A 47991-nucleotide genomic window follows, 5' to 3' on the forward strand; every position below is an offset into this window, starting at 1 on the left:
CATCCTGCACATGCGCCACCGCCTGCGCCACCGCAGGGTGCGCGGAGAGATGCGTCTCGATGTCACCCAGCTCGATCCGGAAACCACGCACCTTCACCTGGTGATCCATGCGCCCCAGGCACTCGATGCTGCCATCCGGCAACCAGCGCGCCAGATCGCCCGTACGATAGAGCTTCCCGCCTTGCAGCGCGGTGCTCACGAAGCGGTCCGCCGTCAGATCAGGCCGCTCATGGTAACCCTGCGCCAGACCATCACCGCCGATCAAAAGCTCCCCGGCGATTCCCACCGGCTGCGGCTGCATCGCCGCATTCACGATATACACCTGCGTGTTATCGATCGGGCTGCCGATCAGCACCGGACCCTCACCGGCGAAGACCTGCGCGGTCGTCGACCAGATCGTCGTCTCCGTCGGGCCATAGACATTCCAAACCTCGCCACAGATCGGCGCCAGGCGATCCACCAGATCCCGCGGCACGGCTTCACCGCCGACCAAGGCCTTGAAGCCCTCCTTGCCCGTCCAGCCTGCTTCTAACAGCAGCCTCCAGGTCGAGGGCGTCGCCTGCAGCACCTTGATCCCGTGGCGGTTGATCTCATCCGCCAGGCGGTTGCCGTCGATCACCGTGTCGCGCGTGGCGATCACCGTCTCCGCACCCGTGCTCAGCGGCAGGAAGATCTCCAGCCCCGCGATGTCGAAGGACAGCGTCGTCACCGCCAGCAGCACATCGTCCGGCGCGAGACCAGGCTCGCGGCGCATCGAGTTCAGGAAGTTCACTACCGCACGGTGCGGCACGCGCACCCCCTTCGGCCGGCCGGTCGAGCCGGAAGTGAAGATCACATAGGCCGTATCTTCCGCGGATTTTTCCACCGCCACGAAGCCCGTCGCGGAGCCCGGGATCTCATCGCTCAGCAGCACCACCGCCTGCGAGGAAGGCAGCTCGCGGTGCAGCGAGGTCTGCGAGAGGATCACCGGCATGTGCGCATCCTCCACCATGAAGGCCAGCCGCTCCGCCGGGAAGCTCGGGTCCATGGGCACATAGGCCGCACCGCACTTCAAGATCGCCAGCAAGCCCGCGACCATGTCGGTCGAGCGCTCCAGATGGATGCCCACCAGATCGCCGCGCTTCACTCCCGCGTTCTGCAGGCGTGCCGCGATCGCCGTCGCGCGCAGTTCCAGTTGCGAGTAGTTCAGCGCCTGCCCGCCGCAGCGCAGCGCCGTCTTCTCCGGCACCCGGCCCGCGATCGATGACACCAGGCAATCCAGCGTCGCCTCGCGCGGATACTCGCGTTCGGTCGCATTCCATTCGCCCAGCACCCGCGCGCCTTCCTCCGGAGTCAGGATCGGCAGGGCTTGCAGCGCCGCATCGCCATTCGCGATCGCGCTCTCGATCAGTTGCTCGAAGCAGCCGAGCCAGCGCCGGATCGTCGCTGCATCGTGCAGATCGGTGTTATACTCGCACTCCACGATCATCCGCTCGTCCGTCTGCACGAGGTTGAAGAAGAGATCGAAGTTTACGTGGCGCTTCGGGTTCGTCTCCACGTCGAAGCTCAGCCCGTCGAAGGCGATGCGATCCGCACCGGACTTGTCGATGTTGAACATCACCGTCACCAGCGGCAACCGGCTCGTGTCTCGCGGCAGGGTCAGCTTCTTCAGCAGGCTGCCGAAGGTGTAGTCCTGGTAATCGTAGGCCTCCAGCACCTGCTCCTTCACCTCGGCGGCGAAGGCGCGGAAGGGTCGCTCCGCTGCGGCGTTCAGGCGCAGCGGCAGGAAGTTCAGGCAATGGCCCACCAGCTCATCGCGGCCCACCCGAGTCTGTCCCGCGGCAGGCACGCCGATCACCAGATCCTCTTGGCCTGTCAGGCGATGCAGCAGGGTCGCAAAGGTTCCGAGCAAGGTTGCAAACAAGGTGCCGCCTAGTTTCGGCGAGGCCTTCTTCAGTCGTGAATAGCGGTCCGCATCCAGCGTGATCGCCTCCATCGCGCCGGCATAGGTCTTCAGCTGCGGGCGCGGGCGATCCGTCGGCAGCTCCAGCACCGGCGCTCCGCTTTCAAATTTCGCCACCCAGAAGCTCTCCGCCGCCACACGCTCCGCGGAGTCCTTGTTAGAGACCTCCAGTCGCGCGTAGTCGGCGAAGGACATCGCTGGCGGCAGCATCGGCAGCCGCTCGGCCTTGCGGGCGTTGTAGGCCTCCGCCAGCTCCATCAGGATCATGCCGAAGGACCAGCCGTCGCACACCAGGTGATGTGCGGTGAAAAGTAGCTCGTGCGTGTCTGCGGACAGTCGCGCCAGTTGTAGGCGCAGCAGCGGACCTTCCGTCAGTTTGAAGGGCGAGCGCGCCTCCTCTTCGCGCGCTTGCGACCAGTGCATGCCGCGCACATCCGGCGTCAGCGCGGAGAAGTCGTGCTCCGCGATTTCCAGTTCGCGTGGGGCGGCGTGGAAGATCTGCTGCTGGCCATCTTCGCTGAAGGTGCTGCGCAGTGCCGGGTGGCGCACCACCAGATCGAGCAGCGCCGCACGCAGCGCCGCGGTATCCAGCCCGCCCTCGAAGCGGATCACGTTTGATTCGTTGTAGGAGCAGTTCGCTTCGTCGCCCATCATCAGCGAGTGGAAGATCTCGCGCTGCGCCTCCGTCGTCGGAGAGACATCGCGGCGCGGGAAGACGCTCGGCGCATCGCAGACCACCGTCGATGCCGGCAGGAATCCAGCCGCCTGCATGTCCGCCACCGCTTCCGTGAAGCCGCGGATGATCCGGTCGAAGTCCTCGTCGCCATGGGCCGTCGTGAAGTAGAGCGGACGTCCCTCCCACACGTGCACCCCGCGCTCGCGCAGGAAGTACCACAGCAGGCTCGCATGTTTCAGGTCCGCCGCATGTTCGATCACCGCGTAGGCGCTGAAGTGCGGCAAGCGGATCGGCACGCCGATCGTCGCGAAATACTCGTTCAGGGTCCGGCACAGGCGCTCCACCCGCTCCGTCACCTCGATCTGCAGGCGTGGGCCTTCGCCCTTCAGGTGCTCCACCACGCGCCATGCCGCGGCCAGCGCCAGCGGATGCCGCACGAAGGTGCCTGCGAAGAAGGTCACCCCCACCTCCGGGAAGCTATCGTCGCCGTAGTTCCAGGCACCGCCGTCCAGCGCGTCCATGTATTCACGCTTTCCGGCCAGCACGCCGATCGGCATGCCTCCGCCGATCACCTTGCCGTAGGTCGCCATGTCCGCCTCGATCCCGAAGTAGGCCTGCGCCCCGCCGGGATGGCAGCGGAAGCCTGTCACTACTTCATCGAAGATCAGCGCCGTGCCGGATGCCTTCGTGATCGCCCGCACCTCGTGCATGAACTCGCGCGGCTGCAGTCCCGGGGCCCGGCTCTGCACCGGCTCCACCATCACCGCTGCCAGTTCATGCGCATGCGCCCGCAGGATCTCCAGCGAGGCCGGGTCCGCGTAGTCCAGCACCAGCATGTTCTCCACCAGCGATTGCGGGATGCCCGGCGCGATCGGCTGCGCCTTGTAGACACCGTCCACCCACGCGCCGCGCACCAGCACTTCCTCGAACATGCCGTGGTAGTCGCCCGTGAAGTAAGCGATCCGTGTCCGGCCCGTGATCGTCCGCGAGAGGCGCATCGCGGCCATCACCGCTTCGGAGCCGGTGTTGCAGAAGGTCGCGCGATCCATCCGGGTCAGCTCGCAGATCGCTTTCGCCAGCTTGCCCGCGATCGGCGATTGCGGCCCGATCTCGATGCCCGTCTTGAGCTGCTTCTCCACCGCCTCGATCAGCCAGTCCGGAGAGTGGCCGAAGAAGTAGGTCCCGAATCCCATCGTGATATCGACATACTCGTTCCCGTCCAGGTCCCAGATCTTCGCGCCTTTGGAGCGGGCGGACACGATCGGATAGACCATCTCCTTCCACAGCGACTTGAAGCCGGAGACCGCACGCGGGTCCGCGTAGTGATCACGGTGTTCCGCCGTGTAGGCCTTCGAGGAGGCCGTCTTGCGCACATAGCGCGCGATCAGTTCGTCCAGCGCCTTCTGCTGCGTCGCGGTCAGTCCGCCGTTCTCACCCTTGTCGATCGGCTTGTAGGGGCCGAATCGCGTATTGGCGGAGACATTGCGGCTATGGCCCTCGGGCCATTTCACCGCGGGCAGTTGGCTCGTCGCCGCTTCGCTCCGCGCCGGGGCCACCGCCCCGTTTGCCGCGCGCTGGTTCTCCAGCAGCGCCTGCATCAGGTGGATCTGATTCGCCATCAGTTGCTCGATGGTCGAGCTGCCGTTGACCGGCGCGCTCATGCCCGGCAGAACGGCCACCGGTGCTGCCGCTACTACGGGAGTCGTAGTCAAAGGCGCGGCATCGGCGGGCATTTCGGCAGCCAGATGCTTGGCCAGTGCCACCACGGAGGACAGCTCGCCCAGCATCTGGCGGAAGGTCACCTTCACCCCGAAGCGCGATTGGACCGCTTGGCTCGCTTGGGTGAGGAACAGCGAATCGAAGCCGAGTTCCGTGAAGGTGGCGGCATCATCCTCCACCGCCACCCCGGACAGATCCAGGACGATGGCGCGGAGTTTCGTGGCGAGATCGGGAGTGCGGTCGGCGGGGGCAGACATGGCAGGGGGAGGAGTGGAGAGGGGGAGAACAGGAGCGGCAGCCGCGGGCACGGCAGCCGGAGCAGCAGCGGCATCGGGCTCGCCGGACTTGTCGATCCAGTAGCTCTGTCGCTCGAAGGGGTAGGTCGGGAGATGCAGGCGGGCACGCTCTTGCCTGGCAAAGAAAGTGTTCCAGTCCGGAGCACATCCGGTCTTCCACAGCTCGCCCGCGGCGTTCAGCAGGTCGGCCAGATCCGCGGAGGCTGAGGGCAGCGTGGAGATTACCGTGCTCGCCTTCTTGTCCGGATGCTGGCGCGCGAAGGGCGCAAGTGCTTGTCCGGGACCAACCTCTAACAAGATCAGTCCCTCTTCCGCGAAGGCCGTTGCCAGTGCATCGGTAAAGCGCACCTCGTGGCGCAGTTGCCGTGCCCAGTAGCCCGGGTCGGCCAGCGTTGCCGCGTCCATCGCCTTGCCCGTGCAGGTGGAGATCCACGGGATTGCCGGGGCATTCGCGCGCACCTTCGCCGCCTCCGCGGTGAATGGCTCCACGATTGGCTCCATCATCGCGGAGTGGAAGGCGTGCGAGGTCTTCAACGCCCGGCAGGCGATCTTCTTGTCCTCTAGCTCGCTTTGGAAGGCCGCCACCGCTTCATGCGAGCCGGATACCGTGCAGAGCTTCGGGCTGTTGATCGCCGCCAGATGGATTCCCTCGGGCAGCACCAACTCGTCCGCGCCTTGGCGCACCGCCAGCATCGCCCCGGAGGGTAGATCCTGCATGAAGCGCGCCCGCGTTGCCAGCAGGGCCAGCGCATCCGGCAGGGTGAATGTTCCGGCCAGCACCGCGGCGACGTACTCGCCGATGCTGTGACCGATCAACAGCGAGGGCGTGATGCCCCAGGAGATCCACAGCCTCGCCAGCGCATACTCCGTTACGAAGATGCAGGGCTGTGTCAGCCAGGTTTGGTGAATGCGTTCTTCCGCGGCAGCTTGCTCCTCCTCGCCGGGATAAAGTGTCTCGCGGATATCCAGATCCAGATGTCGCTGCAGGATCGCCGCGCACTCGTCCACTGCATCGCGGAAGGCGGCTTCCCCCAGCAACTCGCGGCCCATGTTGAGATACTGCGAGCCTTGGCCGGGGAAGAGGAATGCCACCTTTGCCGGCTTCGCGGCTGCGGCGGACTTCACCGGTTCGCGCAGCTTCGCGATCGCTTCCTCCACGCTCGCTGCCACCAGCTGCCTGCGGAAGGGGAATGCCTTGCGACCCGTCGCCAGCGTGTAGGCCACGTCGGACAATGAGATCTCCGGATTCAGGTGTCCCGCCAGATTCGCGGACATCGCCTCCAGCGCCGTCGCCGTCTTCGCCGAGAGCACCAGCAACTGCTGCTTCCTTCCCTCACTCGTCGGAGCGATCTCCGGAGCCTCTTCCATCACCACGTGCGCATTGGTGCCGCCCACGCCGAAGGCGCTCACACCCGCGATTCGCGGTGTGCCATTGCGTTCCCATGCCTTCTCTTCCGCCACCGGGGCGAGGGGGCTGTTAGAAAAATCGATCCGCGGATTCGGCGCGCTGAAGTGTAGCAGCGCCGGGATCTTCCCGTGGCGGAATTGCTGGATCGTCTTGATCAGCCCCGTCACGCCCGCCGCCACGTCCAGATGGCCGATGTGCGTCTTGCCGGTGCCGATCGCGCAGTAGCCGTTGCCGACCGCACCGCCATCACGGAATGCCTTCGTTAGCGCTGCGATTTCGATCGGATCACCCAGCGGGGTGCCGGTGCCGTGCGCCTCGATGTAGGAAACCTCCTGCGGGCTCACGCCGGCCGAAGCTTGCGCCAGCGCGATCACCTCGGCCTGTGCGTTCAGGCCGGGTGCGGCGAAGCCGATCTTGTCGGAGCCGTCGTTGTTCACTGCCCAGCCCTTGATCACGGCCAGGATCGGATCGCGATCCGCCACCGCTTCGCTCAGGCGCTTGAGCAGCACCACGCCGCAGCCATGGCCGAAGACCGTGCCGTTCGCCTTCTCGTCGAAGGCGCGCACCTTGCCATCGCCGGAGACCATGCCTTCCTCGGTGTAGAGGTAGTCGCGCTGCTGCGGGAAGCTGATCGATACACCGCCCGCCAGCGCCATGTCGCACTGGTAGGTCAGCAGCGAGGTGGCCGCCTGGCAGATCGCCACCAGCGAGGTGGAGCAGGCGGTCTGCACCGTCATGCTCGGCCCGCGGAGGTTCAGCTTGTAGCTCACCCGCACCGGCATGAAGTCCTTGTCGTTGCCGAGCATCGTCTGGTACTCGGCTACCTGATAGTTCTTCGCCAGTTCCTTGGCCTTGCCCAGGTTGTGCAGCAGATAGGTATTCAGGCTCAGCCCGGCATACACGCCGATCATGCCCGGGTAGGCATGCGGATCGTAGCCGCCGTGCTCGATCGCTTCCCATGCACACTCGAGGAAGATCCGGTGCTGCGGGTCCATCAGCTCCGCTTCCTTCGGATAAATCCCGAAGAAACCTGCATCGAACAGGTCCGGCTTTTCCAGCGTGCTACGGGCCCCGACGTATTTCGCCCCGTCCTGATCCGTGCGGCTGTCGAAGCGCGTGATGCAGTCCTTGCCTGCGATCAGGTTCTGCCAGAACTCATCGGGGTTGGCAGCGCCGGGAAAACGTCCGGACATGCCGATCACGGCGATCGCTTCGGGCGGGGGGAGTTCGTCGTTCATCGTTAGCGGGGGGAAGGGCGGCGGAAGCGGGCGAGTCCGGCTTGTTGCAGCCTCGCCCGGTCTTGGGCGGCGGAGCTGCTGGCAGCGGCTTGGGGGGAAAGGAATTCGGCCAGGGACTTCGCGCTCGGGCGGGCGAAGAGATCGGTGATCGCCAGATCCTTGCCGCTCATCTCGCGCAGGCGCACATGCACCACCGCCAAGTGGATCGAGGTGCCGCCCAGATCGAAGAAGTTCGCCTCGGGATCGGAAACCGCTTGGCCCAGGATCTCGCTCCAGAGCTGGAGAACGCGGCCTTCCCACGTGTCGGTGGAGATCGCCGTTTCTGGAGTGGATCGCTCCTCTGCGGCCAAGGCCAGCCGGTCGATCTTGCCGTTCGGGGTGAGGGGAAAGCTTTCGCGCTGAATGAATTCGCCGGGGATCATGTAGGCCGGCAGCGTGGTGGCTAGATGCGCTTTCAGGTCCGCGGGCGCACCTTGGACGTGTGCCGTCAGCCGTCCGTCCTTCGCGATCACCACCGCCTCCACCACGGACTCGTGACTGGCCAGTGCCAGTTCGATTTCCCCGAGTTCGATCCGGAAGCCGTTCACCTTCACCTGATGATCGGCGCGGCCTCGGAATTCCAAAGTTCCGCAGGGCAGGCGGCGGGCCAGATCGCCGCTGCGATAGATTCCGCCTGCCAGCGCGAAGGCCTTCGCTGTCCTCTCCGGGTCATTCAGATAGCCGCCGCCGAGGCCGGCTCCGCCGATGCAGAGCTCACCCAGTTCGCCATCCGGCACGATCGCCAGATCTTCGTCGCGGATGGTCACCGTCACGTTCGGGATCTCATGACCCAGCGGCACGAAACCGAAGGCATCGAGGTTCCGGCCGTGCAGGCGGTAGAAGGCGCAGATGTCCGTGCACTCGGTCGGACCGTAGGTGTTCACCACCTCCGCCGCGCCGGATTCAAGCCACGAGCGCAGGCGCGGGATCGAGATCGGTTCACCGCCCAGCACCGCGAATCGCAGCGAGATCAGCGCGGTCGCGTCCGTTTCAACCAGTGGATAGAAGGCGCTCGGCGTGCAGTTGATCAGGGTGATGCCGTGTTGCCGGATCAGCCCGTTGATACGGGAGATGTCGTAGGTTCCGTAGTCATCCAACACCAGCACGCCACCGCTCAGCAGCGGGGCGAAGAAGTTCTTCTGCGTCAGGTCGAAGCTCGGCGAGCTGATCACCAGCGTCCGGTCGCTCGCGCCGAGGTTCAACTCATGGGCATACCATTCGAGCAGGTTGGCGAAGCCGCGGCGGAAGACGGCGGCTGCCTTCGGTTTTCCGGTCGAGCCGGAGGTGAAGATGGCGTAGAGCGGATCGTCAGGCGTCGCGTAGCTGCGCACCGGGGCTGCATCACCCTTCGCCTCCTCGGAGATCGCGAGCACCTGCGGGGCAGGGAAGCGTGCTCCGAGATCCTCGCGGCTGATCACGATCTCCAGCCCGGCGGAGGCGATCATGTGCTCCAGTCTTTCGGCGGGGTAGGCGGGATCGAGCGGCACGTACGCGGCCCCGGACTTCACCACGGCCAGCAGCGCCACGATCAGTTCGATCGAGCGGTCCAAGCCGATCCCGATGTAGCGGCCGGGCCCGGCCCCGAGTTCTTGGAGCTTCTTCGCGAGCGCGTTGGCACGGGCTTCAAGCTCGCCCGCGCTGATCGAGCGGGTGCCGGCGATAACTGCGGTCTCGTCGGGATTACGCACGGCGCGCGCCTCGAAGGCGGCGAGTAGACGGTCGGGCAGGAGAGCTTCCAGCTGCTGGGGGGCGGCGGTCATGCTGTGGGGGCGACGGGGAGATGAGGGGGAAATTAGAAAAAATTCGGGGGCGCTAACAAGGGCGGGGCGGGGCTTGTCGGCCGATCGGTCATTTCGTTTTCGGAATGCGGCAGCGGCTACGCAAACAGATAAGTGATTCGTTCCTTGTTCTATCATGAACCGCAAAATCGGGCATTACGCGATTTCGTAGCGGCGCAGATTCTAAAAATTCCTTGTTGGATGCCACCTAAAATTTTAACATCGCCGTGCTGTTTACGGAATGATCCCCAGAGTCCCACGTACCCCCCGGGTGGTACCATGGATGCTTGCCGCGTTGTCGGCAGCCCCCTTGGTTCCCGCGTCGGGAGAGGAAGTGCTGCCCGCGATACCCGGCCGTTTGGACGGGGAGCTGGACAGCCGCATCGTGCCTCGGACCGGCTCTCCTTTTGATCCTCAAGCCGGGGAGACGCGTCAGCAGGAGCTGGAGATGGGCGTCAACATTTCCGCCGTCTACGACGATAATATCTATCTCAGCGCCTCCCGCAAGGAGGCCGATCTGGTGATGCGGGTGGCCCCCGCGATTCACTACCGCCGCGGCGATAAAGTGAGCGGCGAGGGCGGCTACCTGAGCGTGGCCTATCGCCCGACCGCCGTGGTTTATGCCGACAACAGCGACAACAGCCGCTTCGACCAGGTGGCCGAGTGGGACATCGGCTGGCGTGGCAAGAAGACCGCGATTTTTTGGAAAGGCGCCGCGCGTCAGTTGGGCGATGCCACCGCCGATACCGGCGCCCTCACCGATCGCACGGAGTTCTCGAACGAGGTCCGTTTGGCTTGGTCGATCCGCGAGAAGCTCAGCGTCGAGCTGGCAGGCGGCCGCGAATCCGTCTCCTACGATTCTTCGTCCTACGCCGACTCCGCTCTCAACTACGGGGAGCTGGCTCTCCGCTACACCCACTCGCCCAAGACCCGCCTTGGCATGATCTACAAGGCCGGGCGCTTCGAGGTGGATGGGGCAGGGGAGCAGACCGTCCAGCGCCTCACCGGCAGGATCGAGTGGACTCCACGCGAGAAGATCGCCGTGGACCTTGAACTGGGTGGTGAGCATCGCAGCTTCGACCGCGGGTCAGAGACTTCGCCGGTCGTCGAGGGCCGGATCGGCTGGAAACCGAAGGAGGGCACGGAAGTTTATCTCGCCGGCTACCGCCGCGAGCAGGCATCCGCCTATCTCCCCGGCCAGAACTACACCCAGACTGGTGCCGCGCTCGGCATCTCGCAGCGCCTTGGCAGCGACTGGACCGCTCGGGTTGAGGGCGGCGTGGAACGTGCTAAATACTCGGTCGTCTCCGGAAACAGCACCGGGGGCCGTGTCGACCGCATCCATTTCATCCGCCCCGCCCTCGAATACCGCGTGACCGACGATTTCAGCATGGGGCTCTTCTATCGCTACTCGGAGAACGACTCGAACCGGACCGGCCTCGGCCATGAAAACCACTCCGCCGGGGTGGAAATGGGCTACCGCTTCTGATACGACCCCTGTCCCCCGCCATGAACATCAAGCTTTTCCTCATCATCGCCGCCATGATCGGTGCTTTCGCCGCCCTGACCGGCGGGGCCTCGGGCCAAGCTCCCGCAGGCGGCCGCGCGTCGGGCACGATCGGCAGCATGGATACCGTGGAGATCCGGGTTTTCCGGGAGGAAGAGCTTACCACGATGGGCCAGCTTTCGCCGAACGGCACCATCACCATGCCCCTGATCGGCGCGGTGAAGATGGCCGGCCTCACGACCGATCAGGCCGCCGCCGCGATCACCGCAAAGCTGAAGGACGGCTTCCTCGTGAATCCCCAGGTCAGTGTCAGCATCGAGGCCCGCGTCCGCCGCAGCATCACCGTGCTCGGTCAGGTCCAGAACTCCGGCGTCTTTGAACTCCCGGCGAATCGCAAGCTGACCGTGGTGGAGGCCATCGGCATGGCGGGCGGCGCGACCCGCATCGCAAATACGAAGAAAATCACGTTAAAGCGTAATACCGGAGGCAAGCCTCAGGTGAGCATTCTCAACCTGAAAGACATCACTTCCGGCAAGACCGCGGACATCCCGCTGCGGGACGGCGACGTGCTAACCGTTCCCGAAAGCCTGTTCTGATCCTTTCTCCGACCATATCCCCCCATGGCTGCCCCCCGCAAACCGGAACATCTTCTGACGAATTCGCCGCCTCACGCGGAGCTGGCGACCGTTCAGCCCACTCTCTACCTCTCCAAGGTGGAGCCGGGTCGGTTGCTTGGCGTGATCATACGCCGAGGCTGGCTCGTGATCCTCGGCATGCTGCTCGCCGTCGGGGCCATGTGGCTCTACGTGAAGAGCGCGCCCAAGATCTATGTCTCCACCGGCTCGGTGGAAGTGAGCAGTCACGCGCCGGATCCGCTTCGCATCGAAGGACTTACTCAGCAGGACACCAAGGACCTCGAACAGCTCCGCACCATCGAGGGCAACATGGTTTCCACCGCCGTGCTGCTGCGCGTGGCGAAGGAAAACGGCCTGCTCACCGCCACCGACTTTGCCCCGCCGGGAACCACCGAGCAGGGTGTCATCGGCATGCTCTCGAAGCGCGTCCGGGTCGAGCTCAAGCGCGGCACCCGCGTGGTGGCGATCAGCGTGGAGGATACCGATCCCGCCCGCGCCAAGCGCTTGGTGGAATCCTTGGTCACTGAGTATCAAGCGTGGATCCGCGAGCGCCGCGAGACTGTTACCAAGGAGATGGGCGAGGGGCTCGCGAAGGAGGAGCAGAAGCTCCGCGAGCAGATGGGCGTCGCAGAAGTCCGTCTCCAGGCTTTCCGCGAGCAGCACCCCGTCCCCGGCCTCGACGAGCGCGAAGGTGCGGGCCCGGTTTCCGGCCAGCTCGGCAACCTCAACACCCAGCTCTCCCAAGCCAAGTCCGAGCGCCTCCGCCTCGAAGCCGAATACGAGGCCTTCAAGAAATTCGACCCCGAGGATCCCGACGCACTAGCCGGAATCGGACGTAGCACCTACGCCGATGAAGTGCTCGCCCAAGCCCGGGCATTGCAGGCCAAGGAGTTGGAATTCTCCCGCGTCAAAGAGCGCTACCTCCACAAGCACCCGGGTTACAAGGAAGTCGCGCAAGAAGTCGAAACTCTCAAAGCCGATCTCGCCGAAGCCTCCCGCTCCGCCGGTGAAGCCCTCGAGAAAAGCTACCACGTGGCCATGGAGAACGAGGCCAAGCTCCAGGGCGAAGTTGACCAAGCCCGCACGGTCGCCGTCGGCGTCGAAGGCGTCCGCGCCAAGTTCGACAGCCTCAAGCGCGAAGCCGAGGCTGCCCGCGAACTTCATGCTTCTGTGGACAAGCGTCTCCGCGAATCGAATCTCGCCGGCGCCCTCGCCGCGTCCGCCATCACTTGGGCCGAGCCGCCGCTTGTTCCGGAGAAAGCCTCCAAGCCGGTGAAGATGGTCCTCTTCCCCGTAGCCGCCTTCGCCGGCATGCTCGGCGGGCTGGTCCTGATGGTCGGCTTGGAAGTCGGCGATGGCCGCGTGCGGGATTCCGCCGATGCCGCCCGCGCCACCGGCACGCCACTGCTCACCAGCCTCCCGGTCATGCAACCGGGCAGGGAAGGGGACATGGTCCTCCTTTCCGATCCCGCCTCCTCCGAGGCGGAGGCTTTCCGCCGCCTGCGCGCCGTCCTCCTTCCCGCGCCGGGCAAGCCGGGCGCCCGCACCGTGCTCTTCACCAGCGCCGTGCCCGGCGAGGGCCGCTCGCTCTGCGCCATGAACTATGCCGCGTCGCTGGCCATGCAAGGGCAGCGCACGCTCCTGCTCGATGCCGACATGCGGCGCCCGGGCTTGAGCCGCCAGCACGTGAACGGCGAAGGCCGCGGGCTGGGGGCCTATCTCGCCGGCGATTGCGATCCCGCCAGCGCCTGCTTCCCCACGGCCCTGCCGAATCTCTACCTCCTGTCATCCGGCCCCATCCGCGGCGATGCCGCTGAACTTCTTTCCGGCACCCGCTTTGCGGCCTTGCTGGAGGATGCCTACCGCTGGTTCGACGCCGTCGTGATCGACAGTCCTCCGGTGTTGGCTGTCAGCGATGCACTCGCGGTTTCCCGCTACGCGGATCGCGTCTGTCTGATCGTCCGGCAGGACGCCAGCGATCGCAGGAATCTCAAGAAGACCTCGGAACTTCTTCGCTCGTCGGGCGGAAATTTGATCGGATTTGTCTGGAATGAGCACTCATTCCGAGGCAAAGGAAACTCCGCACCCGAGCCTGTCATCCCCGTCAGCCATCCGGCGCTTTCAAGCTCCGGTGTGGCGGTGGCGGATGGGCCCGCGGTGAAGGGTGAGGAGGCTGCCCCTACCTCCCCGATCGCGTAATGGATTCCCCGGCCCATTTTCTGCTAGTTTTCAAACCAATGACGGCTCCCCCGGTCGTCATCGGATCCCCCGGTCCACATCCCCCTATCCCCCCGAACCATGAACTGTGCTCCCCCCGCACCGTCCGAGGAGGCGTCCCCCGTGTCGTCGTCCCCGGAAACCCAGGATGATCTCATCCCGCGCTCTTACGAGCTCCGCCACCGCCACCGCCCTTGGGTAGCTCACCAGAAGCTGGTCGCTGTCAGCTTCCTGGGTGATGCCGCCGTGGTGTTCGTGGCGATGATGCTCGCGTACCTCATTCGCTTCGAGAGCAATCTCCAGCACATCGGGGTGGATGATCCGGCGGTAAGCCTCCGTGGCTATGTCGGTCACGTGATTTTCGGCGGGCTGCTCATGCTCGTGATGCTCGCGAACTTCCGCGTGCACGATCCGCGCAACTATCTCGCCATCCGCCGCACCTTCACGGTGATCGTGAAGACCTGTGCGCTGTGGCTTGTCGGGTTCCTCGGGCTCACCCTGATTCTCAAGATCGATCCGGCCATCAGCCGCGCCTATTGCGTGATCGGTGCCGTGATCGCGATGGCGTTGCTCTGCGGTTGGCGCTGGTTCCTTTACTGCGTGCTGCGCCGCGAGTCCTTCGCCGTCGCGCTGCGTCAGAAGGCGGTTTTTGTTGGCTGGAACGAGGAGTGCAGCCGTGCGATCGAGCGCTTCAGCGAAGGCCGTGCGCACCAGATCAAGGTGCACGGCGTGATCCTGCCCCCGGGCCGCAAGCTTGATGCCGAACTTCCGGATGATGTGCCGGTCTTGGGCGGGTATGATTCCTTCCGTGAGATTGTCCGCAGCTCCGGTGCCGACCTGATCATGGCGGTGGACGGCTGCATGGACCGCCACCAGATGCTCTTGCTCGCGGAGACCTGCGGCAAGGAGTTCGTGGACTTCAAGCTGGTTCCGAGCTGCTTCCAGATCCTGGTCTCCGGCCTGCAGATCGAGAACTTCCACGGCATGCCGGTGCTCGGTATCGGCAAGCTGCCGCTGCACCACGCCTTCAACAACGCGATGAAGCGTGCCATCGACATTGTCGGCGCGATTGCGGGACTTATCCTGTTCGCCCCGGTGATCACGGCGTTCTGCCTGATGGTCTGGCTCGAGTCCAAGGGGCCGGTGTTCTACAAGCAGCGCCGCATCGGTCTGAACGGCCGCCCCTTCCAGATCCTGAAGATCCGCTCGATGAAGCTGGATGCGGAAGCCTCCGGCTCCCCCGGCTGGACTGTGAAGGACGATCCGCGCCGCCTCAAGGTCGGCAGCTTCATGCGCGAATGGAACATCGATGAACTGCCCCAGTTCCTCAATGTGCTCCGCGGCGAGATGAGCCTCGTCGGCCCGCGTCCCGAGCGCCCCGAGCTGATCGAAGGCTTCAAGGAAGAGATCCCGCACTACAACGTGCGCCACAACATCAAGCCCGGCGTGACCGGTTGGGCCCAAGTGAACGGCCTGCGCGGCGACACCTGTTTGCGCGAGCGGGTGAAGTTCGATCTCGATTATATCGAGAACTGGAACTTCTTCCTCGATCTCCAGATCATGGTGATGACCTTCTTCAACCGCAAGGGAGCCTGTTAGCGAACCGCCGAACCTTGAGCGTGGAGACTACAACGGGAATGGCGGAGGAAGCGAAGGCCGGTCACTCGGCGCGGCGGGATCGTTCGATCAAGCTGGCGGTGGCCACCTCCTTCCTCTCGAAGGCCGGCACGGCCTTGTTCCAGTTGCTTTCGATTCCCGTGGCGGTGCGCGTGCTCAGCCGCGAGGAATTCGGTCTCTACACCACGGTGAACATGACCTTGGCGATGGTGGCCCTGCTCCAGATCGGAGTCGGGCCCTCCCTCGCCCACGGGCTGTCTCGCGCGAAGGCGAAGGATGACAGTTCCGGAGCCCGCGATCTGGCCTCCACCGCCTTCTTCGTGATGATGGGGATGGCCCTGCTGGCGGGGCTGATCCTTGCATCGGTGCTTCTCATCGTGCCGCTTCCCGAGCTTTTTGGCAGCGGTTTCGTTGGCAAGGAAAGCGCGCTTCGCCCCGCTTTGTGGACCGGTCTCGCCCTCTTCTTGCTCCTCTTCGTGCTCAATCTCACCGAGCGGGTGAGGGAAGGCCTCTTGGAAAGCGCCACGAATAATGTTTGGGGTGCGGTCGGTAACGTGCTGGCCGCGATTGCCGTCGGGGTCGGCATCTTCTTCGTGCCCGAAGTTTGGTATCTTGTCCTCGCCGTGCATGGCTCGGTGGTGATCGCCAAGCTCTGCAATACCATCACCCTGTGGAAGAAGCACCCGGATACCCGTCCGGAATGGACCCGCTTCCGCATGCCGGTGGCGAAGCATCTCTTTACCGACGGGCTCGCTTTCTCCGCCTGCACGCTGGTGACCGGCTATGTGGAATACAGCTTCTGCGGGTGGCTGGTAGGGCGTGAAGCCGGGCCCGCGGCGACAGCTCTCTACGGGATCTTCGTTTCCATGACGATCATGCAACTCGGCTTCGTGATGATGCTGAGCACGCCTACTTGGCCCGCCGTTGCCGAGGCCTTGGCACGTGGCGATACGGATTGGGCCAAGCGAGCCGGCAAGCGTCTCTATCTTTACGGCAGCGGCTTCGCGCTTTGCTCCTTCGGCGGGTTGATCCTGCTGGGCCCCTTGGTATTCTCGATCTGGCTCGGGAAGGATTTCGCGGATACCCCACGCACGCTTTTCGCCTGCTATGCCACCTACTTCGTGGCCCATGTCTGGCGCCATCTGAACCACGCCATGATGATCGGCAGCGGCCAAGTGGGACGGCTCGCGCGGATTCAATTCGTGGAGAGCGCGTTGGTGACACTCGCGGCGATCATCGGCCTCCACTACGGTGGAATGGGCGCGATGTTGCTCTCGATGGGGACCGTCATTTTTGCGGTGACCGGTTGCATTCTCCCGCGTCTGGTCGGTCACGGGCTGCGCATGTCCGCTCGCGAGCACGAACCGGCGCTTGGCGTGGTTGCCCGCAGCTGAAAGACTTTGCGGCGCTTTCCGTAAGTAGCCTGTCGGACACCTTACGGATTCCGATAAGAGTCTTTTGTAGAGTGAATTACCGACGCAGGATTGCCGTCGGTTCCGACGGCTGATTCAGCCTTCGACCCTTTGTCCGCACCGGGTTTTCCAGCGAGGGTCGGGTATGCGTTTGGAAACCCAGTTCCCGACTATCGGTCGTCGCCGGGCCTTTGCCTTGGCTCTCGTTTCGGCTCTCGTCCTGCCTGCCGCGGTTCATGCCGCCGGCGAGCCTGCTCCCACGGTGGCGCTCTCTTGGAATGCGAATCCCGAGCCGGATGTCGCCGGTTACAAGGTTCACTTCGGCACCGAGAGTGGAGTCTATTCCAATGTGATCGACGTGCGTGGTACGACGTCGGCTTCCTTACCCCAGTTGTTGATGGGCGGCACCTACTACATGGCGGTGAGCGCTTACAACAGCGCAGGGCTGGAAGGTCCGCGCTCGGCTGAATTCAGCGTCACCGCGGCGGTGCCTTCGTCGCAGGCTCTTAACACAAGCTTTGCGTTCAGCGGAGCGACCCAAGGTCAAGGCCAGCTGCAGTGGAAGTATCCGAAGTCCGCGGCTGCCAGCGCCTCCGGCTTTAAGGTCTATGCGAGCGAAGACCTGAAGACTTGGACGGAGACGAGCCAGGTCGATCCGACCAAGCCTGCGAGGTCGGATTCCGAGTGGCTCTACTTCAACTATCCCTACCAAGCCACCAAGGCGCGGATGTTTTTCAGGGTTGCTGCAAGCAACGCCTTCGGCACAGCGGAGTAAGTCCATGGTAAGCCCGGGCTGCGGCACATCTGCCGTGGCCCGGGCTTTTTCGTGCCCTGATCCAAGCCTCCGTGGCCGCTCGTAAAACACCGGAGATGATTCTAAAAAGTTTACCAAAGCGGTTAAGCTAGATGCCGGATTCGGTCAAAAAGGCGGGAAACTATTGCGCGGATCGTCCGCAGGGATTGCACCGCAACGGTTTTGCCTTATTGCAGGGCGCGTCGCCCCGGAGATCCCCTTCAGGGCAAGTCTCACGCCCATGTCCGCTCATACCGATTTCCGCAGCCGCCACCTGGGAGCCATCGGCTCCGACCGCGAGGAGATGCTCCGCGCCACGGGCTATGATTCGCTCGATGCGCTGATCGCCGGGACCGTGCCAGAGGGCATCCGCTCCCATGCCGAGCTCGATCTGCCGGTTGCGAAATCCGAGCCTGAAGCTCTCGCCTGGCTGAACGAGATCATGGGCAAGAACAAGGTGCTGAAGTCCTTCATCGGGCAAGGCTACTACGGCACCCATGTCCCCGGTGTGATTCTGCGGAATATCCTGGAGAATCCCGGTTGGTATACCGCCTACACACCTTATCAGGCGGAGATCGCCCAAGGTCGTCTGGAGGCGCTGCTGAATTTCCAGACCATGATCACCGAGCTGAGCGGGCTCGACGTGGCGAATGCCTCGCTGCTGGATGAAGGCACTGCCGCCGCCGAGGCCATGAGCCTCGCGCTCGCCGGTGCCCCGAAGGGGAAGGTCATCTTCGTTTCCGATGCCTGCCATCCGCAGACGATCGATGTGGTGGTGACCCGTGCGGAGCCGCTCGGGATCGAGGTGAAGGTGGGCGACTGGCGCACCTTCGACCCGGCTGGCTGTGAAGGTCTCTTCGCGGTGATCGTGCAGTATCCGGATACCTACGGCACGGTGGCCGACTACGCCGCTTTCTTCGAGAAGGCGCATGCCGCTAAGGCGGTGACCATCGCGGCGGCGGATCTGCTGGCGCTGACTCTTCTCAAGGCTCCGGGCGAATTCGGCGCGGACATCTGTGTGGGTTCAAGCCAGCGCTTCGGGGTTCCCTTTGGATTCGGTGGTCCGCATGCGGGCTTCATGTCCTGCAAGGACGCGCTCAAGCGCAAGATGCCGGGTCGCCTGATCGGCGTGTCCGTGGATTCGCGTGGCAAGCCGGGCTTCCGTCTCTCCCTTCAGACCCGCGAGCAACACATCCGCCGCGACAAGGCGACCTCCAACATCTGCACCGCTCAAGTGCTGCTGGCGGTGATGGCCTCGATGTATGCCGTGTATCACGGTCCCGAAGGCCTGAAGCACATCGCCCGCAGCGTGAACGCGAAGGTGGCGACTCTCGCCGCCTCGCTCAGTGCCTCCGGTGTGAACGTGGTGAACGAAAGCTTCTTCGATACGCTGACCGTGTCCGTTCCGGATGCTGCCGCCGTGGTGGCTGCCGCGGTGGAGCAGGGGATCAACCTGCGCCGCATCGATGACAAGCGCGTCGGTATCTCCTTCGACGAAACCACGACCGATGCGGATGTCGCCACTGTCGCCGCGATCTTCGGGGCGAAGTCACTATCCACGGACAAGACCACCGCGTGGCACTCCGATCTTTCCCGCAAGTCCGACTTCCTCACGCAGAAGGTCTTCAACTCCTATCACTCCGAAACGGAGATGCTGCGCTACCTGAAGCGCTTGGAGTCGAAGGATCTCGCGCTGAACGAATCGATGATCGCGCTCGGCTCTTGCACGATGAAGCTGAATGCGACCTCCGAGATGATCCCTCTTAGCTGGCCGGAAGTCGCCTCGATCCATCCCTTCGTCCCCGCCGACCAGAGCCAAGGCTACCGCGAGATGCTCGGCCTGCTCGAAGGTTGGCTAGCGAATGTCACCGGCTTCGCCGCCGTGTCGCTCCAGCCGAATGCCGGCTCGCAGGGTGAGTACGCCGGTCTGCTGGCAATCCGCCGCTATCATCTCTCCCGCGGTGATACCCATCGCGATGTCTGCCTGATTCCCGTCTCCGCACACGGCACTAACCCGGCCTCCGCCGTGATGGTCGGTATGAAGGTCGTCGGCGTGAAGTGTGACGATCAGGGGAACATCGATGTCAGCGATCTGGAAGCCCGCATCGCCGAGCATCGCGAGAACCTCGCGGCGCTGATGGTGACCTATCCCTCCACCCACGGTGTCTTCGAGGAGACGATCGTCGATATCTGCAATGCGATTCACGAAGCCGGTGGCCAAGTCTACATGGACGGCGCGAACATGAACGCGCAGGTCGGTCTCACCAGCCCGGGCCGGATCGGCGCGGATGTCTGCCATCTCAATCTTCACAAGACTTTCTGTATCCCGCACGGTGGTGGCGGTCCCGGTGTCGGCCCGATCGGTGTGGCGGAGCAACTCGTGCCTTTCCTGCCCGGCCATCGCGAACTGGACTCGGCCGAAGCCCCGGTCTGCTCCGCGCCTTGGGGCAGTGCTTCGATCAATACGATCTCTTGGATGTATATCGCGATGATGGGGCCGGACGGTCTCAAGGAGGCGACCGAGACCGCGATCCTGAATGCGAACTACGTGGCCAAGCGTCTCGCGCCCTTCTTCCCGATTCTCTACACCGGCAAGAACGGTCTGGTAGCCCACGAATGCATCATCGACGTGCGTCCGCTTTCCGAGAAGAGCGGTATCACCGTGGAAGATGTGGCGAAGCGCCTGATGGACTATGGCTTCCACGCCCCGACCATGAGCTGGCCGGTGGCCGGCACGCTGATGATTGAGCCGACCGAATCCGAGGCGAAAGTGGAGCTCGACCGCTTCTGCGATGCGATGATCTCGATCCACGGCGAGATCCTGGCCGTGGCGAACGGCGAGGCGGATGCCAACGACAACCCGCTGAAGAACGCCCCGCACACCGCGGACAGCGTCTGCGCGGACGAGTGGACCCACGCCTATGGTCGCGAGCAAGCGGCCTACCCCTTGCCCTATCTCCGCAATCACAAGTTCTGGCCCTCCGTCGGACGGGTGGACAATGTCCACGGCGATCGCAACCTGGTCTGCACCTGCGACAGCGTGGAAGCCTACGCCGCAGCGGGGAAATGACAGAGCGGGTAGCGGGTCGCAGGTAGCCGGGGTTTTGTCCCTTGCTACCGCTACCGGCTACTTGCTACCTCCCCATGCATGACTCCACCCTCACCGATCGATTGGGCTAGCTGGCGGGCGGAGATTCACGCCACGCTGTTGTTCATCGTCCGGGACGGCGAGATCCTCCTGATCGAGAAGAAGCGCGGGCTGGGTGCCGGCAAGATCAACGGTCCCGGCGGCAAGATCGATCCCGGCGAGACCCCGCTGGAGTGTGTCGTGCGGGAGACCCGGGAAGAGCTGGGGATCACCGCCAAGCGCCCGCGCAAGCTGGGCGAGCTCCACTTCGCCATGTCGGATGTGCCGGACATCCTTTGCCATGTCTTCCTGGCACGGGATTTCAGCGGCCAGCCGGTCGAGACGGAGGAAGCCAAGCCGCTTTGGTACAAGCTCGGGGATATCCCTTACGAGCGGATGTGGAAGGATGATATCCATTGGCTGCCGGTGCTGCTCGACGAGCGGAGCTTCCACGGTCGCTTTGTCTTCGAGGGGGAAGAGGTGGTCTGGCAAGACATGCAACTCGACACCTACTGGGATCCAGAAGGCCCCCGCCATTGAAAGGGATGTTAGGAGCAACTCTTTCCAAATGAAAAAGCCCGTTTCCCTGAAGGGAAACGGGCGGATTTTGAGAATTGCTGAAGCGGCTTAGAGGGCTGACTTGAGAGAGTTGAATTGGGCCTTGAGCTTGCTCAGTTCCTTCTCCGCCTTGGCGATCTGATCGTGCAGCGCTTGGAGTTTGGAGAGCTTCTTACCGATCGGGCCGGCCACCGCCGCACCGCCGGAACTAATAACCCCGGTGCCCGGACCCGTGCGGATCCAGCTCGAGATGGTAAGGGGGGAAATCTTATACTTCTTCGAGGCGGCACTCTGGCCGCCGCGCCCCTTATCGGCATTCACTTTGTCCACGAAGGCGATGATCTCCGCCTTCTCCTTCGCGGTATATCGGCGGCCTTTCGCCGCATTGACGTTGGAGTTGCTCATGACTCCGGAGCTTTAAGGCGGGAGTCGTTGAGTCGCAAGCGCAAACTTGTAACTACACTCAGTTTTTTTATATATGCGTAGTTCTACGTTGATCTATAGATGATGGGTCGATAAAACTAATTAGTGACATTCTCAAAATCGGACTCTCTGAAAATTGTGCAGACATTTCGGAGGGATTTGGCATGAAATCAAGGACTTGCGAGTCAAGCCATGACTGGAGCATCCGTTAGGCTGCGCTTGGGGCTGACGGGTGTTCCCGATTCGGGTCGAATGAGAATAGTCCAAGCCAGCTTGGGAAGTGGCGGGGGTAGTAGCGGGTTAGCCTCCGCGGAAAGTCATTCTGTTAGGCCAAGTTTAGGTCGATAATTGATTCGTAAATCGCTCTCAATTAGCGATTTAAGGATTCAAATAATTGGCTGTTAGTTGCCGGGATAAGTGTTCCCGTTGTGATTGGTCTCGGATATTGAGACCGGTTATCAACTGGAGGGGGCTGCCGTCCTGAGGAAGCCTCGCTCTCTAGTCGGGAAGGACAACATTCGCAATTTCGGACAGGCGGGTGATCCATGCGTCCGCGCCTTTCTCGACGGCCGGGCGGGATACCACGCCACCGAAGCCGATGAAGAGGTCGACTTCGTTCTTCGCTTCGAGATCGGATATGCCATCTCCCATCATGATGACGGCTTCGGGAAGCATGGCCTGCTTCCATTCCCGGATGATTTCCGGCTTTCCTCCGTTCCGCGTGGTAGGATAGTCCGCGCCATATCCGGCATAGTCTCCGCCGGGACTGAAGTGGAGAGGTACCGCCTCAACATGGTCCACGCCAAGGACCCGCGCGAGCGGGCGGATCAAGGGCTCGAAGCCGCCGGAAAGGATCACCGGGGTCCAGCCCTCCGCCTTGAGCCGGGCTATCATCTCCGCGGCTCCGGGCACGATGGTATCCACATAGAGGCGGGCGACCGCATCGGCGGTGGCTTGATCCGGGCGGATGATCTCCATACGGCGGCCGAAGACCTCGCCGATGGGCACCTCGCCGTTCATGGCCTGGTGGGTGAGATGCTCGACCAACTTGAAGACCTCCGGGCCGCGCGCACGTCCCAGTTCGTCGATGCCCTCGATGGTGGAGAGAGTGGAGTCGCAATCGAAGAAGGCGAGCTTGCCACGCTTACGAAGCGGAGGAAGCACCTCCACGATCATGCCGGGCTCGACCATGTCGAAGAGTTCGATGACATCGGCATTTGAAAGCCGGATGCAGCCGCAACTTGCCGGGCTGCCGAGCTTTGCTTCCTGATTGGTCCCGTGGATGTAGATGAAACGGTCGAAAGAGTTCGCGTTCTCCGGTTCCAAACCGCTGAGGCGGAGGATGCGGGTTAGCACCAGATCCTTTTCCGGGGACTCCCCGGGCTGCCAGGTGCCCACGGGTTCCCGCGAGACGAAGACAGTACCGCTCGCGGCGGTCTCACCGATTTTTTGTGCGATGACGAAGCGACCGGTCGGCGTGCGATAGCTGCCGGGCGTGAAGCCGACGCCCTTCGCCGCGGTGGATACCGTGAAGATCTTCACGAGTTCATGACCCCGGAAGACGGTCAGAGTTTGATCATCGATGGAGACTTCGAGGCGCAGATCGTTCATGGCGGTGCTTGCAGGGCGATGAGGGAATTCTTTCCGCCCAAGGCGGAGGCGAGCTTGAAGGCGGTATGGCGGGAAGGAAGCCTGCCCGGCGTCATGGACAGACCCGCAGGCGAGGTCAATCCGGGGGGCGGTTGCGGTGTCTCCCACGAACGTGTGAGGGCGGCGAGAATCACGGTCTCTAACAGGCCGCCGCCGCCGATGCCATGGCCGGTCCATGGCTTGAGCGGGCAGATGGGGACATCTCCGCCCAGTGCGGCACGGATGGCTGCCGGCTCCAGCGCGGCATGGGAGGCGGTGCCGCTTGCATGCGGCACGATCAGGGCCGGGGTACCGAACATGGTCTGTGCTTTCCGCAGCAGGTCGACCAAGCCGGGTGCCCCGGGCGGCATGCCGATGGGGTCGGCGGCATCCGAATTGGCGAGATAGCCTGCAAGCTTCACGCTCTTGTCCGGACCCCGGGTTTCCAATGTCATGGCTGCGGCTGCTTCCGCCGGAAGGATGCCCGTGCTGGCCGGAGAGTAAGGATCATTCAGGCCGTTCTTCGAGAGAATGCCGGTCGAGGCATAACTATCGAGCAGGCTGGGGGAGAGGGGTAGGTCGACGGCCAAGACGAGAGCCCGCTCCGCCAGTCCCGCACGTAGCCATAGCGAGGCCATGCCCAAGGCATCAAGTCCTGCAGCGCACCCGCTGGCCTGAACTTGCCACGGCCCCCGGATCCCCAGCTCGATGCTGACCGCTGCGGCGGGTTCGCTGTGCAAGGAGTTGCTCGCCGCCATCAAGGAAAACGCGCGGCGCTGCGGCCAAGGATCGATCCAACCCGCGGCGGTGCCACGGCTGGTGCCAAGAAAGAGCACGGCATCCGCAAGTTGATCGGCAGTCCACGCTGCTTCCGCGATCGCTTCGCGGGCCACGTGAAGTGCGGCCATGCTCGCCGGCGACCATTTGCGATGGGTAAGTAGCGAGCGTCGCTCGATCCATGAGGCTGGTAAATCGCGGTGCGGGCTGTCGCTTCCCAGCAAGGCCGCGAGGGGCTGGAAGTTCGTTCTCCCGGCACGGATGGCCGCGAGCTGGGCGGATACGGACTCCCCCAGACCGGAGATCGCTCCGAGACCGGTGATGGAAAGCAACGTTTCGATGCGCGCCGGACTAGACGGCCCGCTCCCGGATGCCAAAGCGGAAATTCATCCGGCCTCAGATACTTGGCTGCTTCTGCGGGGCCTCGACCGGAGGAAGGAGCTTTTGGAGCTCCGCCGGAAGACGCTGGATCACTTCCTTCGGCACCGGGGGTGAGTGGGGGATAAGCTTGCCGTCATGAATACTGGGGCCGCTTTTCGTGCCGTTGTCCTCACGGAAATTGTAGTCGAGCCGGTCCTTTCCATTGCTGAACCAGTAACGGCCGGGATCTTCCAGATAGACGAACCAAGACGAACCCTCCGGCACTTGCATTCCACCTCCGCCGCTGCCTCCCGTGCTGCCGCCGTGGGGGAGGGGTTCATGGCGGGAGATCATCCACGAAAGCGCGGTTCCTGCCATGGCGAGCTCCAGGTCGTGGGTCGCAACTTTATCTTCGTAGTGATAGGTGCCGGGCGTGGTGATGAGATCCCCGGGGCTCATCGTGTTCGGCAGCTTGGGCGGTGCGTGAACCGTGGTAGTGACTCGGTTGCAGCCGGCGAGTAAACCGATGGCGAGGAGGATTCCGAGGGGGCGCATCCCTGCATCGTCCCCTAAAGCCCTTTTGAGGAAAAGCTGAAAGGCTGCCTTCGATCCCGGCTCGAGAGCGCCGGGAAAAGATGATCCTACAGCATTTCTTCGACGAACTTCTGCTTATTGAACAAGGCGAACTGTTCCGGCTCTTCCCCGGTGCCGAGGTAGCGGGTGGGGATGCCGAGCTGATCGTAGATCGAGACCGCCACGCCGCCTTTGCCGGAGCCGTCCATCTTGGTGACGATCAGTCCGTCGAGCGGGCAGGCCTTGTGGAATTCCTTCGCCTGCTGGAGGGCGTTGGCACCGGTGGTGGCGTCTACCACGAGCAGAGTCAGGTGGGGAGCCGTCTCGTCGTTCTTGGCGAGGGTCCGTTTGATCTTCGACAGCTCCTCCATCAGGTTGTGGCGGGTGTGAAGTCGGCCGGCGGTGTCGCAGATGAGATACTTGGAGCCGTCCGCGATGGCCTTTTGATGAGCATTGAAGCACACCGAGGAGGGGTCGGCATTCGGTTGGCCCTTCACCACGGGAATGTTGAGGCGCTGGCCCCAGCGTTCGAGTTGCTCCACCGCGGCGGCGCGGAAGGTGTCGGCGGCGGCCAGCACGGTCGGCTGTCCGCGGCGTTGCAGCCAGTGGGCCAGCTTCGCGCAGGAAGTGGTCTTGCCGACCCCGTTGATGCCGACGACCAGGAAGACGAAGGGCTTGCCGTCCATCCGCGGTAGCAGGGGCGGCGAGTCTGCGGGAAGCCGCTGGGAGACATGGCGGCGAGCCGCTTCCACGACGTCCTCCGCGGAGACTTGGCGGCCCAGCTCCCGCAATTCGTCCACAATCTGCATTGCCAGCTTCGGCCCGAGATCGGCTGTGACCAGATCGGCTTCCAGCTCGTCCCAGTCGATCTCCGCTTTGTTTGCGATCTTGTTGTAGAGGGATTTGAAGAAGCCAGCCATGGGAAAGAGGCGGCCTTCTAGCGGGCGGGAGGGGGGGCGGCAAGCGCGGTGCGGGACTGATCTGGAAAGCGGCGTGTTTTTGCAGTTGAATGTGGGAGCCGCTTGAGGATCAATCCTCGTGCCCCGCCGGTTGGCGCGGGCCTTTTAATTGCATGAGCCAAGGATATAGAGGACGGGGAGGTGGTGGTGGTCGCAGGTCTCGCGGCGGTCCGCGCGCGCGCAAGCTCGGCCCGGACGGCGAAGAGAAGTCCGTGGAGGTCGAAGGAACGATCTCCTCGGTTCTCGCCGGCACCCAGTTCCGCGTGCAACTGCAGAGCGGTCACGAGGTTCTCGCCCACATTTCGGGCAAGATGCGCAAGCGTTTCATCCGCCTCGTGGTGGGTGACAAGGTCAAGATGGAGATGTCGCCCTACGATGTTTCCAAGGCGCGGATCACCTACCGCCTCGGTTGATCCCGACAGATCTTTTGCGATGGAAGCCCGGCTCTTACGCCGGGCTTTCTTCTTCTAGCTCCTCCTCATCACCCTCCGGGGTGTGGGGGGCGGTGTGGAGTCGGCGCTCGATCTCGATCTCGCCGAGCAAGTAGGCCTGCCGCAGCACGAACTGGTTCATCTTCATCAGTTCCAGTACGGCCAGGAAGGTGACGATGACCTCGGCCTTGGTGGTGGCGGTCTCGAAGAGCGAGTCGAAACGAGCCGATTGTCCGGGCACGAAGCGGTAGAGCAGCATCTCGATCTTGTCCGCCACGGTGTAGCGGTCGTCCACGATATCGCCCAGATCGTGGGATTCCTCAAAGCGCTTGAGGACGTTCTGGAAGGCGCGGATCAGATCGAAGATGGAAACCTCCGCCAAGGAGACCGGCTCTTCCGGCAGCTCGGGCATCTCCGGCTGAAAAGCGAAGGAGCCTTCCTGCTCCACCTCTTTCAGGCTGAGGAAGCCGGCGGCATCCTTGAACTTCTTGTACTCGATCAGCTGGCGGATCAGTTCCCAGCGCGGGTCGTCTTCCTCGGCATCTTCCTCCGGCGGTTGATCCTGGCGGGGTAGCAGGGTCCGGCTTTTGAGATACATCAGATTTGCCGCCATGAGCACGAACTCGGCGGCGAGGTCGATGTTCAGCATCCGGAAGGTGTCGATGTACTCCAGATACTGCGCGGTGATGCGGGTGATGGAGATATTGTGGATGTCCACCTCGTCCTTCTTGATGAGATAGAGGAGCAGGTCGAGAGGGCCCTCGAAGATGTCCAGCCTGACCTTGTAATCCGATGCGTCCACGGGCGGACAGGTAGGGGAACGACCGGCGGGGAGCGAGGGCAAATTTGCTCTCGCTTCGAAGCGCTCCCTGCGATTGTAATTCCGCGCCCCCGAGGGCCCCCTTTGAACCATGGAGGTCGAGCAGACACAGTCCTTCAACCAGAAGCTGAGCCAGTGGATCGCGAGCCAGGGATTCTGGTTCCAACTCCGGCACTCCATGTCCGGCGGCGGAGGTTGGGCGATGACCATGAGCCATTTGGTCCGCCTCGGCTTCAAGATCCTGATCGCCTTGGTCGTGGCCAGCGGGGGATTCGGGATCTATCTGGTAAAACGGATTGGCTCGGAGCCTTTCATCAATTCGCTGAATGTGGGCTTGGAAGACGGACTCAAGGCCTCGGAGGCGAAGATTCTCGATTTCTCCCGCGTGCAAGGGGACGCCCAGATCCGCCGGATCGGGGCGGAAGGCGGGAAGGAGAGCTTTTTCCACAGCTTGGATGCCGGGAACGTGCGTTTCCGGATGGGTCTGCTTTCGGGTATGGCCGGGAGTTGGGACGCCGGGGCCCTGGTCGCCAAGTCGATGGATATCAACGTTAAGGCGGGTGCGGAGACTCCTGCCGAGGCGAAAGCGGCAGGTGCAGCCTTTTTCCAAGATTGGGCGGGTTTTCGTTTCTCCTCGGTCCATGTGGACGAGGCGACCGTGCGCTGGGGCTACTCCGCGCGCACTTGGGGGAAGATCGAGAAGAGCCAGATGACCGCCACGCGGTCGGGTGACGGCTGGCATCTGCTATTCTCCGGTGGAACCTTCTCGCAGAACTGGCTGAAGGGCCTCGAGATCGTCGAACTCAAGATGGAGTGCACACCGGGATCGGTGAGGGTTACGAAAGGCGAGTTCAAGGCGGGCAACGGCACGGTCGTGCTCAAAGATGTGCAGGTGAAGGGCGGAGACCGGCCCGCACTGAGCGGCACCGTGGAAGCCACCAAGGTGGCGCTTACTCATTTTATCCCGGAATCGGCGCAGGCCTTCGTGGAAGGCGTGGTATCGGGCGAGTTCCAGATCTCCGGCTCCACGAACTCGACCGACGGGGTCCAATTCGAAGGCGATGTCGCCTTGGACAATGCGAACATCATCAGCCTGCGCGAGCGCTTCCACTTGCTGAAGGCGCTCTCCGTGGTCGATCTCTACAACAGCTACCGGAAGGTGGATCTCAATCGCGGCGGCTTTCACCTCAAGACCGGCGGCGGGAAGATGGAACTCTCCCGCGTGGATGTGCGCTCGGAAGATCTCATGACCCTGCAGGGGCGCCTAAAGGCGACTGTCCCGGAAGAAGACACCCAGCCGCAGCCGCTGGGCAGCGGAGTCTTCTCCCAAATCCCGAACTCCGTGCAGAATGCGGAGGAGGACGGGAAGAAAGATTCCCTGACCTTGGAGAAGGCCGGCGCCGCCGCTGCGGAGAAGGATACCGAAGAGGCCATCTTCAAGCGCTTCGCCGATAGCGCCCGGAAGCGCGACAGTCTCCATCAGGTATCCGGACGGAGTGCCCAGACGATCCGCTATGACGGAGGCTTCCGGATCTCCATCCCGGGTGATGCCTTCGATTCGACCGAAGTGCTGCGCCAAACCTATCCGGTGGATCCGGGGAACGGCCGTATCGCTTTCGATGTGCCGGTGCAGGGCACGATCTATGAAGTGACCGGCCGTCAGGCGGATGAACTTCTCAATCTCGGGTCGAAGCGTTAGACGGCGCCCTTACTTCGCGCTCGCGAGACCGAGGCTTGAGTAGATCTCGCGCGTGGCCTTGCTCTTGTTGAGCGTGTAGAAGTGGATTCCGTCCACGCCTTGGTCCAGAAGTTCCGCGCATTGCTGGGCGGCATAGTGGATGCCTACTTTTTCGACCGCGGCAGGGTCGCCCTTGGCGCGATCCAGTGCCCGCAAGAGCTTCGCGGGGAAGCGCGCGCCGGCGGCGAGTTCCGCCATGCGGCCCATGCTCGAAAGCGAGGTCACCGGCATGATGCCCGCGATGATCGGTACCTCGATCCCGCGCAGGCGGCAGCGGTCGCGGTAGTCGAAGAAATCGTGATTGTCGAAGAAGAGCTGCGTGCAGATGTAATCCGCACCGGCATCGATCTTCGCCTTCATGTGATCCAGTTCTAACAGGCGGTTCGGAGTCGCCGGATGGCCCTCGGGGAAGCCGGCCACGCCGATGCCGAAGCCGCGCAAATCAGGATGGGCTCCCGACTCGTTGAACTTGCGGATGAACGCCACCAGATCCGCAGCGTGACGGAAGTCGCAGTCCGACCAATCGTAGTCCGGCCAGTCGCGGGGCGGATCGCCGCGCAGGGCGAGGATGTTGCAGACTCCTGCATCCGCGTAGCGTCGCAGGATCTCCGTGATCTCCTCCTCCTTGTGGCCCACGCAGGTCAAATGGGGAATGGGCGGGATCGAGGTGGACTCCTTGATGCGTACCACCAGGTCGTGGGTCATCTCCCGGGTGCTACCACCCGCACCGTAGGTCACGGAGACGAAAGAGGGATCGAAGGGTTCCAGATCCACGATCGTCCGGTACAGATCCTCCGCGCCCGCGGAGGTCTTCGGCGGGAAGAACTCGAAGGAGAAGGACGGGCGGCGATGGTTCAGGATATCGCGGATATGCATGCGCTTCGGATCGCGGGCAGCATGGCGCGGGGTACGCGCAAGTGGGGAGCAAAAAACCCGGCGGTGTCGCAACTTCCGCAGTTGCGGGGCGTTTCTCTCTCGCGGACCGCAGGGTTCCCGCTAATCTCCTCACCCGTTCCATGAAAGCTGCCCGATACTCCTGGATACTCCTCCTCGCCTTGGCCTCCGCCCGGGCGGAAGGGACGCCCCGCCCGGACGGGACGCCGGAGTCGGGAAAGAACAAACCCGCAGAGAAACAGGACGGCAAGTCGAAGGGCCCGCGTGGCGAGGGGAGGGAGGGGATGCGCCGGATGATGGAAATCTGGAAGAAGGCGGATACCGATGGGGATGGCTTCATCTCGCTCGCGGAATTTTCCGCGATGGAGCGCCCCAGCCGTCTGCCCGAGGAAAAGCGGGCGGAGATTTTCAAGCGGATCGACAAGAATTCCGACGGTCGGATCAGCATGGAGGAGATCCCGAAGAACGGTCCTCGCGGCATGCCTCATCTAGATCTCGAAAAGGCGGATGCCAACAAGGACAAGAAGATCGACTTCGAGGAGTTCAAGACCCTCGGCTTCGTCTCCCGGATGCCGGAGGACAAGCAGAAGACGATGTTCCAGCGGATGGATACCAACAACGACGGCTTCCTGACTCCCGAAGACCGGCCCAAGCGCGATGCCAGGGACGGACGCGAGGGGCGCGGCGGGCGTCGTCCAAACCTGCTGGACCTGGTGAAGGACCATGACAAGGACGGCAACGGCTCGCTCAGCTTCGAGGAGTTCCGCCAGATCCCTTGGATCTCGAAATCGGGTGAAGATGAGCAGGAAGACCGCTTTGAAGCCTTCGACAAGAACAAGGATCTCAAGATTGACGCAGCCGACGAGCCGCCGCCCGGGGAGAAACCCGGGAAAGGTGACAAGCCGGAGAAGCAGAAGCAGGGCAAGGAGAAGCCCGAAGCCTGAGGCGAAAGCCTTAGAAGTTCACTTCAAACCAGATGCCGGCGAAGAGCCGGTCGGTCTGCGGGCTGCTCTCCATCGGGATGGAAGTGCCTGCGAAGGGGGTCACCGCCACGCTGTCGTTGAAGGCGTAGGTGTAGCTCAGGCGGGCGTAGAGATCGTTCCAGCCATCGCTGCCGTAGTAATCGCTGGTGAAGCTGGTGCCCGCTTTCACAGCCACGAACGATGACTTGTTGATCGGCTTGGACCAGGAAGCTTCGAGGTTCCCATACCAACCACCATCGCCAGTGTCATAGGCGATGCCGGTGCCCAGATCCCAATCCTCGGTGAGGTGCCAGGTGAAGCTAGGATTCAGGTCGAAGCCGTCCTTGAAGAAAGAGTCCTGATAGTCGCGCCAAGTGGCGGCCAAGCCTGCGGTCCATTGCTTGGTATCGTAGCGAAGGTCGAGGAAGGCGGCGGCTTCCGAGAAATCCTCGTCGCCGGTGGCGGTGCCGTAGTTGCCGCCGAGGTTCAGCACCCATTCGTTGGAAAGGGCGATCTCCGCCTCGACCTGAACGTCGATCAGGTCGTCCGCCAGCTTGAAGCCGCGGTGGATGTATTCCGAGCGGTAGCCCGTAACGACCTCGATGCCGATCGGGGTCGTTTCCGATGGCGGATCCGCAAGGCAAGGGGTTGCGGCGAGGGCGAGAGCAGGGATGAGGCGGTTCACGGCGGCAAGCATGAGCCTGCCGCCGTGCGCCTGCAAGATCAGGGCGAAGTCTGGATGTCGGATTCGGCGAGGGTGGTGCGGAGCACTTCCTTGCGGAGGCTGCCACCCTTGCGCTCGCTCCACCAGAGCACCACCGGAGAGGCGATGAAGATAGAGGAGTAGGTGCCGATCACGAGACCGATCAGGATCATCACCGCGAAGTCCTTCAGGGCCGCGCCACCGAAGACCGCGATGATCGCCACGGTCACGATGGTCGTGAGCGAGGTCAGGATCGTGCGGGAGAGCGTGGCGTTGATAGCCTCGTTCATGAGCTCGCGGACTTCGCCTTCGCCGGTCTTCAGCGATTCACGGATACGGTCGAAGATAACGATGGTGTCGTTCACCGAGTAACCCGCGATCGTGAGAAGGGCACCGACGTGGATCAGCGAGAGCTCGCTGCCGAGCAGCACCACGATACCTGCGGAAAGCACCACGTCGTGAAGGAGGGCGACGAAGCCACCGAGGGCGAAGGAGAACTCGAAGCGGATGGTGATGTAAACCAAGATGCCGAATAGACCGAGCACGAGGGCGATCAGGGATTGCTTCAGGAAGTCTCCCCCGAGCGAGGCGGAGACACCTTGGACACTTTCGGTCACGGCCCACACTTCCTTGCCTTCCACGGTCTTCTTCTCGGCCAACACCGGGAAGGCACCGCGAAGGTGGCTGGAGATCTTTTCGGCATCACCTTCACCGCAGCGGATGGTGAGGAGCTCGCCCGTGATGGACTTCTCGAGCTGCACGGTCGGCAGCTTCGAGGTCTGCACCTGAGCGATGGACTTCTCGACGTCGTGCGGATCGAGGTGCTTGTCGTCAAGCTGATAGCGGAGCAAGGTGCCGCCGACGAAGTCGACGCCCAAGCTGCGCTCGCCACGGACAGCAACCGCTCCAATGCTGGCGGCGATCAGGATACCCGAGATGATGTAGGAGAGCTTCGTCTTCGAGAGGAAGTCCCAGCGGGTCTCCTTGATCAGGTCGAGGAAGGAAAGCTTCTTGAGGAGCTTCAGGTCGTTCGCCCAGCGGAACAGCACGCGGGTCACGAGGATCGCCGAGAACATCGAGGCGATCAGACCGATGGTGAGCGTGACCGCGAAGCCCTTGATGCTGCCGCTACCCATCCAGAAAAGGATCACGGCGGTGACGAGCGAGGTGATGTTCGAGTCGAAGATCGCGCTGAAGGCCTTTTCGTAGGCGGTGTTGATCGCCACCTTCAGGCTCTTGCCCGCGGCCATTTCCTCACGCAGGCGCTCGTAGATCAGCACGTTCGCATCCACCGCCATACCGATGGTGAGGATCATGCCCGCGATACCCGGTAGCGAGAAGGTGAAGCCGAACATCGCCATGCCGCCGAAGACCATCAGGCCGTTCACAGCCAGACCGAAGAGCGCGACCAGACCGGCGGTGCGGTAGTAGATGAGAACGAAGAGTGCCGTGATGCTGAGGCCCACGATACCGGACCACATGCCCTGCTTCACGACCGTGGCACCCAGGGTGGGGGAGATTTCGCTGTTCTCGATGATCCGGAGCGGGTTCTCCAGCGGGTTCTTCAGCGCGTTTGCGAGGCTGCGTGCCTCCTCCACGTTCTGCTGGCCGGTGATTTCGAACTGCTTGCCAAGCGGGACCGATTGAACGGTCGGGGAGGTGAGCACCTCACCGTCCAGCACCACGGCGATGCGGTCGCGGCCGGGCTGCATGTCCTTGGTCAGGTTGATCATCTTGTCCTCACCGGCGGATGTCAGGGTGATCGAGACGTTGATCTTGCCGGCCATCTGGTTCGGCCATGCTTCCTGCACGTCCTTGCCGGTCAGGGCGGAGCGGTTGCTGAGCAAGACATAGGAGGTGCGCTCCACTCCGTCTTCGCCCTTGTTGATTTCCTTGAAGGCGGTGTAGCCCGGGACGCGGGAAGCCTGCTGCTCCGGCGTGCCCAGGTTCATCTGGCGGTTGTAGATGCGCTCGGCGAGGGTGAGGCCCTCGGGTCCACCCGGTTGGCCGCCATCCAAGTTGACGCGCTTGAGTTCCAGCTTGGCCACCTTCTCAAGCGTGTCTCTCACGCCTTCGGCGTCTTCCGCGGCCACGCCGGGGATCTGGATCAAAATCTGGTCAGTGCCCTGCGTGACGATCTGGATTTCCGCGGTGCCGAGCGCATTGAGGCGCTTCTCGACGATGGCCTTGGCCTGTTCCACATCGTCGTGGGTGAGCGGGATCGGCTGTCCGGTGTTCTCGTCGATCTTCGGCTGGACCTGGAGGGTGTAGGAGAAACCGCCGATGAGATCGATACCGCCCTTCAAAGTCTCCTTCGGCGGATAGATCGCCAGCGTGCAGAGGCCGCAGAGGCCGATGATCAGCACGGTGCCGATGTTCCGCTTCCGGACTTCGAGGTCCGTGGCGAAGTACCAGAAAAAGAGGACCAGCAAGGCCAGCGCCGCGAGGAACAGCAGCATCGGGTCCTTCAGAAGGGAGGCCGCGAGAACGGTAGAAGGGAACATGACGGGAAATCTTGGGCGGGGTGAGGTGCGCGGAAGCCGCGCCTGCTTGGGTTACGCGGAGGCTGCGGACTGCTTCTTGATCACAGTGGCCACTGCGGGCTTGTCGAACTCGACCATGGTGCCTTCGGCAATCTTGAGGACGACGGTGCGCTCCTTCACGCTGTGGACGATCGCGTGGATGCCGGCGGTGGTGACGACTTCATCGCCTTTTTCCAGCGAGGAGATACGCTTTTCCAACTCCTTGCGCTGCCGCTGCTGCGGGCGAATGAGCAGGAAATAAAACATCACGACCATCAAAAGCAGCATGGGCATCGGCCCCTCGAGGAACGAGGGTTGACGCTGGGCGGCATCGCCCTGGGCGAGCATCAGGTGGAAAGGAAGCATCATTCGGATTTCGACTGGGTATAGCGGCGGATGAAGGACTCCTTGAATTCGAGGAACTTGCCTTCGCTGATGGCCTCCCGCGCATTGGCGACGAGGCGCAGGAAGAAATGCAGATTATGAAAGGAAAGCAACCGCAAAGCGAGGATTTCCCCGGCACGGAAAAGGTGCCGGATATAGGCTCTGGAGAAGCGTGCGACGTGCGGATGGGAGCTTTCGCAGAGGGGGCGCTCGTCCCGCTCGAAAATGAGGTTCTTGATATGGATCGGGCCATCAAGCGTGAAGGCCTGACCGTGACGGGCCACGCGGGTGGGCATCACGCAGTCGAACATATCCACCCCGCGGGCGATCATCTCGAGAATCTGAGGCGGGGTGCCGAGGCCCATGGCATAGCGGGGCTTGTCCTCCGGCAGGAACGGGACGCTGTGCTCCACGGCTCGCATCATCTCGACCTCCGGCTCGCCGACCGAGACGCCGCCGATCGCGTAGCCATCGAAGCCGAGATCGACGAGCTCGCGGGCGGAGCGCTCCCGCAGGTCGGCCCAGACCGAGCCCTGCACGATCCCGAAGTGGCGCTGGATACCGTCCCCGCTCCGTGGCTTGTTCGCTTCGGTCCAGTCCTTGCAACGCTTTGCCCAGCGGGTGGTTAGACCGAGCGATGTCTCCGCATACTTGCGCTCGCAAGGGTAGGGCGGGCACTCGTCGAAGAGCATCGCGATGTCCGATCCGAGCGCGGCCTGGATCTCCATGCTGAGCTCCGGCGTGAGCATCATGCGGCTACCGTCGAGGTGGTTCTGGAAGCGCACGCCCTCTTCGGTGATCTTGCGGAGCTTCGCCAGGGACCAGACCTGGAAGCCTCCGGAGTCCGTGAGCATCGGGCGATCCCAAGTGGCGAACTTGTGCAAGCCGCCGAGGTCCTTGATCAGCTCATGCCCGGGTCTCAGCCAGAGATGATAGGTATTCCCCAGGATGATCTGCGAGCCGAGCATCTCCAGCTCATCCGGATGCAGGGTCTTCACCGACCCTTGGGTGCCCACCGGCATGAAGATCGGCGTCTCGACGGTCCCGTGGGCCAAGGCCATGCGTCCGCGCCGGGCGGAGCAGGAAGGATCGCGCGCTAGAACTTCAAACATCGGGGCGCGCGGTTTAGGGGGAAAGACCTCGTTCCGCAAGCCAATCACTCAAGGGTTGGACCCGACGTACATGGAAAGGGCGCGAACTAGATTCCCCCCGGAGTCAAGGTTCGCGCCCTTTCTGGGTCAGCCCAGTGTTTCCGGCGGCGAATCTTTCGGATCGATCTCCCCCCAGAGGTCAAATCCATTGTAAGGGATACGCTGCACGGTCTGGCCTGTGCGCAGATGGTTGAGAGCCATCTGCACGGAGCAAGCCTGCCCAAAATATCAGGTTTTGGAAAGAATTAATTGAGCTTGAGCACCGCCATAAGGGGGTTGGATCGCTCAAAGTGCCGCATTTTCAGTTGTTTGGCGCAATCCAAGGGTGGGGAAATCAGGCCTTGATTGCCAGCGTCCGCGTGCCTTGTTAGGAACCGGGACATGAAATTGATCCGTTACGGCGAACCAGGACGAGAGGAACCCGGGATCATTCTCGACGATGGTCGCCGCCTGGACACGGGCGGGCAGTTCAATGACTACGACGAAGGCTTCTTTGCGCTCGGGGGATTGGAGGCCCTTCAAGCATGGGTAGAGGACGGTTGCCCGGATGCGGAAGAAATTCCGCCGGACGCTCGGCTCGGGCCTCCGGTCGATCGCCCTTCTAAGATCGTCTGCGTCGGCAAGAACTACCTCGAACATGCCAAGGAGTTTGGGGAAGGAATTCCGACCGAGCCAGTGCTTTTCATGAAGGCCTCCACTTGTTGGAGCGGTCCCTTCGATGACGTGATCAACCCGCAGGGCGCGACCAAGCTCGACTACGAGGTCGAGCTCGCTGTCGTCATCGGCAAGACGGCTACCAACGTAGCGGAGGAGCACTCTCTCGATCACGTGGCTGGCTATTCGGTCTTCTGCGACTACTCCGAGCGCGCTTGGCAAAAGGAACTGGGCGGGCAGTGGACGAAGGGCAAGAGCCATGACACCTTCGGTCCGATGGGGCCATGGCTGGTGCCCGCCTCCGCCGTGAAGGATCCGCAGGGCCTGCGCCTCTGGTGCAAGGTGAATAACGAGCTGCGCCAGAACGGCTGGACCGGCGACATGATGTTCGGCGTGCGCCACCTGATCTCCTACATCAGCCGCTTCATGACCCTGCTCCCGGGCGATGTGATCGCCACCGGCACCCCCTCCGGAGTGGGCATGGGGATGAAGCCGCCACGCTACCTGGCTCCCGGCGATTGCGTGGAGCTCGGAATCGAGGGAATTGGCGAGATGCGCCAACGGATTGTGGCTGCTTCCTGAAGTTTTCCGGCGGCTCGCTTCCCCTCACGACCGCAATCCGCACTTGCCGACTGCCGTCCCCGCGGATTACGCGGGGCGGGTCGCCCATCCCGAAACCAATCATCCGATGCCAATCGCACGCGCCCTGCTTTCCGTTTCCGACAAGTCCGGCCTGGCCGAGTTTGCCAAGCAGCTTCACGAGCAGGGGGTGGAACTCCTCTCGACCGGTGGCACCGCCAAGGCCCTGCGTGAAGCGGGTCTCCCGGTGATGGACGTTTCCGAATTCACCGGCGCTCCGGAACTTTTCGAAGGCCGGGTGAAGACGCTCCACCCGAAGGTCCACGGCGGCCTGCTGCATAAGCGCGATGACAAGGAGCACTTGGCCCAAGCCAAGGAGCACAACATCCCGCCGATCGATCTGGTGGTGGTGAATCTCTATCCCTTCGAGCAGACGGTCGCCCGTCCGGACGTGACGCTCGCGGATGCGATTGAGAACATCGATATCGGCGGCCCTTCCATGCTGCGCAGCGCGGCCAAGAACTACGCCAGCGTGACCGTGGTCACCGACCCGGCGGACTATGCGCGCGTGATCGAGGAGATGAAGGAGCACGGTGGCAACACGACCATCGGCTTCCGCGAGCAACTGGCCGTGAAGGTCTTCCTTCGCACCTCGCAGTATGATGCGGCGATCTCCAATTACCTCGGCCAGTGTGGCCAGGGCTCCCGCTCGAACTTCATCGTCAGCCTGCCACTGGAGATGGAACTCCGCTACGGTGACAACCCGCACCAGAAGTCCGCGCTCTATGGCGACTTCAAGAGCTGCTTCTCCCAACTGCAGGGTAAGGAGCTGAGCTACACCAACATTCTCGATATCGAAGCAGCCGCGGACCTGATCCTGGACTTCGTGCGCCCGACCATCGGTATCCTCAAGCACACCAACCCCTGTGGCGTCGGCCAAGATGACGACGATCTGCGCGTGGCTTGGCAAAAGGCCTTCGAGACCGACCGTCAGGCTCCCTTCGGTGGTGTGATCGTCTGCAACCGCCCGCTCACGGAAGGCGTGGCACGGATCATCTCCGAAATCTTCACTGACGTGATCATCGCTCCGGACTACGAACCGGAGGCCCGTGCGGTGCTTCAGAAAAAGAAGAACCTGCGGATCATGAAGATGAACGACGCCTATCTCGTGGCGAAGCGCGCTCCGGTGATCCGCTCCTGTCCGGGAGGCCTGATGGTCATGGATCGCGACCACACCGCGCTCGGTCTCGATAACCTTGAAGCCAAGGTGGTGACCAAGCGTCCGCCGACGGAGGAGGAAATGCGCGCCATGCGCTTTGCCTGGCGCGTGGTGAAGCACGTGAAGTCGAACGCCATCGTTTACGCCAAGTCCGACCGCACCCTCGGCATCGGAGCCGGCCAGATGAGCCGGGTCGATAGTTCGCGCATCGCGGTGTGGAAGGCGAAGGAAGCAGGGCTCGAGCTCAAAGGTTCGGTGATCGCTTCGGACGCCATGTTCCCCTTCGCGGATGGTCTTCAGGCCGCGATCGAAGCGGGTGCCACGGCTTGCATCCAGCCCGGCGGCTCGATGCGCGACGAGGAAGTCATCGCCGCCGCGGATGCCGCGGGTCTCGCGATGATCTTCACCGGTCACCGTCACTTCAGGCACTAGGATCCGCAGGCTGATCTCCCTGCTGCTAACTCCTCCGTCGCACCGGTCGGAGGAGAGATATACTTTCACTATCCATCTCACGTGATCACGGCATGTCCGTGGAGGTTGTGGGTGTTAGAGTGGGAGCGTGATCCTATTCGCCGCTTTCGCGATCGTGATCCTGATGGTGGCCACCAGCCTCGTCGGGGTTCTGGTCGGGCTGCGCCCGCGAAGATCAAAAGGTGAAGACGGAGAACTGTATGTGGCCAGGGATCTGAGGGATCTTGATCCTTTCGCCTACCGGGTCTTCCACGATCTTTATCTACCCCGGCCGGATGGGAGAGGGACGACCCAGGTCGACCACATCGTGGTGTCCCGTTTCGGCATCTTCGTGATCGAGACGAAGAACTATGCCGGTTGGATTTTCGGTGGTGCCCGTCAGAAGATGTGGACCCAATCGATCTTCGGCCGGAATACCCAGTTTCCGAACCCGCTGCACCAGAATCACCTGCACGTTCTGGCCTTGCAGGGTTTTCTGGGATTGCCGCTGCGAAACTTCCATTCGATCGTCTTTTTCTTGGATGGCGATTTCCGAACGGAGATGCCGGAGAATGTCTTGTGCAGCGACCTCTGCGGGTGGATCGGAGCGCGGCAGATGCCGCTGATGTCGGAGGAATTGCTCCGGGATACCGTGCGCAAAGTGGAGGAACTCGTGAGAGTGACCAACCGTGGCTCGGCCAAGGTTATCCATATGGAAGGGCTCAAGGCGATCCACTTGCCCGCGGAGCAGCCGATGGTCGTGCAACTGCACATCGCGGGAAATGGACAGGTGGTTCAGCCGCCGCCGCTTCCCCAGTCTCCTTGGGGACCTTCCCAGCAGAGAGGCGAGCTAGGGCTGGCTGTCGCGGAGCGTGCTCCGGTGTCGGCGGGATGATCCGATTCTCGGAGTTCCGGATTTTTTCAGTGCGACCGGCAGGGTGCGGCGTTATGGCAGCGCCATGCTTCTCGGGGTCAATATCGATCACGTCGCCACGCTGCGGCAGGCGCGCTACGCTCTGCTGCCGGATTCGCCGAATGCCGAGCCTTCGCCCTTGCAGGCAGCGCTCGATGCACAGGCGGGAGGGGCGGACTCCATCACGATCCACGTGCGGGCGGATCGCCGCCACATGCAGGACCGGGATGCCTTTGAAATCCGCCAAGGCTGTCCGCTGCCCCTAAACTTGGAAATGGGTGTGACAGCGGAGATGACGGAGCTTGCTCTCCAGTTGAAGCCGGAATTCGCCTGCTTGGTGCCGGAGACTCGCGAGGAGGTTACAACCGAGGGTGGTCTGGATGTTGCCGGCCGCTTGTCGGAGGTGAAGGCCTGCGTGGCCACGCTGCAGCAGAACGGTATTCGCGTGTCCCTCTTCATCGATCCGGACCTGCATCAGATCGAGGCTGCGGCGGCCACCGGGGCGGAGATGGTCGAGCTGCATACCGGTTGCTTTGCTAACGCGACAGGGGCGGCGCTTGAGTCCGAAATCGCCCGCCTGAAGGCGGGCGCGATCGCCGGTCAGGTGGCCGGGATCCAAGTAAACGCGGGGCACGGAATCAATTACCTGAACCTGCGTCTGCTGGATGCGGTCCCGCATCTCACCGAGCTGAACATCGGGCACAGCATCGTTTCGCGGGCCATGCGGGTGGGATTCACCCAGGCGGTGGCGGAAATGAAGGCGCTGATGGCCGTCTATCCGGAGTCCTAGATCTCCTCGGATTCGTAGATGGTCCGACCGGGGGCTGCTGCCAGCGCGCTTTCGAGCAGTCTCGCGGCTATTCGGGAGGCTTGGATCACCCGGTAGCGCCGCGGAACGAGCGGGCGGAGACCTTCGAGCAGGCTGACGGAGAATCTTTCCATCGGACGGGACTCGGAACGCAGTCCGCCGATCACGGAGGGCCGCAGGATGGTCAGGGAAGGGTAGCCGATAGCTTCAAGGTCGCGTTCGGTTTCTCCCTTGGTCCGGAGGTAGAAGCTGCTGGAGCTGGCTTTGGCCCCGATGGATGAAGTGAGGGCGTAGCTGCGTGCGCCCTGTTCCCGGCAGAACTTGGCGATGAGGAGGGGGAGTTCGTGGTCGACTTCGCGGAAGGCCGCCTGCGAGCCTGCTTTCCGGATCGTGGTGCCGAGCGCACAGATCACGGCATCCGCGCGCCACCAAGACTCGCCTCCGGTGAGGTGCTTCATTTCCGTCACGGGATTCTCAAAATGGGGGTGGGGGGCTAGGGCTCGACGGGTCGGAGCGATCACCCGGGACACCCGCGGATCCGCTAGGGCAAGCTTAAGAACTTCACTTCCGACAAGCCCTGTCGCTCCAGCTAGAAGGATAATCGCCATTGTGAATAATTCCGTGTTTTTTACTGCTAATATCTAAAAATCAAATGAATGAATATGTGAACAACTTGCGAACAAGTTCGATTCAATCAATCGATTCAATCGATCGATTGCGTCGTTTGAAGAGAAGCGTCTGACGGTAGCCTGCGGAGCGGGCCCAAGCAATGGCTTGGGGGAAATCGCGGGCGACTTCGGTGGGAGCGTGGGAGTCGGAGGAGATGACGAGAGGCACCCCTGCCTGATGCGCCAGTTTCAGGAAGCGGGGGTGGGGGTAGGCTTCGGCGCAGGGCTTGTGCCAGCCGGCTGTGTTCAGTTCGATGGCGCAGCCGGACGCGGCGATGGCGGCGATGGCGGGTTCGTAGAAGCGGTCGAGATCCCCGGCGGGCCGGTGGGAGAACTTCTTCACGAGGTCCGGATGGCCGAGGATGTCGAAGAGGCGGCTGCGGGCCATGTCGGCATAGGCCTCCCAGTAGAGGGTCCAGACTTGGTCGACATCGGACTCCGCCCAGCGGCCGAGCCATTTGGGATTATCGAAGTCCCAGGTGCCGAGGTAGTGGACCGAGCCGATCAGGTAGTCCCAAGGGTAGCGCCCGGAGAGTTCCTCGATCCAGGATTCGCAGCCGGGGAGCCAGTCACACTCCATGCCGGCGCGGATCGGAAGGGTGCCGGCGGCGGCGCGAGCGCGGTCGATCCACTCGAAATACTCCGGGAGCTCGGATTCGAGCATCCGCCAGTCATCGAAGGGCTCGGGGCGGGCCGGAGCGTGGTCGGAGATGCCGTACTCCGTGAGGCCCGCAGCGATGGCGGCGGCGACGTATTCTTCCGGGTTGCCGGTGGCGTGGCGGCAGAGCGGGGTGTGGGTGTGGTAGTCAGCAGGCACAACCGGGCGGGGTTTCGGGTTGCTTGATTTTCGTTAGGGATACTAGAGTGCGGGACACGCGCAAGCACCGCCGGGATTTCCGATGTCGACCAGCCCTTTTCCAGGTACCAATCCGTTCACCGAGTATCAGATCCAGAAGCTGCGGGCTCATCCGAAGCGTGTCGTTTTCACCGAGGGTGAAGACCTGCGGGTGCTGAGGGCGGCGCAGCGGCTGGTGGATGCGGAGGCGGCCGTGCCGGTCCTGCTCGGGAACCGCGATGCAATCCGCGGGCTGGCTGCCGAGAACGGCGTGAGCCTGAAATTCGTGAACGTGATCGAGCCGGCGAAGTCCTCGGATTTCGGGCTCTTCTGCCAACGCTTCGCCAAGGTGGAGCGCTACCGCAAGCTGAGCGCGGCGGACCCGGCGGACGTGGTCTCGCGCCCGCATTACTTCGGTGCGATGATGGTCCAGTATGGTCAGGCGGACGCCTTGGTGGGCGGCAACCAGACCCTGCCGGCATCGCTCTTCCGCGCCCTGCTTCACACCATCCAACCCCTTCCGACGGTGCCGAAGATGTTCGGCATGATGGTGCTGGTCGCCCCGCACCTGCAGCACTTCGGTGAGAACGGTATCCTTTTCCTGGCGGATTGCGGCCTGATCCCGCAGCCGAGCGTCGAGCAGCTCGCTGCCATCACGCTGGAAACGGGTAAGCTGGCGAAGCACTTCCTAGGCCGCGAGCCGCGGATCGCGCTGCTGAGTCACTCGACCAAGGGGTCCGCCGGAACCGAGGAGGCCCGCAAGATGGCGGCCGCCACCGCGCTGGCGGTGGAGAAGGCGAAAGAGGCCTATCTGGATTTCTCGATCATCGGTGAAGTGCAGGCGGACGTGGCGCTGGATCCGGCCGCGGCGGAGATCAAACTGCCGAACGCCGAGAAGCGGGAGGCCGCGGACGTGCTGGTCTTCCCGAACCTCGATGCCGCACACATTTCCCTGAAGCTGCTCCAGCACTGCGCCGGGGCAATCAACTACGGCCAGATCCTGGCCGGGCTGGCGCGGCCCTGCGCGCAGGTCCCGCGGACCGCGAGCGAGGAAACCATCTTCGGCACGGCGGCAGCGGTGGCCGTGGAGGCGATCAAGTATCACCAGCTCTACCCCGATGGCGAGGTGGAGGGGGCGACGCTCTGATCCCGGACGGATTTGCCATGAGCCGTTTCCCTGCGAAATCGGCCTGCCGGGACCGGATGGCGAAATTGCCATGAGCGGGGTTCACCTCATCCCTGCATCGAAGGAATCGTGCGGGATGCCCGGTGGCATGAAACGCGCTTGAACCCGCCCCCGCTGCCCATCATGTTCCCGCCCCCCGGCCCGGGGGGCCTTTCCGCTTCAATGTCCTCTTTTATCCAGATCCCCGAAGACGCACCCTTTTCCGCCGAACAGCGCGTTTGGCTCGGACAATTCCTTTCCAATCTTCTGGCTGGCGCCGCCACCTCCGCTGCTGCGGCTCCGGCAGGCCCGGCGGTCCCGGTGACCATCATCTGGGGTTCCCAGACCGGAAATTCGGAAGGTCTGGCCAAGAAACTGGTGAAGACGCTGAAGAAGGGGAACTTCGAGCCGGAAGTCTTCGACATGGGCGCCTACGACCGCGCCCGCCTGCCGCAGGAGAAGCACCTGCTGGTGATCACTTCCACCTACGGCGACGGCGAACCGCCGGACAATGCGGCGGAACTCTACAACTGGATCCTCAGCGATGCGGCGCCGCGCTTGGAAGGCGTGCAGTTCTCGGTGCTGGCGCTGGGCGACACCAACTACCCGGACTTCTGCAAGTGCGGGATCGATTTCGACACCCGCCTCGAACAGCTCGGCGCGAGCCGGATCTTCCAGCGCGTCGATAGCGACGTTGATTACGACGGTCCCTTCAAGCAGTGGTCGGAAGGTATCTTCTCGGTGCTGGCTCCGGCCGGTGCGCCGTCCTCGAACGGGGCGGCTGCGGTCGAGCAAGTGGAGACCGGCTTCTCGAAGAAGAACCCGTTCCCCTCGGCGATCGTTACCAACTACAATCTGAACGGGGAAGGAGAGAAGCAGACGCATCACATCGCGCTCTCGCTCGATGGCTCCGGGCTGGAATACGAAGTGGGCGATGCACTCGGTGTCTTTCCAGAGAATCCGGCGAGCGTGGTGGACGAGATCCTGGCGGCGCTGCCCTTCAACACGAAGACCAGCGTGCCGCTGCCGGACGGTGGCGAGGCCGACCTGCGCGAGGCCCTGATCCGCAACTACGACATCGGCAACCTGAACAAGTCTCTGATCCAGAAGTGGCAGGCCAAGAGCGGCTCGCCCTTCCTGCGCTCCCTGGTGCAGGCGGATGACAAGAAGTCCTGGGATGACTTCTGCTGGGGTCGCGACCTGATCGACCTGGTGGTGGATCACCCTGCCGACTTCACCGATGCGGAAGACTTCGTGGGCGTGCTGAAGAAGCTCCAACCGCGTCTCTACTCGATCGCCTCGAGCCCGAAGGCTCATCCGGGCGAGGTGCATCTCTGCGTCGGGATCGTCCGCTACAACACCTACGGCCGCAAGCGCGGCGGGATTTGTTCGACCTTCCTTTCCGATCGCGCGGAAGGCCTGAAGCCGGGCGTGTTTGTGCACGTGAACAAGGCTTTCCGCCTGCCGGAGAATGGCGACACGCCGGTGATCATGGTCGGCCCGGGCACCGGGATCGCGCCCTTCCGCGCCTTCCTCGAGGAACGTAAGATCAGCGGGGCCAAGGGCGGCAACTGGCTCTTCTTCGGCAATCCCTACAGCGCGACCGACTATCTCTACGGTGAAGAGCTGGCCGCCTTCCAGAAGGAGGGCTACCTGCAGCGCCTCGACCTCGCCTGGTCCCGCGACCAGAAGGAGAAGGTGTATGTGCAGAACCTGATGATCCAGCAGGGCGCAGAGCTCTGGAAGTGGTTCCAGGATGGCGCGGCCTTCTACGTCTGCGGCGATGCCTCGCGCATGGCGAAGGATGTGGATGCGGCGCTGCACACGATCGCGGAGGAGCACGGCGGCCTGTCGAAGGACGATGCCGCGGCCTTCGTGAACCAACTCAAGAAGGACAAGCGCTACCTGCGCGACGTTTACTGACGCTTGAAGGTTGAAGCAGGGCTGCGAATCCGCTTGCCGGAGACCCCGCACTCTGTTTCATTCCCGCCCGTTCCGCAAGGAGACGCCGCTGTAGCTCAGGGGTAGAGCAGCTCATTCGTAATGAGCAGGTCGTCGGTTCAAATCCGACCAGCGGCTCCAGCTTAGTGCTGATCTTTAATCCCTTGCGATTGTGATCCCGAAATGTTCCGGGCAGAACATTCGGATACGCTTTCGCGTCATCTTCCGTCATGGCCTCCCAATAGTGGTCCCTGATCACGTTCGGGGCTGTTGTCCATCTCCAGCGACACCGCGGCGATGTTCTTGATTTCCGCGACCCGCACGCTCCCGAAGAGGTGGCGCAGGCAATTCGGTGGCCAGCCTTCTTCCCGATGGAAGAGATCGTCCATCAGCTTGCCCAAGCGGGCCGTCTCTTCGGTGTATGGCGGCTCCGGAAGGCGAATGGCGCTGGCTGTGCATCACCTTCACATCCTCGATCCTCATGGCGTCCTTCGTGACCGTGATCGTGAAGAGCCCGATCGAGACGATGAAGGTGACGGTGGGCCGCGCCGGCGTGGCGATCATGCTCGGCACGCTCGGCACCCGAGAGCTGGTGATCCGCTGGGGCATCGACGCCTTCCACGGTGATGCGATCCGGCTCGCAGGCTGGGCCGCGGGAATGACCGCCATCGGCATGACGGTGGGTTATCCGCTGCTGCTGCTGCTCAACACGAAGGGGAAGGACCTCGCCCGCTTCGTCATGGCGAAAATCCAGACGAAGGTGGAGTGAACTATTCGGGATTTCCGAAGGGGTGGCGCGGGAGATGGAAAAGAAATGACCCCGGAACCGGCAAGCCGGGCGGGGTCTGTGTGGAGGGGAGGAGTATCGCCGATTCGGTTTGGCGACCGCCTGACCGGTAATGCCGGTCGAGGATCGCGCAAGGCGATTTTGTGGCGCGGGAGATGGAGAGAAGGTGATGGCCGATTTTGTCGGTGAGCGCCTAAGGCAGGGGACTACTGCAGGAACATTTCGGGGGTCTTCGGAGGAAATCGATCATTTCGGAATCGTGGAACTCGACGTCTTCAAGGCGGAAACCGATAGGGTAACATCGGCCTTCGGATAAAGCTGCAACGGATGTTGCGAAGACGGTTTGCCCTTTGGTGGCGCAGGCAAATAGGCTAACATAATTGCCTCTAAAGTCCTTAACTGTAATGTTTAATGAAATCATGATGTGGATTCTCTCAGATCTCCACATAGCCCTCAGCCTCTTTAACCGTTGCGATGGCGGGAAGCTACTCAGCTCTAGCACCCCTTCAAGGGATGAACATCACCCGAATTCTTAAAGGGTTTCAGAAACGCGAACAGCCGCTCGGGGGAGCGGCTGTCCGGCGCTGATCAACAGCGCTACCCGGGGGTGAAGCTAGGGTTACTTCGCGGGCATCGCGACGCCATCGATCCAATGGATCACGCCATTGCTTGCCGTCACATCCGTCTTGATGACTTTCTGGCCGCCATAGGTGACAACGCCATCTTTCACGACGACCTTTGCCGATTCGCCGGCGGCGGTGCTGGCATCCATCGTTTTCACGTCAGCAGCCATGACCTTCCCTGGCACAACGTGGAACTTCAGGATCTTTTGCAGCTTGGCCTTGTTCTCAGGCTTCATGAGATCATCCACAGTGCCTTCTGGCAGCTTGTCGAAGGCCTCATTCGTGGGCGCGAAGACGGTGAACGGGCCTTCGCCCGAAAGGGTATCCACGAGGTCGGCGGCCTTCACGGCTGCGACCAACGTCGTGAAGTTGTTCATCCCCGATGCGGTCTCGACGATGTTCATTTTCGTACCGGCAGTTTCCTTTTTGTCCATTTCTGGTCCCTTCCTGCCTTGATTCTGGGCGAGAAGCGGAGTGGCACTTGAGAAGGCGAGAGCCGATACGGCGAGGGTGGTAAGAAGGTTCTTCATGGATTTACAAGTATTGGTTTAGTCACCCGAATCGGGCGACTCTCCAACCTATGAGAGCAGAGATGCGGTGCAAAAAACCCATGAAGCTAAATCGGTATAGAGGCATGCGGGATGAGTGCGAAGACCGCCCAAGGGTTGAAACCAAGTCAGAATCTGACGTTCCACAACGCGCTCTCTGCGCAATTTTAGGGAGCCATGAATGATTCAAAAACGTATGCTCCCCTAGGCATGCTTCGCGATGCCATTCGTGATCACAAGGTGATCAGCTTCTCCGCTGGATCGTGATAGGCCGGATCTCGTCCGGCCCTCTGGCGGGGAATGGAGAGAATTCCGCTACTATGACCTTCGTGGTTTACAAATCGAGCGAGAGGTATTCGAACCGCATCATCTTCCGTATGCCGTCCGTACGCACCTATTGGACGAGCTGGGGGCCATCCGGTGAGTTGAGGCCGATGGCCTTGCTGCCGTGTTTCGCCATTTCGATCCGTTCGATGCGGATAATCTCTTTGGCGGACATGGATCCTGAGAGGGTTCGAATGATGGACCACTGGAACTTGTGAGCGTCCAAGCCGATGAGGAGCTTGTTCCCGCCGTGGCCGGTGAGAGCGTAGTTGCTCCAGCGTCCCCAAATGCCATCGATGCCATAAGCGGCGCCGATATAGATTTTTCCACTGTCGTGATCGACGATCCGGTAGATGCCGGCGCTCGCGGAGAGGGCGGTCTTCCAGTCCCGGTGTAGTCTGGGATTGGAGATGATGGTCTTGAGCTGGCTCCAGTTCAGAAGGATGTCTTGGTAGCCGGGGAAGGGGATTTCTTCGCCGGGAGGTAGCAGTTCATGGACGGCGAGGTCTTTGGTCTGGAACCAGCCACGGGTGCTGACCCATTGGACGATGAGGCGATTGCGGAAGCCTCGGAACTCCGGCAGTTCGTTGAGGTCATACCAAATGCGCGGTTTGCCGTCGGCATGGGCTCGGACGAGATAGTCCGGCATGCCATCGAAGTCCGTTGCTTGGAAAGGGCGTGAGCCGACAACTTCATAGGCCCCGTGGAAGACCGCTTGATTGCCCTCTATCCCGATGAAGGACAGAATCACCTCACACTTGTGGAAAGGTTTGGTGTCGGGAGCTTGTTCCGCTTGGTAGATCTCGAAGACACCGTCGGCGATGATTTGCCGGATCGAGCGTCCCAGATGGCTGCTATGACGGACGAGCTTGATTTGATCGGGCTGTGTCCGAAGACCGGCGGCGACGAGGAGTTGTTTTACCGAGAGCATCGTGGTGGGATCCTTTGACAGGTGAGGGTAGCATCTCCGGACGCCAAGGGTTGGTTCAAGACCCCACTGTGAGTTGCTGCCTCCTCGTGCCCCTCCAGGGCACCAAGGATTTAAGGACGTCGACCCAGGGTTGATCTTACTTTGAAAGCGCGGACACGGTTTCGGGGGTTAGCTGTGGTTGAGGGATTGTTCGTATTCCACGGGCGATTGATAGCCCAGCGAGCTGTGGAGGCGCACCGGGTTGTAAAAGGTTTCGAT

36 protein-coding genes and 1 tRNA gene (1 of these 37 only partly in view) are annotated in these 47991 nt (G+C 62.6%); 19 read left to right on the forward strand and 18 right to left on the reverse strand.

Translation table 11 applies throughout. The features are described 5' to 3' along the window. Together OJ996_RS10225 and OJ996_RS10230 are read right to left on the reverse strand one after the other, a co-directional pair. Positions 1-7279, reverse strand: the 5' portion of a protein-coding gene (locus OJ996_RS10225) for a non-ribosomal peptide synthetase/type I polyketide synthase (RefSeq protein WP_264513457.1). It extends 1676 nt beyond the left edge of the window; 7279 of the gene's 8955 nt are visible here — the first part of the coding sequence; it begins with the start codon at positions 7277-7279; its stop codon lies off the left edge, out of view. A 2-nt stretch (positions 7280-7281) separates the two neighbouring features. Next, on the reverse strand, positions 7282-9078 hold the full coding sequence (locus tag OJ996_RS10230) for a non-ribosomal peptide synthetase (RefSeq protein WP_264513458.1): 1797 nt from the start codon (positions 9076-9078) through the stop codon (positions 7282-7284). Between the two features lie 301 nt (positions 9079-9379). On the opposite strand from OJ996_RS10230, the gene OJ996_RS10235 reads away from it, so the two are divergent. From OJ996_RS10235 to OJ996_RS10270, 8 genes are all read left to right on the forward strand, one after another. Next, positions 9380-10585 carry a porin family protein gene (locus tag OJ996_RS10235; protein WP_264513459.1) on the forward strand — a complete coding sequence of 402 codons (1206 nt, stop codon included), beginning with the start codon at positions 9380-9382 and terminating at the stop codon, positions 10583-10585. 20 nt (positions 10586-10605) lie between these two features. After that, a complete protein-coding gene (locus OJ996_RS10240; protein ID WP_264513460.1) occupies positions 10606-11199 on the forward strand; it encodes a polysaccharide biosynthesis/export family protein in 594 nt (197 codons plus the stop codon). A gap of 24 nt (positions 11200-11223) precedes the next feature. Then, complete coding sequence (locus OJ996_RS10245; RefSeq protein ID WP_264513461.1) at positions 11224-13437, forward strand: GumC family protein; 2214 nt, start codon at positions 11224-11226, stop codon at positions 13435-13437. A 99-nt stretch (positions 13438-13536) separates the two neighbouring features. After that, the gene (locus tag OJ996_RS10250) at positions 13537-15054 is read left to right on the forward strand and encodes a sugar transferase (protein ID WP_264513462.1); all 1518 of its coding nucleotides are present in this window, start codon (positions 13537-13539) and stop codon (positions 15052-15054) included. Positions 15055-15074: 20 nt separating this feature from the next. Next, complete coding sequence (locus OJ996_RS10255; protein ID WP_264513463.1) at positions 15075-16466, forward strand: lipopolysaccharide biosynthesis protein; 1392 nt, start codon at positions 15075-15077, stop codon at positions 16464-16466. A gap of 163 nt (positions 16467-16629) precedes the next feature. Then, positions 16630-17259, forward strand: coding sequence for a fibronectin type III domain-containing protein (locus OJ996_RS10260; RefSeq protein WP_264513464.1), 630 nt, complete (start codon positions 16630-16632; stop codon positions 17257-17259). A 259-nt stretch (positions 17260-17518) separates the two neighbouring features. Further along, on the forward strand, positions 17519-20347 hold the full coding sequence (gene gcvP, locus OJ996_RS10265; protein ID WP_264513465.1) for an aminomethyl-transferring glycine dehydrogenase: 2829 nt from the start codon (positions 17519-17521) through the stop codon (positions 20345-20347). Positions 20348-20425: 78 nt separating this feature from the next. Then, entirely contained in the window at positions 20426-20944 is a 519-nt protein-coding gene (locus OJ996_RS10270) for an 8-oxo-dGTP diphosphatase (protein ID WP_264513466.1), read from the forward strand. 87 nt (positions 20945-21031) lie between these two features. Here OJ996_RS10270 and OJ996_RS10275 read toward each other — a convergent pair whose 3' ends face one another. The 5 genes from OJ996_RS10275 to ftsY form a co-directional block, all read right to left on the reverse strand. Beyond that, on the reverse strand, positions 21032-21367 hold the full coding sequence (locus OJ996_RS10275) for a hypothetical protein (RefSeq protein WP_264513467.1): 336 nt from the start codon (positions 21365-21367) through the stop codon (positions 21032-21034). 516 nt (positions 21368-21883) lie between these two features. Beyond that, positions 21884-22996 (reverse strand): HAD-IB family phosphatase, encoded by a 1113-nt coding sequence (locus OJ996_RS10280; protein ID WP_264513468.1) that lies wholly within the window; start codon positions 22994-22996, stop codon positions 21884-21886. After that, a complete protein-coding gene (locus OJ996_RS10285; protein ID WP_264513469.1) occupies positions 22993-24123 on the reverse strand; it encodes a beta-ketoacyl synthase N-terminal-like domain-containing protein in 1131 nt (376 codons plus the stop codon). Before OJ996_RS10285 ends, OJ996_RS10280 begins: the two co-directional genes overlap by 4 nt. A gap of 64 nt (positions 24124-24187) precedes the next feature. Continuing rightward, complete coding sequence (locus OJ996_RS10290) at positions 24188-24706, reverse strand: hypothetical protein (protein WP_264513470.1); 519 nt, start codon at positions 24704-24706, stop codon at positions 24188-24190. A gap of 86 nt (positions 24707-24792) precedes the next feature. Then, on the reverse strand, positions 24793-25644 hold the full coding sequence (gene ftsY, locus OJ996_RS10295; RefSeq protein WP_264513471.1) for a signal recognition particle-docking protein FtsY: 852 nt from the start codon (positions 25642-25644) through the stop codon (positions 24793-24795). A gap of 152 nt (positions 25645-25796) precedes the next feature. Here ftsY and infA point away from each other — a divergent pair, with 152 nt between their 5' ends. Continuing rightward, complete coding sequence (infA, locus tag OJ996_RS10300; protein WP_345783778.1) at positions 25797-26096, forward strand: translation initiation factor IF-1; 300 nt, start codon at positions 25797-25799, stop codon at positions 26094-26096. A gap of 34 nt (positions 26097-26130) precedes the next feature. Here the strand turns inward: infA and OJ996_RS10305 are convergent, their stop codons facing one another. Continuing rightward, positions 26131-26916, reverse strand: coding sequence for a segregation and condensation protein A (locus tag OJ996_RS10305; protein ID WP_264513472.1), 786 nt, complete (start codon positions 26914-26916; stop codon positions 26131-26133). 109 nt (positions 26917-27025) lie between these two features. Here OJ996_RS10305 and OJ996_RS10310 point away from each other — a divergent pair, with 109 nt between their 5' ends. Then, positions 27026-28633, forward strand: a complete 1608-nt coding sequence (locus OJ996_RS10310; RefSeq protein WP_264513473.1) for an AsmA family protein — start codon at positions 27026-27028, stop codon at positions 28631-28633. Positions 28634-28642: 9 nt separating this feature from the next. Here the strand turns inward: OJ996_RS10310 and metF are convergent, their stop codons facing one another. Beyond that, positions 28643-29548, reverse strand: coding sequence for a methylenetetrahydrofolate reductase [NAD(P)H] (gene metF / locus OJ996_RS10315; protein ID WP_264513474.1), 906 nt, complete (start codon positions 29546-29548; stop codon positions 28643-28645). 140 nt (positions 29549-29688) lie between these two features. On the opposite strand from metF, the gene OJ996_RS10320 reads away from it, so the two are divergent. Beyond that, positions 29689-30510 carry an EF-hand domain-containing protein gene (locus tag OJ996_RS10320; RefSeq protein ID WP_264513475.1) on the forward strand — a complete coding sequence of 274 codons (822 nt, stop codon included), beginning with the start codon at positions 29689-29691 and terminating at the stop codon, positions 30508-30510. Positions 30511-30520: 10 nt separating this feature from the next. Here the strand turns inward: OJ996_RS10320 and OJ996_RS10325 are convergent, their stop codons facing one another. The 4 genes from OJ996_RS10325 to tgt are packed head-to-tail and all read right to left on the reverse strand — an operon-like array spanning position 30521 to position 35249. Further along, entirely contained in the window at positions 30521-31213 is a 693-nt protein-coding gene (locus OJ996_RS10325) for an autotransporter outer membrane beta-barrel domain-containing protein (protein ID WP_264513476.1), read from the reverse strand. A gap of 38 nt (positions 31214-31251) precedes the next feature. After that, entirely contained in the window at positions 31252-33735 is a 2484-nt protein-coding gene (secD, locus tag OJ996_RS10330) for a protein translocase subunit SecD (protein WP_264513477.1), read from the reverse strand. 51 nt (positions 33736-33786) lie between these two features. After that, complete coding sequence (yajC, locus tag OJ996_RS10335; RefSeq protein ID WP_264513478.1) at positions 33787-34119, reverse strand: preprotein translocase subunit YajC; 333 nt, start codon at positions 34117-34119, stop codon at positions 33787-33789. Then, positions 34119-35249 (reverse strand): tRNA guanosine(34) transglycosylase Tgt, encoded by a 1131-nt coding sequence (gene tgt / locus OJ996_RS10340; RefSeq protein WP_264513479.1) that lies wholly within the window; start codon positions 35247-35249, stop codon positions 34119-34121. The genes yajC and tgt overlap by 1 nt, the downstream gene beginning before the upstream one ends. Before the next feature lie 420 nt (positions 35250-35669). Here tgt and OJ996_RS10345 point away from each other — a divergent pair, with 420 nt between their 5' ends. The 4 genes from OJ996_RS10345 to OJ996_RS10360 all read left to right on the forward strand — a co-directional run bounded on the left by OJ996_RS10345 (position 35670) and on the right by OJ996_RS10360 (position 39893). Beyond that, positions 35670-36524 carry a fumarylacetoacetate hydrolase family protein gene (locus tag OJ996_RS10345; RefSeq protein WP_264513480.1) on the forward strand — a complete coding sequence of 285 codons (855 nt, stop codon included), beginning with the start codon at positions 35670-35672 and terminating at the stop codon, positions 36522-36524. A 106-nt stretch (positions 36525-36630) separates the two neighbouring features. After that, a complete protein-coding gene (purH, locus tag OJ996_RS10350) occupies positions 36631-38172 on the forward strand; it encodes a bifunctional phosphoribosylaminoimidazolecarboxamide formyltransferase/IMP cyclohydrolase (protein WP_264513481.1) in 1542 nt (513 codons plus the stop codon). A 127-nt stretch (positions 38173-38299) separates the two neighbouring features. After that, positions 38300-39085, forward strand: coding sequence for a nuclease-related domain-containing protein (locus OJ996_RS10355; protein ID WP_264513482.1), 786 nt, complete (start codon positions 38300-38302; stop codon positions 39083-39085). A 64-nt stretch (positions 39086-39149) separates the two neighbouring features. Then, a complete protein-coding gene (locus OJ996_RS10360; RefSeq protein ID WP_264513483.1) occupies positions 39150-39893 on the forward strand; it encodes a pyridoxine 5'-phosphate synthase in 744 nt (247 codons plus the stop codon). On the opposite strand, the gene OJ996_RS10365 is transcribed toward OJ996_RS10360, so the two are convergent. Continuing rightward, positions 39890-40369 (reverse strand): Rossmann-fold NAD(P)-binding domain-containing protein, encoded by a 480-nt coding sequence (locus OJ996_RS10365; RefSeq protein ID WP_264513484.1) that lies wholly within the window; start codon positions 40367-40369, stop codon positions 39890-39892. The genes OJ996_RS10360 and OJ996_RS10365 overlap by 4 nt on opposite strands. A 232-nt stretch (positions 40370-40601) precedes the next feature. Further along, entirely contained in the window at positions 40602-41396 is a 795-nt protein-coding gene (locus OJ996_RS10370) for a histidinol-phosphatase HisJ family protein (RefSeq protein WP_264513485.1), read from the reverse strand. Between the two features lie 82 nt (positions 41397-41478). Between OJ996_RS10370 and OJ996_RS10375 the strand changes: the two genes are divergently transcribed. The 3 genes from OJ996_RS10375 to OJ996_RS10385 all read left to right on the forward strand — a co-directional run bounded on the left by OJ996_RS10375 (position 41479) and on the right by OJ996_RS10385 (position 44661). Next, a complete protein-coding gene (locus tag OJ996_RS10375) occupies positions 41479-42561 on the forward strand; it encodes a phosphate acyltransferase (RefSeq protein ID WP_264513486.1) in 1083 nt (360 codons plus the stop codon). A 201-nt stretch (positions 42562-42762) separates the two neighbouring features. Then, the gene (locus tag OJ996_RS10380) at positions 42763-44502 is read left to right on the forward strand and encodes a diflavin oxidoreductase (RefSeq protein WP_264513487.1); all 1740 of its coding nucleotides are present in this window, start codon (positions 42763-42765) and stop codon (positions 44500-44502) included. 84 nt (positions 44503-44586) lie between these two features. Further along, positions 44587-44661: transfer RNA gene (locus tag OJ996_RS10385), tRNA-Thr, on the forward strand. Positions 44662-44738: 77 nt separating this feature from the next. Here the strand turns inward: OJ996_RS10385 and OJ996_RS10390 are convergent. Further along, entirely contained in the window at positions 44739-44909 is a 171-nt protein-coding gene (locus OJ996_RS10390) for a hypothetical protein (protein ID WP_264513488.1), read from the reverse strand. 32 nt (positions 44910-44941) lie between these two features. On the opposite strand from OJ996_RS10390, the gene OJ996_RS10395 reads away from it, so the two are divergent. Further along, a complete protein-coding gene (locus tag OJ996_RS10395) occupies positions 44942-45289 on the forward strand; it encodes a hypothetical protein (protein WP_264513489.1) in 348 nt (115 codons plus the stop codon). A gap of 637 nt (positions 45290-45926) precedes the next feature. Here the strand turns inward: OJ996_RS10395 and OJ996_RS10400 are convergent. Both OJ996_RS10400 and OJ996_RS10405 read right to left on the reverse strand, forming a co-directional pair. Beyond that, entirely contained in the window at positions 45927-46460 is a 534-nt protein-coding gene (locus tag OJ996_RS10400) for a fasciclin domain-containing protein (protein ID WP_264513490.1), read from the reverse strand. 412 nt (positions 46461-46872) lie between these two features. Next, the gene (locus OJ996_RS10405) at positions 46873-47733 is read right to left on the reverse strand and encodes a GIY-YIG nuclease family protein (RefSeq protein ID WP_264513491.1); all 861 of its coding nucleotides are present in this window, start codon (positions 47731-47733) and stop codon (positions 46873-46875) included. Between the last annotated feature and the right edge of the window lie 258 nt (positions 47734-47991).

Source organism: Luteolibacter rhizosphaerae, assembly GCF_025950095.1.
Taxonomy (GTDB): domain Bacteria; phylum Verrucomicrobiota; class Verrucomicrobiia; order Verrucomicrobiales; family Akkermansiaceae; genus Haloferula; species Haloferula rhizosphaerae.

Coding starts and splice junctions, on each gene's coding strand:
- OJ996_RS10395 (WP_264513489.1), top strand. CDS start 44,942: ATGGCGGCTCCGGAAGGCGAATGGCGCTGGCTGTGCATCACCTTCACA.
- OJ996_RS10375 (WP_264513486.1), top strand. CDS start 41,479: ATGTCGACCAGCCCTTTTCCAGGTACCAATCCGTTCACCGAGTATCAG.
- OJ996_RS10310 (WP_264513473.1), top strand. CDS start 27,026: ATGGAGGTCGAGCAGACACAGTCCTTCAACCAGAAGCTGAGCCAGTGG.
- OJ996_RS10230 (WP_264513458.1), bottom strand. CDS start 9,078: ATGACCGCCGCCCCCCAGCAGCTGGAAGCTCTCCTGCCCGACCGTCTA.
- OJ996_RS10290 (WP_264513470.1), bottom strand. CDS start 24,706: ATGCGCCCCCTCGGAATCCTCCTCGCCATCGGTTTACTCGCCGGCTGC.
- OJ996_RS10405 (WP_264513491.1), bottom strand. CDS start 47,733: ATGCTCTCGGTAAAACAACTCCTCGTCGCCGCCGGTCTTCGGACACAG.
- OJ996_RS10400 (WP_264513490.1), bottom strand. CDS start 46,460: ATGAAGAACCTTCTTACCACCCTCGCCGTATCGGCTCTCGCCTTCTCA.
- purH (WP_264513481.1), top strand. CDS start 36,631: ATGCCAATCGCACGCGCCCTGCTTTCCGTTTCCGACAAGTCCGGCCTG.
- yajC (WP_264513478.1), bottom strand. CDS start 34,119: ATGCTTCCTTTCCACCTGATGCTCGCCCAGGGCGATGCCGCCCAGCGT.
- OJ996_RS10320 (WP_264513475.1), top strand. CDS start 29,689: ATGAAAGCTGCCCGATACTCCTGGATACTCCTCCTCGCCTTGGCCTCC.
- OJ996_RS10380 (WP_264513487.1), top strand. CDS start 42,763: ATGTCCTCTTTTATCCAGATCCCCGAAGACGCACCCTTTTCCGCCGAA.
- OJ996_RS10270 (WP_264513466.1), top strand. CDS start 20,426: ATGACTCCACCCTCACCGATCGATTGGGCTAGCTGGCGGGCGGAGATT.
- secD (WP_264513477.1), bottom strand. CDS start 33,735: ATGTTCCCTTCTACCGTTCTCGCGGCCTCCCTTCTGAAGGACCCGATG.
- OJ996_RS10240 (WP_264513460.1), top strand. CDS start 10,606: ATGAACATCAAGCTTTTCCTCATCATCGCCGCCATGATCGGTGCTTTC.
- OJ996_RS10250 (WP_264513462.1), top strand. CDS start 13,537: ATGAACTGTGCTCCCCCCGCACCGTCCGAGGAGGCGTCCCCCGTGTCG.
- OJ996_RS10390 (WP_264513488.1), bottom strand. CDS start 44,909: ATGGACGATCTCTTCCATCGGGAAGAAGGCTGGCCACCGAATTGCCTG.
- gcvP (WP_264513465.1), top strand. CDS start 17,519: ATGTCCGCTCATACCGATTTCCGCAGCCGCCACCTGGGAGCCATCGGC.
- ftsY (WP_264513471.1), bottom strand. CDS start 25,644: ATGGCTGGCTTCTTCAAATCCCTCTACAACAAGATCGCAAACAAAGCG.
- OJ996_RS10260 (WP_264513464.1), top strand. CDS start 16,630: ATGCGTTTGGAAACCCAGTTCCCGACTATCGGTCGTCGCCGGGCCTTT.
- OJ996_RS10365 (WP_264513484.1), bottom strand. CDS start 40,369: ATGAAGCACCTCACCGGAGGCGAGTCTTGGTGGCGCGCGGATGCCGTG.
- OJ996_RS10280 (WP_264513468.1), bottom strand. CDS start 22,996: ATGAACGATCTGCGCCTCGAAGTCTCCATCGATGATCAAACTCTGACC.
- OJ996_RS10360 (WP_264513483.1), top strand. CDS start 39,150: ATGCTTCTCGGGGTCAATATCGATCACGTCGCCACGCTGCGGCAGGCG.
- OJ996_RS10245 (WP_264513461.1), top strand. CDS start 11,224: ATGGCTGCCCCCCGCAAACCGGAACATCTTCTGACGAATTCGCCGCCT.
- OJ996_RS10235 (WP_264513459.1), top strand. CDS start 9,380: ATGCTTGCCGCGTTGTCGGCAGCCCCCTTGGTTCCCGCGTCGGGAGAG.
- OJ996_RS10275 (WP_264513467.1), bottom strand. CDS start 21,367: ATGAGCAACTCCAACGTCAATGCGGCGAAAGGCCGCCGATATACCGCG.
- metF (WP_264513474.1), bottom strand. CDS start 29,548: ATGCATATCCGCGATATCCTGAACCATCGCCGCCCGTCCTTCTCCTTC.
- tgt (WP_264513479.1), bottom strand. CDS start 35,249: ATGTTTGAAGTTCTAGCGCGCGATCCTTCCTGCTCCGCCCGGCGCGGA.
- infA (WP_345783778.1), top strand. CDS start 25,797: ATGAGCCAAGGATATAGAGGACGGGGAGGTGGTGGTGGTCGCAGGTCT.
- OJ996_RS10345 (WP_264513480.1), top strand. CDS start 35,670: ATGAAATTGATCCGTTACGGCGAACCAGGACGAGAGGAACCCGGGATC.